Annotated in this window: 64 protein-coding genes (1 of these 64 only partly in view); 56 read left to right on the top strand and 8 right to left on the bottom strand. The window is 71.5% G+C overall.

All coding sequences use genetic code 11. The annotated features are described in order from the left end of the window. From rplD to glmM, 34 genes are all read left to right on the top strand, one after another. A protein-coding gene (gene rplD, locus ACFWJ4_RS02900; protein WP_359897509.1) for a 50S ribosomal protein L4 crosses the window boundary here: on the top strand, window positions 1-71 show its final stretch. The gene continues 607 nt to the left of window position 1, outside the view; only the last 71 of its 678 coding nucleotides appear in the window; the start codon falls outside the window, past its left edge; its stop codon occupies window positions 69-71. After that, complete coding sequence (rplW, locus tag ACFWJ4_RS02895; RefSeq protein WP_030280768.1) at window positions 71-388, top strand: 50S ribosomal protein L23; 318 nt, start codon at window positions 71-73, stop codon at window positions 386-388. The genes rplD and rplW overlap by 1 nt, the downstream gene beginning before the upstream one ends. A 43-nt stretch (window positions 389-431) precedes the next feature. Continuing rightward, entirely contained in the window at window positions 432-1,268 is an 837-nt protein-coding gene (gene rplB, locus ACFWJ4_RS02890) for a 50S ribosomal protein L2 (protein ID WP_320440637.1), read from the top strand. A gap of 11 nt (window positions 1,269-1,279) precedes the next feature. Beyond that, complete coding sequence (gene rpsS / locus ACFWJ4_RS02885; RefSeq protein WP_030055821.1) at window positions 1,280-1,561, top strand: 30S ribosomal protein S19; 282 nt, start codon at window positions 1,280-1,282, stop codon at window positions 1,559-1,561. A 57-nt stretch (window positions 1,562-1,618) separates the two neighbouring features. Continuing rightward, window positions 1,619-1,966, top strand: coding sequence for a 50S ribosomal protein L22 (rplV, locus tag ACFWJ4_RS02880; protein WP_030055822.1), 348 nt, complete (start codon window positions 1,619-1,621; stop codon window positions 1,964-1,966). Then, complete coding sequence (rpsC, locus tag ACFWJ4_RS02875; protein ID WP_359820416.1) at window positions 1,966-2,790, top strand: 30S ribosomal protein S3; 825 nt, start codon at window positions 1,966-1,968, stop codon at window positions 2,788-2,790. Before rplV ends, rpsC begins: the two co-directional genes overlap by 1 nt. Window positions 2,791-2,795: 5 nt before the next feature. Then, a complete protein-coding gene (gene rplP, locus ACFWJ4_RS02870) occupies window positions 2,796-3,215 on the top strand; it encodes a 50S ribosomal protein L16 (protein ID WP_030055824.1) in 420 nt (139 codons plus the stop codon). Next, the gene (gene rpmC, locus ACFWJ4_RS02865; RefSeq protein WP_063348970.1) at window positions 3,215-3,439 is read left to right on the top strand and encodes a 50S ribosomal protein L29; all 225 of its coding nucleotides are present in this window, start codon (window positions 3,215-3,217) and stop codon (window positions 3,437-3,439) included. The genes rplP and rpmC overlap by 1 nt, the downstream gene beginning before the upstream one ends. Further along, window positions 3,439-3,711 (top strand): 30S ribosomal protein S17, encoded by a 273-nt coding sequence (rpsQ, locus tag ACFWJ4_RS02860; RefSeq protein WP_030055826.1) that lies wholly within the window; start codon window positions 3,439-3,441, stop codon window positions 3,709-3,711. The genes rpmC and rpsQ overlap by 1 nt, the downstream gene beginning before the upstream one ends. 102 nt (window positions 3,712-3,813) lie before the next feature. Beyond that, window positions 3,814-4,185 (top strand): 50S ribosomal protein L14, encoded by a 372-nt coding sequence (gene rplN / locus ACFWJ4_RS02855; RefSeq protein ID WP_030393301.1) that lies wholly within the window; start codon window positions 3,814-3,816, stop codon window positions 4,183-4,185. 15 nt (window positions 4,186-4,200) lie between these two features. Further along, the gene (gene rplX / locus ACFWJ4_RS02850; protein WP_030055828.1) at window positions 4,201-4,512 is read left to right on the top strand and encodes a 50S ribosomal protein L24; all 312 of its coding nucleotides are present in this window, start codon (window positions 4,201-4,203) and stop codon (window positions 4,510-4,512) included. Further along, entirely contained in the window at window positions 4,512-5,081 is a 570-nt protein-coding gene (gene rplE, locus ACFWJ4_RS02845; protein ID WP_030393302.1) for a 50S ribosomal protein L5, read from the top strand. Before rplX ends, rplE begins: the two co-directional genes overlap by 1 nt. A 4-nt stretch (window positions 5,082-5,085) precedes the next feature. Further along, entirely contained in the window at window positions 5,086-5,271 is a 186-nt protein-coding gene (locus ACFWJ4_RS02840) for a type Z 30S ribosomal protein S14 (protein ID WP_030393303.1), read from the top strand. 268 nt (window positions 5,272-5,539) lie between these two features. Beyond that, window positions 5,540-5,947 (top strand): 30S ribosomal protein S8, encoded by a 408-nt coding sequence (gene rpsH / locus ACFWJ4_RS02835; protein WP_033824224.1) that lies wholly within the window; start codon window positions 5,540-5,542, stop codon window positions 5,945-5,947. A gap of 22 nt (window positions 5,948-5,969) precedes the next feature. Beyond that, window positions 5,970-6,509 carry a 50S ribosomal protein L6 gene (gene rplF / locus ACFWJ4_RS02830; RefSeq protein WP_030393304.1) on the top strand — a complete coding sequence of 180 codons (540 nt, stop codon included), beginning with the start codon at window positions 5,970-5,972 and terminating at the stop codon, window positions 6,507-6,509. Window positions 6,510-6,512: 3 nt separating this feature from the next. Then, the gene (gene rplR, locus ACFWJ4_RS02825) at window positions 6,513-6,896 is read left to right on the top strand and encodes a 50S ribosomal protein L18 (protein WP_030280785.1); all 384 of its coding nucleotides are present in this window, start codon (window positions 6,513-6,515) and stop codon (window positions 6,894-6,896) included. 48 nt (window positions 6,897-6,944) lie between these two features. After that, the gene (gene rpsE / locus ACFWJ4_RS02820) at window positions 6,945-7,568 is read left to right on the top strand and encodes a 30S ribosomal protein S5 (protein WP_030055834.1); all 624 of its coding nucleotides are present in this window, start codon (window positions 6,945-6,947) and stop codon (window positions 7,566-7,568) included. Further along, window positions 7,568-7,750 carry a 50S ribosomal protein L30 gene (gene rpmD, locus ACFWJ4_RS02815; RefSeq protein ID WP_030055835.1) on the top strand — a complete coding sequence of 61 codons (183 nt, stop codon included), beginning with the start codon at window positions 7,568-7,570 and terminating at the stop codon, window positions 7,748-7,750. Before rpsE ends, rpmD begins: the two co-directional genes overlap by 1 nt. 2 nt (window positions 7,751-7,752) lie before the next feature. After that, window positions 7,753-8,205: a 50S ribosomal protein L15 gene (gene rplO, locus ACFWJ4_RS02810; RefSeq protein WP_255752515.1), complete on the top strand. Its 453-nt coding sequence runs from the start codon at window positions 7,753-7,755 to the stop codon at window positions 8,203-8,205. A 310-nt stretch (window positions 8,206-8,515) separates the two neighbouring features. After that, window positions 8,516-9,826: a preprotein translocase subunit SecY gene (gene secY, locus ACFWJ4_RS02805; RefSeq protein ID WP_359820423.1), complete on the top strand. Its 1,311-nt coding sequence runs from the start codon at window positions 8,516-8,518 to the stop codon at window positions 9,824-9,826. After that, on the top strand, window positions 9,826-10,479 hold the full coding sequence (locus ACFWJ4_RS02800; RefSeq protein ID WP_380538526.1) for an adenylate kinase: 654 nt from the start codon (window positions 9,826-9,828) through the stop codon (window positions 10,477-10,479). The genes secY and ACFWJ4_RS02800 overlap by 1 nt, the downstream gene beginning before the upstream one ends. Before the next feature lie 117 nt (window positions 10,480-10,596). Beyond that, window positions 10,597-11,436: a type I methionyl aminopeptidase gene (gene map, locus ACFWJ4_RS02795; protein ID WP_380538524.1), complete on the top strand. Its 840-nt coding sequence runs from the start codon at window positions 10,597-10,599 to the stop codon at window positions 11,434-11,436. Window positions 11,437-11,567: 131 nt separating this feature from the next. Further along, complete coding sequence (mscL, locus tag ACFWJ4_RS02790) at window positions 11,568-11,993, top strand: large conductance mechanosensitive channel protein MscL (RefSeq protein ID WP_359897506.1); 426 nt, start codon at window positions 11,568-11,570, stop codon at window positions 11,991-11,993. Between the two features lie 194 nt (window positions 11,994-12,187). After that, window positions 12,188-12,409, top strand: coding sequence for a translation initiation factor IF-1 (gene infA / locus ACFWJ4_RS02785; RefSeq protein ID WP_003956442.1), 222 nt, complete (start codon window positions 12,188-12,190; stop codon window positions 12,407-12,409). Window positions 12,410-12,441: 32 nt separating this feature from the next. Continuing rightward, entirely contained in the window at window positions 12,442-12,555 is a 114-nt protein-coding gene (gene rpmJ / locus ACFWJ4_RS02780) for a 50S ribosomal protein L36 (protein WP_003956441.1), read from the top strand. Between the two features lie 176 nt (window positions 12,556-12,731). Beyond that, complete coding sequence (gene rpsM, locus ACFWJ4_RS02775; protein WP_350511311.1) at window positions 12,732-13,112, top strand: 30S ribosomal protein S13; 381 nt, start codon at window positions 12,732-12,734, stop codon at window positions 13,110-13,112. 72 nt (window positions 13,113-13,184) lie between these two features. Continuing rightward, window positions 13,185-13,592, top strand: coding sequence for a 30S ribosomal protein S11 (rpsK, locus tag ACFWJ4_RS02770; protein WP_030232513.1), 408 nt, complete (start codon window positions 13,185-13,187; stop codon window positions 13,590-13,592). Window positions 13,593-13,721: 129 nt separating this feature from the next. Then, complete coding sequence (locus ACFWJ4_RS02765; RefSeq protein ID WP_049649049.1) at window positions 13,722-14,744, top strand: DNA-directed RNA polymerase subunit alpha; 1,023 nt, start codon at window positions 13,722-13,724, stop codon at window positions 14,742-14,744. A 127-nt stretch (window positions 14,745-14,871) separates the two neighbouring features. Then, complete coding sequence (rplQ, locus tag ACFWJ4_RS02760) at window positions 14,872-15,351, top strand: 50S ribosomal protein L17 (RefSeq protein WP_359897505.1); 480 nt, start codon at window positions 14,872-14,874, stop codon at window positions 15,349-15,351. A gap of 82 nt (window positions 15,352-15,433) precedes the next feature. Next, entirely contained in the window at window positions 15,434-16,345 is a 912-nt protein-coding gene (truA, locus tag ACFWJ4_RS02755; RefSeq protein ID WP_380538522.1) for a tRNA pseudouridine(38-40) synthase TruA, read from the top strand. Window positions 16,346-16,386: 41 nt separating this feature from the next. Further along, the gene (locus tag ACFWJ4_RS02750; RefSeq protein ID WP_359897503.1) at window positions 16,387-18,045 is read left to right on the top strand and encodes an ATP-binding cassette domain-containing protein; all 1,659 of its coding nucleotides are present in this window, start codon (window positions 16,387-16,389) and stop codon (window positions 18,043-18,045) included. Window positions 18,046-18,286: 241 nt separating this feature from the next. Continuing rightward, window positions 18,287-18,730 (top strand): 50S ribosomal protein L13, encoded by a 444-nt coding sequence (rplM, locus tag ACFWJ4_RS02745; RefSeq protein WP_030055846.1) that lies wholly within the window; start codon window positions 18,287-18,289, stop codon window positions 18,728-18,730. A gap of 45 nt (window positions 18,731-18,775) precedes the next feature. After that, window positions 18,776-19,285 (top strand): 30S ribosomal protein S9, encoded by a 510-nt coding sequence (rpsI, locus tag ACFWJ4_RS02740; protein ID WP_350503556.1) that lies wholly within the window; start codon window positions 18,776-18,778, stop codon window positions 19,283-19,285. 165 nt (window positions 19,286-19,450) lie between these two features. Continuing rightward, window positions 19,451-20,815: a phosphoglucosamine mutase gene (gene glmM, locus ACFWJ4_RS02735; protein ID WP_359897502.1), complete on the top strand. Its 1,365-nt coding sequence runs from the start codon at window positions 19,451-19,453 to the stop codon at window positions 20,813-20,815. 66 nt (window positions 20,816-20,881) lie between these two features. On the opposite strand, the gene coaA is transcribed toward glmM, so the two are convergent. After that, complete coding sequence (gene coaA, locus ACFWJ4_RS02730) at window positions 20,882-21,877, bottom strand: type I pantothenate kinase (RefSeq protein ID WP_359897501.1); 996 nt, start codon at window positions 21,875-21,877, stop codon at window positions 20,882-20,884. Window positions 21,878-21,976: 99 nt separating this feature from the next. Here coaA and glmS point away from each other — a divergent pair, with 99 nt between their 5' ends. Further along, window positions 21,977-23,833, top strand: coding sequence for a glutamine--fructose-6-phosphate transaminase (isomerizing) (glmS, locus tag ACFWJ4_RS02725; protein WP_359897500.1), 1,857 nt, complete (start codon window positions 21,977-21,979; stop codon window positions 23,831-23,833). A 37-nt stretch (window positions 23,834-23,870) separates the two neighbouring features. On the opposite strand, the gene ACFWJ4_RS02720 is transcribed toward glmS, so the two are convergent. After that, a complete protein-coding gene (locus ACFWJ4_RS02720; protein ID WP_380538520.1) occupies window positions 23,871-24,422 on the bottom strand; it encodes a Uma2 family endonuclease in 552 nt (183 codons plus the stop codon). Between the two features lie 180 nt (window positions 24,423-24,602). Between ACFWJ4_RS02720 and ACFWJ4_RS02715 the strand changes: the two genes are divergently transcribed. The 5 genes from ACFWJ4_RS02715 to ACFWJ4_RS02695 all read left to right on the top strand — a co-directional run bounded on the left by ACFWJ4_RS02715 (window position 24,603) and on the right by ACFWJ4_RS02695 (window position 29,561). Continuing rightward, window positions 24,603-26,078: an NAD(P)H-hydrate dehydratase gene (locus ACFWJ4_RS02715; protein WP_380538518.1), complete on the top strand. Its 1,476-nt coding sequence runs from the start codon at window positions 24,603-24,605 to the stop codon at window positions 26,076-26,078. Between the two features lie 140 nt (window positions 26,079-26,218). Continuing rightward, entirely contained in the window at window positions 26,219-27,418 is a 1,200-nt protein-coding gene (gene alr / locus ACFWJ4_RS02710; protein WP_380538516.1) for an alanine racemase, read from the top strand. After that, entirely contained in the window at window positions 27,415-28,650 is a 1,236-nt protein-coding gene (locus tag ACFWJ4_RS02705) for an alpha/beta fold hydrolase (RefSeq protein ID WP_380538514.1), read from the top strand. The genes alr and ACFWJ4_RS02705 overlap by 4 nt, the downstream gene beginning before the upstream one ends. Before the next feature lie 85 nt (window positions 28,651-28,735). After that, window positions 28,736-29,233 (top strand): tRNA (adenosine(37)-N6)-threonylcarbamoyltransferase complex ATPase subunit type 1 TsaE, encoded by a 498-nt coding sequence (tsaE, locus tag ACFWJ4_RS02700; RefSeq protein ID WP_359897495.1) that lies wholly within the window; start codon window positions 28,736-28,738, stop codon window positions 29,231-29,233. Between the two features lie 133 nt (window positions 29,234-29,366). Further along, window positions 29,367-29,561: a hypothetical protein gene (locus ACFWJ4_RS02695; RefSeq protein WP_380538512.1), complete on the top strand. Its 195-nt coding sequence runs from the start codon at window positions 29,367-29,369 to the stop codon at window positions 29,559-29,561. A 41-nt stretch (window positions 29,562-29,602) separates the two neighbouring features. On the opposite strand, the gene ACFWJ4_RS02690 is transcribed toward ACFWJ4_RS02695, so the two are convergent. Beyond that, complete coding sequence (locus ACFWJ4_RS02690; protein WP_380538510.1) at window positions 29,603-30,175, bottom strand: hypothetical protein; 573 nt, start codon at window positions 30,173-30,175, stop codon at window positions 29,603-29,605. Window positions 30,176-30,329: 154 nt separating this feature from the next. On the opposite strand from ACFWJ4_RS02690, the gene tsaB reads away from it, so the two are divergent. The 5 genes from tsaB to ACFWJ4_RS02665 are packed head-to-tail and all read left to right on the top strand — an operon-like array spanning window position 30,330 to window position 33,828. Further along, window positions 30,330-30,986, top strand: a complete 657-nt coding sequence (tsaB, locus tag ACFWJ4_RS02685; RefSeq protein WP_380356892.1) for a tRNA (adenosine(37)-N6)-threonylcarbamoyltransferase complex dimerization subunit type 1 TsaB — start codon at window positions 30,330-30,332, stop codon at window positions 30,984-30,986. 23 nt (window positions 30,987-31,009) lie between these two features. Then, window positions 31,010-31,498 carry a ribosomal protein S18-alanine N-acetyltransferase gene (gene rimI, locus ACFWJ4_RS02680; protein ID WP_380538633.1) on the top strand — a complete coding sequence of 163 codons (489 nt, stop codon included), beginning with the start codon at window positions 31,010-31,012 and terminating at the stop codon, window positions 31,496-31,498. Continuing rightward, window positions 31,491-32,582, top strand: a complete 1,092-nt coding sequence (gene tsaD, locus ACFWJ4_RS02675; RefSeq protein WP_380538508.1) for a tRNA (adenosine(37)-N6)-threonylcarbamoyltransferase complex transferase subunit TsaD — start codon at window positions 31,491-31,493, stop codon at window positions 32,580-32,582. The genes rimI and tsaD overlap by 8 nt, the downstream gene beginning before the upstream one ends. Then, a complete protein-coding gene (locus ACFWJ4_RS02670) occupies window positions 32,579-32,839 on the top strand; it encodes a hypothetical protein (protein WP_380538506.1) in 261 nt (86 codons plus the stop codon). The genes tsaD and ACFWJ4_RS02670 overlap by 4 nt, the downstream gene beginning before the upstream one ends. 38 nt (window positions 32,840-32,877) lie before the next feature. Further along, entirely contained in the window at window positions 32,878-33,828 is a 951-nt protein-coding gene (locus ACFWJ4_RS02665; RefSeq protein WP_380538504.1) for a polysaccharide deacetylase family protein, read from the top strand. 21 nt (window positions 33,829-33,849) lie between these two features. On the opposite strand, the gene ACFWJ4_RS02660 is transcribed toward ACFWJ4_RS02665, so the two are convergent. Both ACFWJ4_RS02660 and ACFWJ4_RS02655 read right to left on the bottom strand, forming a co-directional pair. Then, the gene (locus ACFWJ4_RS02660) at window positions 33,850-35,034 is read right to left on the bottom strand and encodes a class I SAM-dependent methyltransferase (RefSeq protein WP_359897488.1); all 1,185 of its coding nucleotides are present in this window, start codon (window positions 35,032-35,034) and stop codon (window positions 33,850-33,852) included. Window positions 35,035-35,075: 41 nt separating this feature from the next. After that, window positions 35,076-35,405, bottom strand: a complete 330-nt coding sequence (locus ACFWJ4_RS02655; RefSeq protein ID WP_380538502.1) for a hypothetical protein — start codon at window positions 35,403-35,405, stop codon at window positions 35,076-35,078. A 491-nt stretch (window positions 35,406-35,896) separates the two neighbouring features. Here ACFWJ4_RS02655 and groES point away from each other — a divergent pair, with 491 nt between their 5' ends. From groES to ACFWJ4_RS02640, 3 genes are all read left to right on the top strand, one after another. Further along, entirely contained in the window at window positions 35,897-36,202 is a 306-nt protein-coding gene (gene groES, locus ACFWJ4_RS02650; protein ID WP_014136232.1) for a co-chaperone GroES, read from the top strand. Between the two features lie 116 nt (window positions 36,203-36,318). Further along, window positions 36,319-37,944: a chaperonin GroEL gene (gene groL, locus ACFWJ4_RS02645; RefSeq protein WP_359897486.1), complete on the top strand. Its 1,626-nt coding sequence runs from the start codon at window positions 36,319-36,321 to the stop codon at window positions 37,942-37,944. A 132-nt stretch (window positions 37,945-38,076) separates the two neighbouring features. Next, window positions 38,077-39,075 carry a LysR family transcriptional regulator gene (locus tag ACFWJ4_RS02640; RefSeq protein WP_380538500.1) on the top strand — a complete coding sequence of 333 codons (999 nt, stop codon included), beginning with the start codon at window positions 38,077-38,079 and terminating at the stop codon, window positions 39,073-39,075. A 99-nt stretch (window positions 39,076-39,174) separates the two neighbouring features. On the opposite strand, the gene ACFWJ4_RS02635 is transcribed toward ACFWJ4_RS02640, so the two are convergent. Next, window positions 39,175-39,501 carry a WhiB family transcriptional regulator gene (locus tag ACFWJ4_RS02635; protein ID WP_049654358.1) on the bottom strand — a complete coding sequence of 109 codons (327 nt, stop codon included), beginning with the start codon at window positions 39,499-39,501 and terminating at the stop codon, window positions 39,175-39,177. A 562-nt stretch (window positions 39,502-40,063) separates the two neighbouring features. On the opposite strand from ACFWJ4_RS02635, the gene ACFWJ4_RS02630 reads away from it, so the two are divergent. The 4 genes from ACFWJ4_RS02630 (at window position 40,064) to ACFWJ4_RS02615 (ending at window position 44,896) form a co-directional block, all read left to right on the top strand. Then, window positions 40,064-40,675: a response regulator transcription factor gene (locus ACFWJ4_RS02630; RefSeq protein ID WP_014136228.1), complete on the top strand. Its 612-nt coding sequence runs from the start codon at window positions 40,064-40,066 to the stop codon at window positions 40,673-40,675. A gap of 446 nt (window positions 40,676-41,121) precedes the next feature. After that, window positions 41,122-41,730: an RNA polymerase sigma factor ShbA gene (shbA, locus tag ACFWJ4_RS02625; protein ID WP_380356914.1), complete on the top strand. Its 609-nt coding sequence runs from the start codon at window positions 41,122-41,124 to the stop codon at window positions 41,728-41,730. Window positions 41,731-42,024: 294 nt separating this feature from the next. Beyond that, on the top strand, window positions 42,025-43,527 hold the full coding sequence (gene guaB, locus ACFWJ4_RS02620; protein ID WP_359897484.1) for an IMP dehydrogenase: 1,503 nt from the start codon (window positions 42,025-42,027) through the stop codon (window positions 43,525-43,527). 241 nt (window positions 43,528-43,768) lie between these two features. Then, entirely contained in the window at window positions 43,769-44,896 is a 1,128-nt protein-coding gene (locus ACFWJ4_RS02615; RefSeq protein ID WP_380356899.1) for a GuaB3 family IMP dehydrogenase-related protein, read from the top strand. An 80-nt stretch (window positions 44,897-44,976) separates the two neighbouring features. Here ACFWJ4_RS02615 and ACFWJ4_RS02610 read toward each other — a convergent pair whose 3' ends face one another. Beyond that, a complete protein-coding gene (locus ACFWJ4_RS02610; protein WP_380538498.1) occupies window positions 44,977-45,540 on the bottom strand; it encodes a hypothetical protein in 564 nt (187 codons plus the stop codon). A 253-nt stretch (window positions 45,541-45,793) separates the two neighbouring features. Between ACFWJ4_RS02610 and ACFWJ4_RS02605 the strand changes: the two genes are divergently transcribed. Further along, window positions 45,794-47,674, top strand: coding sequence for a serine/threonine-protein kinase (locus ACFWJ4_RS02605; RefSeq protein ID WP_380538496.1), 1,881 nt, complete (start codon window positions 45,794-45,796; stop codon window positions 47,672-47,674). Between the two features lie 7 nt (window positions 47,675-47,681). Here ACFWJ4_RS02605 and ACFWJ4_RS02600 read toward each other — a convergent pair whose 3' ends face one another. Then, entirely contained in the window at window positions 47,682-48,212 is a 531-nt protein-coding gene (locus ACFWJ4_RS02600; RefSeq protein WP_380538494.1) for an SHOCT domain-containing protein, read from the bottom strand. A 56-nt stretch (window positions 48,213-48,268) separates the two neighbouring features. On the opposite strand from ACFWJ4_RS02600, the gene ACFWJ4_RS02595 reads away from it, so the two are divergent. The 3 genes from ACFWJ4_RS02595 (at window position 48,269) to ACFWJ4_RS02585 (ending at window position 53,025) form a co-directional block, all read left to right on the top strand. After that, the gene (locus ACFWJ4_RS02595) at window positions 48,269-49,384 is read left to right on the top strand and encodes a protein kinase (RefSeq protein ID WP_380538492.1); all 1,116 of its coding nucleotides are present in this window, start codon (window positions 48,269-48,271) and stop codon (window positions 49,382-49,384) included. A 161-nt stretch (window positions 49,385-49,545) separates the two neighbouring features. Next, window positions 49,546-51,297: a protein kinase gene (locus ACFWJ4_RS02590; protein ID WP_380538490.1), complete on the top strand. Its 1,752-nt coding sequence runs from the start codon at window positions 49,546-49,548 to the stop codon at window positions 51,295-51,297. A gap of 96 nt (window positions 51,298-51,393) precedes the next feature. Next, the gene (locus ACFWJ4_RS02585) at window positions 51,394-53,025 is read left to right on the top strand and encodes a succinic semialdehyde dehydrogenase (RefSeq protein ID WP_380538488.1); all 1,632 of its coding nucleotides are present in this window, start codon (window positions 51,394-51,396) and stop codon (window positions 53,023-53,025) included. Window positions 53,026-53,094 lie beyond the last annotated feature (69 nt).

The raw sequence follows: 53,094 nt of genomic DNA, 5'->3' as shown, positions 1-53,094 counted from the left end.
TCGTGGCCGGTCCGGCCGCGTCCGCCAAGGCCGTTGCCGCTGAGGGCGAGCTCGAAGGGAGCGCCGCCTGATGAGCGACGTTACGAGCAAGACGTTCACGGACCCCCGTGACGTCCTGGTGAAGCCGGTCATCTCCGAGAAGAGCTACAGCCTTCTCGACGAGAACAAGTACACGTTCATCGTGTCGCCGGGCGCCAACAAGACCCAGATCAAGCAGGCCGTCGAGGCGGTCTTCTCGGTCAAGGTCGAGGCTGTCAACACGATCAACCGTCAGGGCAAGCGCAAGCGCTCCAAGACGGGCTTTGGCAAGCGCAAGGACACCAAGCGCGCCATCGTGACGCTGGCCGAGGGCAACCGCATCGACATCTTCGGTGGTCCGGTCTCCTAACGGAGATCGTGATCGTCGATAAGGACGAGGACGAGAGAGCCAAATGGGCATCCGCAAGTACAAGCCGACTACGCCGGGCCGTCGTGGCTCCAGCGTGGCCGACTTCGTAGAGATCACGCGGTCCACGCCGGAGAAGTCGCTGGTTCGCCCCCTGCACAGCAAGGGCGGCCGTAACAACGCCGGTCGGATCACCGTTCGCCACCAGGGTGGCGGTCACAAGCGCGCCTACCGCGTGATCGACTTCCGTCGTCACGACAAGGACGGCGTGCCGGCCAAGGTCGCGCACATCGAGTACGACCCGAACCGCACCGCGCGCATCGCGCTCCTGCACTACGCGGACGGCGAGAAGCGCTACATCATCGCGCCGCGCGGCATCGCGCAGGGTGACCGGATCGAGAACGGCGCTGGCGCCGACATCAAGCCGGGCAACAACCTGCCGCTGCGCAACATCCCGGTCGGTACCACCATCCACGCGGTGGAGCTGCGTCCCGGTGGCGGTGCCAAGCTGGCCCGCTCCGCCGGCTCCGGCATCCAGCTGCTGGCGCGTGAGGGCAAGATGGCGCACCTGCGCATGCCCTCCGGCGAGATCCGCCTGGTGGACGCGCGCTGCCGCGCGACCGTCGGCGAGGTCGGCAACGCCGAGCAGTCGAACATCAACTGGGGCAAGGCCGGCCGTATGCGCTGGAAGGGCGTTCGCCCGACCGTGCGTGGTGTGGCCATGAACCCGATCGACCACCCGCACGGTGGTGGTGAGGGTAAGACCTCCGGTGGTCGCCACCCGGTCTCGCCGTGGGGCCAGAAGGAGGGTCGTACCCGTCGCCCGAAGAAGGCGTCGGACGCTCTCATCGTGCGCCGCCGCAAGACCAACAAGAAGCGCTAGGAGCAGGTCAGATGCCGCGCAGTCTCAAGAAGGGCCCCTTCATCGACGGCCACCTTCTCAAGAAGGTGGACGCGCAGAACGAGGCGGGTACCCAGAACGTCATCAAGACCTGGTCCCGTCGCTCCGTGATCTTCCCGGCCATGCTCGGCCACACGATCGCGGTTCACGATGGTCGCAAGCACGTCCCGGTGTTCGTCACCGAGTCGATGGTCGGCCACAAGCTGGGCGAGTTCGCTCCGACCCGCACCTTCCGCGGCCACGTCAAGGACGACCGCAAGTCGAAGCGTCGCTAGTCGCCTGAGCTTCACCGCCAGAACGACTCAATGACTTACTCCATTAAGGGGACAACCATGGAAGCCAGGGCCCAGGCGCGGTACATCCGCGTCACGCCCATGAAGGCCCGCCGCGTGGTGGACCTCATCCGTGGCCTGCCGGCCACGGAGGCCCAGGCCGTCCTGCGTTTCGCTCCGCAGGCCGCCACCGTGCCGGTCGGCAAGGTGCTCGACAGCGCCATTGCCAACGCCGCGCACAACTACAACCACTCCAACGTGGACGACCTCGTCATCAGCGAGGCGTACGTTGACGAGGGTCCGACCCTGAAGCGGTTCCGCCCGCGTGCCCAGGGCCGCGCCTACCGGATCCGCAAGCGGACCAGCCACATCACCGTGGTCGTCAGCAGCAAGGAAGGGACCCGGTAATGGGCCAGAAGGTTAACCCGCACGGGTTCCGCCTCGGCATCAGCACGGACTTCAAGTCCCGCTGGTACGCCGACAAGCTGTACAAGGACTACGTCAAGGAAGACGTTGCCATTCGTCGCATGATGACGAAGGGCATGGAGCGCGCCGGCATCTCGAAGGTTGAGATCGAGCGCACCCGCGACCGCGTCCGCGTCGACATCCACACCGCCCGCCCCGGCATCGTCATCGGTCGCCGTGGCACCGAGGCCGACCGCATCCGCGGCGACCTCGAGAAGCTGACCGGCAAGCAGGTCCAGCTGAACATCCTCGAGGTCAAGAACCCCGAGCTGGACGCCCAGCTCGTGGCTCAGGGCGTCGCGGAGCAGCTGTCCTCGCGCGTCTCCTTCCGCCGTGCCATGCGCAAGTCGATGCAGGGCACCATGAAGTCCGGCGCCAAGGGCATCAAGGTCCAGTGCTCCGGTCGTCTCGGCGGCGCCGAGATGAGCCGTTCGGAGTTCTACCGCGAGGGTCGCGTGCCGCTGCACACCCTGCGTGCGAACGTCGACTACGGCTTCTTCGAGGCCAAGACCACCTTCGGCCGCATCGGCGTGAAGGTCTGGATCTACAAGGGCGACGTCAAGAACATCGCCGAGGTCCGCGCTGAGAACGCCGCTGCCCGCTCGGGCAACCGCCCGGCCCGTCCCGAGGGTGGTCGTCCCGCCCGCGGTGGCGACCGCCGTGGTGGCGAGCGCGGTGGCCGTGGCCGTCGCCCCGCCGCTGCCGAGGCCCCCGCGGCCGCGGCCGCCGAGGCTCCGGCTGCCGAGAACACCGGAACGGAGGCCTGACCCCAATGCTGATCCCCCGTCGGGTCAAGCACCGCAAGCAGCACCACCCCAAGCGCCGTGGCGCTGCCAAGGGTGGCACCGAGCTCGCGTTCGGCGAGTACGGCATCCAGGCCGTCACCCCGGCCTACGTGACGAACCGGCAGATCGAGTCCGCTCGTATCGCCGTCACCCGTCACATCAAGCGTGGCGGCAAGGTCTGGATCAACATCTACCCGGACCGTCCGCTCACCAAGAAGCCGGCCGAGACCCGCATGGGTTCCGGTAAGGGTTCGCCCGAGTGGTGGATCGCGAACGTGCACCCGGGTCGGGTCATGTTCGAGCTGTCGTACCCCAACGAGAAGGTGGCTCGTGAGGCGCTGACCCGCGCAGCTCACAAGCTCCCGATGAAGTGCCGGATCATCCGGCGCGAGGCAGGTGAGAGCTGATGTCGGCCGGCACCAAGGCTGCTGACCTCCGCGAGCTGGACAACGAGGGTCTCGTTGCCAAGCTCCGTGAGGCCAAGGAGGAGCTGTTCAACCTCCGCTTCCAGGCGGCGACCGGGCAGCTCGACAACCACGGACGGCTGAAGCTCGTCCGCAAGGACATCGCGCGGATCTACACCCTGATGCGCGAGCGCGAGCTGGGCATCGAGACGGTGGAGAACGCCTGATGACTGAGAACACCAACGAGACGCGCGGTTTCCGCAAGACCCGTGAGGGTCTCGTCGTCAGCGACAAGATGGACAAGACCGTCGTCGTCGCCGTCGAGGACCGCGTCAAGCACGCTCTGTACGGCAAGGTCATCCGCCGTACGAACAAGCTGAAGGCGCACGACGAGGCGAACGCCTGCGGCATCGGCGACCGGGTCCTCCTCGCGGAGACCCGCCCGCTGTCCGCGACGAAGCGCTGGCGCGTCGTCGAGATCCTCGAGAAGGCCAAGTAACGAAGCCGATGTGGTACGGCCGTATGTGCAGCGGGTCCCTGCGGGACGCCGGTGTGAGCAGCGGCCGGCCCGTCAGCTCTCGTTGACGATCAGGAGAAAGCTGTGATCCAGCAGGAGTCGCGACTGCGTGTCGCCGACAACACGGGCGCGAAGGAAATCCTTTGCATCCGCGTTCTCGGTGGCTCCGGTCGTCGCTACGCCGGTATCGGGGACGTCATCGTCGCGACCGTCAAGGACGCGATCCCCGGCGGTTCGGTGAAGAAGGGTGACGTCGTCAAGTGCGTCGTCGTCCGTACCGTGAAGTCGCGTCGTCGTCCGGATGGCTCGTACATCCGCTTCGACGAGAACGCCGCGGTTGTTCTGAAGAACACCGATGGTGACCCCCGTGGCACCCGCATCTTCGGCCCGGTGGGCCGCGAGCTGCGTGACAAGAAGTTCATGAAGATCATCTCGCTTGCGCCGGAGGTGCTCTAACTCATGGCGAACAGCATGAAGATCAAGAAGGGTGACCTGGTTCAGGTCATCACCGGCAAGGACCGCGGCAAGCAGGGCAAGGTCATCCAGGCCATGCCCGCCGAGAACAAGGTCCTGGTCGAGGGTGTGAACCGGGTCAAGAAGCACACCAAGCCGGGCCCGGGCACTCAGGGTGGCATTGTCACCGTCGAGGCCCCGGTGCACGTCTCCAACGTCCAGCTGGTCGTGGAGAAGGACGGCAAGAAGGTCGTCACCCGCGTTGGCTACCGCTTCGATGACGAGGGCAACAAGATCCGCGTTGCCAAGCGAACCGGTGAGGACATCTGATGTCTGAGACGACTGTTGAGAAGGTGACCCCCCGTCTCAAGGAGCGTTACAACTCCGAGATCAAGGGTCAGCTGCAGGAGCAGTTCTCGTACGAGAACGTCATGCTGACGCCCGGCCTGGTCAAGGTCGTCGTCAACATGGGTGTCGGCGAGGCCGCCCGTGACAGCAAGCTGATCGAGGGCGCGATCCGCGACCTGACCGCGATCACCGGTCAGAAGCCGGCCGTGACCAAGGCTCGCAAGTCCATCGCGCAGTTCAAGCTGCGCGAGGGCCAGCCGATCGGCACGCACGTCACCCTCCGCGGTGACCGCATGTGGGAGTTCCTGGACCGTCTGGTTTCGCTGGCCCTGCCGCGAATCCGTGACTTCCGCGGCCTCTCCCCGAAGCAGTTCGACGGCCGTGGCAACTACACCTTCGGTCTGACCGAGCAGGTTATGTTCCACGAGATCGACCAGGACAAGGTCGACCGTCAGCGCGGTATGGACATCACCGTCGTGACCACCGCTCAGACCGACGACGAGGGCCGGGCGCTCCTGCGCGCTCTGGGCTTCCCGTTCAAGGAGGCGTGAGCCAATGGCGAAGAAGTCCCTCATCGCGAAGGCCGAGCGGAAGCCGAAGTTCGGCGTCCGGGCCTACACCCGGTGCCAGCGCTGCGGCCGTCCGCACTCGGTGTACCGCAAGTTCGGCCTGTGCCGTGTCTGCCTCCGTGAGATGGCGCACCGCGGCGAGCTGCCGGGCGTGACCAAGAGCTCCTGGTAATCAAGGCGCTTTAGGCACACAGCGAAGCAGAGGTGCCCGATCCCACACCGGCCCGTTTTGGGCCTGCCGTACGGATTCCCGTAAGGTAGTGGGGTCGGGCCCCCTGCCACGGCTTCCCCATGGACGTCCGTGGCCCTCTCAAGGGAGGGCTCGCACCCAGTCTTACGACGTCGCAGGTCCCCTGCGCTTGTGCCCCTGACGAACTCGGAAGAGTGCGTAAGGGGGACCTGGCGCGGAGAAACCGCGGCGAGAGAGGCCTGAGGCCATCATGACCATGACCGACCCCATCGCAGACATGCTCACGCGTCTGCGTAACGCGAACTCGGCGTACCACGACACCGTGGCGATGCCGGCCAGCAAGATCAAGGCGCACGTCGCCGAGATCCTGCAGCAGGAGGGGTACATCTCCTCCTACAAGGTTGAGGAGCCCGTCGAGGGCGAGGTCGGCAAGAAGCTGACCATCGAGCTCAAGTTCGGCCCCAACCGTGAGCGCTCCATTGCCGGCATCAAGCGCATCAGCAAGCCGGGTCTGCGTGTTTACGCAAAGTCCACCAACCTGCCGAAGGTTCTCGGCGGCCTGGGCGTGGCGATCATCTCCACGTCCTCCGGCCTCCTGACCGACAAGCAGGCCGCCAAGAAGGGCGTAGGCGGAGAAGTTCTCGCCTACGTCTGGTAATTCGGGAAACGGAGGTACAGCAATGTCGCGCATTGGACGGCTGCCCATCCAGGTCCCCGCTGGCGTGGACGTCACCATCGATGGCCAGACGGTCTCGGTGAAGGGCCCGAAGGGCTCCCTCACCCACGTCGTCGCCGCGCCGATCGAGATCGGCAAGGGCGAGGACGGCATTCTGGCTGTCACCCGCCCCAACGACGAGCGTCAGTCGAAGGCCCTGCACGGCCTGACCCGCACGCTGGTGGCGAACATGATCACCGGCGTGACCGCGGGCTACCGCAAGTCGCTGGAGATCAGCGGTGTCGGCTACCGAGTTCTGGCGAAGGGCTCCGACATGGAGTTCCAGCTGGGCTACAGCCACCCGATCCTCGTCGAGGCGCCGGAGGGCATCTCCTTCGTCGTCGAGTCGGCCACCAAGTTCCACGTGGACGGCATCGACAAGCAGAAGGTCGGCGAGGTCGCCGCGAAGATCCGCAAGCTGCGCAAGCCGGACCCGTACAAGGCCAAGGGTGTCAAGTACGCGGGCGAGGTCATCCGCCGCAAGGTCGGAAAGAGTGGTAAGTAAGCGATGAGTGTCTCTGTCAAGATCGGCAAGGGCAACGCCTACAAGAGCGCCGCTCGCAAGCGCCGCGCGATCCGCGTTCGCAAGCGCGTCGTCGGCACCGAGGTGCGTCCGCGCCTCGTCGTGACGCGCTCGAACCGTCACATGGTCGCCCAGGTCATCGACGACGCCAAGGGTCACACCCTGGCGTCGGCGTCCACCCTCGACGTGTCCATCAAGGGCGCCGAGGGCGACAAGACCGAGCTGGCCAAGAAGGTCGGGAGCCTGGTCGCCGAGCGCGCCAAGGCCGCCGGCATCGAGTCGGTCGTCTTCGACCGCGCGGGCAACCGGTACGCCGGCCGCATCGCCGCCCTGGCGGACGCGGCCCGCGAGGCCGGGCTCGACTTCTAAGCCGCTCGTCGACTCTGTCGACGGACGTAAACGAGAGAGGTAATTCCAATGGCTGGACCCCAGCGCCGCGGTAGCGGCGCCGGCGGTGGCACCGGCGGTGGCGAGCGGCGCGACCGTAAGCGTGACGACCGGGGCAACGCCCCCGCCGTCGAGAAGACCGCTTACGTCGAGCGCGTCGTCGCGATCAACCGTGTCGCCAAGGTTGTCAAGGGTGGTCGTCGCTTCAGCTTCACCGCGCTGGTCGTGGTGGGCGACGGTGACGGCACCGTGGGTGTCGGTTACGGCAAGGCGAAGGAGGTTCCGGCCGCCATCGCCAAGGGTGTTGAGGAGGCCAAGAAGAACTTCTTCAAGGTCCCCCGTATCCAGGGCACCATCCCGCACCCGATCCAGGGTGAGAAGGCCGCCGGCGTCGTGCTGCTGAAGCCCGCCGCCCCCGGTACCGGTGTTATCGCCGGTGGTCCGGTGCGCGCCGTCCTGGAGTGCGCCGGCATCCACGACATCCTGTCGAAGTCGCTCGGCTCGGACAACGCGATCAACATCGTGCACGCCACCGTGGCCGCTCTGAAGGGCCTCGTGCGCCCCGAGGAGATCGCCGCCCGTCGTGGTCTGCCGCTGGAGGACGTGGCCCCCGCCGCTCTGCTGCGGGCGCGTGCTGCTGGGGTGAGCGCCTGATGGCTCGCCTGAAGATCACGCAGACCAAGTCGTACATCGGCAGCAAGCAGAACCACCGTGACACCCTGCGTTCGCTTGGTCTCAAGCGCATGCACGACGTGGTGGTCAAGGAGGACCGTCCCGAGATTCGCGGGATGGCCCACACGGTCCGTCACCTGGTGACGGTTGAGGAGGTGGACTGATCATGGGCGACAACCCGATCAAGATCCACAACCTGCGTCCCGCCCCGGGTGCCAAGACCGACAAGATCCGCGTGGGTCGTGGTGAGGGCTCCAAGGGTAAGACCGCTGGTCGTGGTACCAAGGGCACGAAGGCCCGCTACCAGGTTCCGCAGCGCTTCGAGGGTGGCCAGATGCCGCTCCACATGCGCCTGCCGAAGCTGAAGGGTTTCAAGAACCCGTTCAAGATCACCTTCCAGGTCGTCAACCTCGACAAGCTGGCCGAGCTCTACCCGCAGGGTGGAGAGGTCACGGTCGAGGACCTGGTCGCCAAGGGCGCGGTTCGCAAGAACTCCCTCGTCAAGGTGCTCGGCACCGGCGAGATCTCGGTTGCCCTGCAGGTGACGGTCGACGCCGTCTCCGGCTCGGCCGCCGAGAAGATCACCGCCGCCGGCGGTACGGTCACCGAGCTCGTCTGAGCCCGCTGACAACCGGCTTCGAGCCCCGCACCTCCTCCGGGAGGTGCGGGGCTCGCGCCGTTCCCGGGGATATCCGGCCGGACGGCGCTCGTTCTTTTGTGTGGCAAACCCGGGCATCCCGTACCCCATGAGTGGGGGAGGGGTGGTACGCGCTTCTTCCGAGTGGCTGCGCACTGTTAGAGTCCGTGGAGTTCCCTTGTAGGCTGCGCGTAGGCTCGCCTGTGCCGTCTGTACGGGAGCCCGAACCGCCAAACTCCCCATTCAGGACCGACCCTCCCGCCGACGACGCGCGGGAGGCGCAGGAGGCACCGTGCTCAGTGCGTTCGCGCGGGCGTTCCAGACGCCCGACCTGCGCAAGAAGCTGCTGTTCACGCTGGGCATCATGGTGCTGTTCCGCCTGGGCTCGCACATCCCGATCCCGGGCGTGAGCTTCACGGCCGTGAACGAGTGCGTGAAGGAGACCAAGAACAGCGGCCTCTTCGGACTCGTCAACCTGTTCAGCGGTGGCGCGCTCCTCCAGCTGACGATCTTCGCCCTCGGCATCATGCCGTACATCACGGCGAGCATCATCCTCCAGCTCCTCACCGTCGTGATCCCGCGACTGGAGATGCTGAAGAAGGAGGGACAGGCCGGCCAGGCCAAGATCACCCAGTACACCCGCTACCTGACCATCGCGCTCGCCGTGCTCCAGGGCACCGGCATCGTGGCGACGGCCTCCAGCGGTGCGCTGTTCTCCGGCTGCCCGCTGGCCAACCAGATCGTCCCGGACACCGGCGTGTTCCGGATCGCCGTCATGGTGCTCACCATGACCGCCGGCACGACGGTCATCATGTGGCTCGGCGAGCTGATCACCGACCGCGGCATCGGCAACGGCATGTCGCTGCTGATCTTCACCTCGATCGCGGCCCAGTTCCCGTCCTCGATGTGGGCGATCAAGCAGTCCGGCACCATCGGCGGCGGCTGGGTCGAGTTCCTCTCCGTGGTCGCGGTCGGCGTCATCGTCGTGATGCTGGTCATCTTCGTCGAGCAGGCCCAGCGCCGGATCCCGGTCCAGTACGCGAAGCGGATGATCGGGCGCCGCGCGTTCGGCGGGACCTCGACCTACATCCCGCTCAAGGTGAACCAGGCCGGTGTCATCCCGGTCATCTTCGCCTCGTCGCTGCTGTACATCCCCGCCCTGGTGGTCCAGCTGACCAACAGCCAGGCAGGCTGGGCCACGTGGATCCGGACGAACTTCGTCAAGGGTGACCACCCGATCTACATGGCCACCTACTTCCTGCTGATCGTCTTCTTCGCGTTCTTCTACGTCGCCATCTCCTTCAACCCCGAAGAAGTTGCCGACAACATGAAGAAGTATGGTGGGTTCATCCCGGGTATCCGGGCCGGCCGACCGACGGCCGAGTACCTGAACTACGTGCTGACCCGTATCACGTGGCCGGGTTCGCTCTACCTGGGCCTGATCGCGTTGATCCCGATGATCGCCCTGGTCGCCTTCGGACAGCAGACCAACTTCCCGTTCGGCGGCACCAGCGTGCTCATCGTCGTCGGCGTCGGACTCGAAACTGTGAAGCAGATCGAGAGCCAGCTCCAGCAGCGCAATTACGAAGGGTTCCTCCGCTGATGCGTATCGTCCTCGTTGGTCCTCCCGGGGCCGGGAAGGGTACTCAGGCGCACCTGCTCGCCAAGACCCTGTCCATCCCGCACATCTCCACCGGCGACCTGTTCCGTGCCAACATCGGCCAGGGCACCCCGCTGGGGCTCGAGGCCAAGGGCTACATGGACGCCGGCCGCCTGGTACCGGACGAGGTCACCATCGGGATGGCCAAGGACCGCATGCTCCAGGCGGACGCCGAGAACGGCTTCCTGCTCGACGGCTTCCCCCGCAACCTGGGCCAGGCCGAGGCGCTCGACGAGTTTCTCGCCGAGAAGGGCATCAAGCTGGACGGCGTCCTGGACCTGGAGGTCCCCGAGGACGAGGTCGTCAAGCGGATCGCGGGCCGTCGCCTGTGCCGCAAGAACGGCAGCCACGTGTTCCACGTCGCGTACAACCCGCCGAAGGAGGAGGGTGTCTGCGACGAGTGCGGTGGCGAGCTCTACCAGCGCTCGGACGACACCGAGGCGGCGGTGCGCACCCGCCTGGAGGTCTACCACACGGAGACCGAGCCGATCATCGGCTACTACAAGGAGCAGGGGCTGCTGGTGACCATCCCGGCCCTCGGCAAGGTGGACGAGGTCACCTCCCGCGCCATCGAGGCGCTGAAGCAGGACAGCTGAGTCTCTCGGCGAACGTACGACGGTACGGCCGGGTCGCCCGCCCCTCGCGGGTGGCCCGGCCGTTTCGGCGTCGTACGGTGGTAGCAGTGGTAATCCGGACTTGGAAGGCGTGACCAGATGGTGGAGATCAAGACCCCCGAGCAGATCGCGAAGATGCGAGCGGCCGGGCTGGTCGTCGCCGAGGCCCTGAAGGCCTGTCGCGAGGCGGTCGTCCCCGGGGTGACCACCCAGGAGCTCAACGACGTCGCGGACAAGGTCATCACCGGCCACGGTGCCACCTCGAACTTCCGGGCCCACCACGGCGGGCTCTGGTTCCCGGGCGTGATCTGCGCCTCGGTGAACAACGAGGTCGTGCACGGCATCCCCGGCGAGCGGGTGCTCCAGGAGGGTGACGTCATCTCGATCGACTGCGGCGCCATCCTGGACGGCTGGCACGGTGACTCGGCCATCACGGTGGCGGTCGGCGAGGTCAGCCCGGAGGTCGAGATGCTGAGCCGGGTCACCGAGGGCTCGATGTGGGCCGGCATCGCCCAGATGAAGAAGAACAACCGCCTGGTGGACGTCTCCAAGGCGATCGAGGGCTTCATCCGTCGCCAGCCGCTGCCGCCGAAGGGCAAGTGGGGCATCACCGAGGGCTACGGCGGCCACGGCATCGGCACCGCGATGCACATGGAGCCGCACGTGCTGAACTACGTCGAGCGCGGCCGCGGCAAGGGCCCGAAGCTGGTCCCCGGCACCGTGCTGGCGATCGAGCCGATGGTCTCGCTCGGCACCCCGCACACCACCGTGCTGGACGACGAGTGGACGGTCGTCACCAACGACGGCACCTGGGCCTCGCACTGGGAGCACTCGGTGGCCGTCACCGAGCAGGGCCCGCTGGTGCTGACCGCCTTCGACGGCGGCAAGGCGGAGCTGGCCAAGCTGGGCATCACCGCAGCTCCGGACCCCCTCGCGTAGTCGCCACGGCGCCCAACTGCCGCTGCTGACAAGGGATCAGAGCCCTGGAGGTTTGGACCTCCAGGGCTTTTGTCCTATTTTTATCGGCTGGCAGGGTCTGTAGTGGCTCACGAGCGAGCAGGAGAGAGTAAGTGCTCAAGGGATTCCGCGACTTCATGATGCGCGGCAACGTCGTCGACATGGCGGTCGGTGTGGTCATCGGTGCCGCGTTCACCGCGGTGGTGACCGGCTTCGTGTCCGCCTTCCTCACCCCGCTGGTGGGCGTGGTGGTCGGTGCGGCCGGCGACTTCAGCTCGTACAAGGCGCACATCGCGGGGGTGACCTTCCCGTACGGGCAGTTCCTCAACGTGCTGATCGCGTTCTTCATGACCGCCGCGGTGCTGTACTTCTGCGTGGTGCTGCCGATCACCAAGGCGACCGCGCGCTACATGCCGAAGAAGCCGAAGACGCCGAAGCGTCCCTGCCCCGAGTGCCTGACCGAGATCCCCGAGGCCGCCCGCCGCTGCTCGGCCTGCACCGCCCACGTCGAGCCGCTGGTGGTCGTCGCCAAGGCCTGACGCGACGGGTGTGACGGTGACCGCTTTCCGGGGCCCCCGTTTTGGTCCGCCGGACGCGCTGGCGTAGGATGGACCGTCGGCTCACTCGTAGCGTGCTTCAGCGCGCCCTCTTCCCCCCGGGGGAGGGGTGAACCCAGGTTCGCACGAGCGTTCCGCATACGGTAGCCGGTCCCGGAAGGTGGATCTCGCAGTTCATGGCTAAGAAGCAAGGCGCCATTGAGATCGAGGGCACCGTGATCGAGTCTCTGCCGAACGCGATGTTCAAGGTCGAGCTGCAGAACGGTCACAAGGTCCTCGCGCACATCAGTGGCAAGATGCGCATGCACTACATCCGCATCCTGCCGGACGACCGGGTCGTCGTGGAGCTCAGCCCCTACGACCTCACGCGCGGGCGGATCGTCTACCGCTACAAGTAAGAACGTCAGATCTAGACCCGGAGAACCTGAACATGAAGGTCAAGCCGAGCGTCAAGAAGATCTGCGACAAGTGCAAGGTGATCCGCCGTCACGGCCGGGTCATGGTGATCTGCGACAACCTGCGCCACAAGCAGCGCCAGGGCTGATCTCTCCCCAGCATTTCTCGTAGTACTTCGCGCGACGCGAAAACGTCATAAGCGGGCTGCCCGATCCGTTCCGTCCGGAACGGACTGCCACCCCCGGTCAGAGGCCGGGGCTCCCTCACCGTGAGGTGTCGGAGTAGGTAGCACGCAAGACCTCTGAAAAAGCACAGGAGCCTTGAATGGCACGCCTCGCCGGCGTTGATCTCCCCCGTGAGAAGCGGATCGAGATCGCCCTCACCTACGTGTACGGCATCGGCCGTACCCGCGCCCAGCAGACCCTGGCCGAGACCGGTGTGAACCCGGACGTCCGCGTCCGCGACATCACCGAGGACGACCTGGTCAAGCTGGGTCAGTACATCGACGCCAACTACACGGTCGAGGGTGACCTCCGCCGTGAGGTGGCCGCCGACATCCGCCGCAAGGTCGAGATCGGCTGCTACGAGGGTCTGCGTCACCGCCGTGGCCTGCCGGTCCGCGGCCAGCGCACCCACACCAACGCGCGTACCCGCAAGGGCCCGCGTCGCGCGATCGCCGGTAAGAAGAAGCCGGGCAAGAAGTAGTCCGTCCCGTAACCGGACATCCCTCCGGCCCGCGGGTCAGCGGACCGACCACCTCAGTAGGAGAACAGACTTATGCCCCCCAAGGGTCGTCAGGCTGCCGGCGCGAAGAAGATCCGCCGCAAGGAAAAGAAGAACGTCGCTCACGGCCACGCGCACATCAAGAGCACGTTCAACAACACCATCGTTTCGATCACCGACCCCGCGGGCAACGTGATCTCCTGGGCCTCCGCCGGCCACGTCGGCTTCAAGGGCTCGCGCAAGTCCACCCCGTTCGCCGCGCAGATGGCCGCCGAGGCCGCTGCCCGTCGCGCGCAGGAGCACGGCATGCGCAAGGTTGACGTCTTCGTGAAGGGTCCGGGCTCCGGCCGCGAGACCGCGATCCGTTCGCTCCAGGCCACCGGCCTGGAGGTCGGCTCGATCCAGGACGTCACCCCCACCCCGCACAACGGCTGCCGTCCGCCGAAGCGCCGCCGCGTCTGACGCAGCGCCTTCGGGCACGCAGGTGATGTTTTAAACCTCGTACGGGCTCCCGTTCTCCACGGGAGCCCGTACGCTTGGTCCTGTCGGCATCAAATAGTGGGTGCCGAAGACAACCGGAGGATTTCCCCCATGCTTATCGCTCAGCGTCCCTCGCTGACCGAAGAGGTCGTCGACGAGTTCCGCTCCCGGTTCGTGATCGAGCCGCTGGAGCCGGGCTTCGGCTACACCCTCGGCAACTCCCTGCGCCGCACGCTCCTGTCGTCGATCCCGGGTGCCGCTGTCACCAGCATCCGCATCGACGGCGTCCTGCACGAGTTCACCACCGTGCCGGGCGTCAAGGAGGACGTGACCGACCTCATCCTCAACATCAAGCAGCTGGTCGTCTCCTCGGAGCACGACGAGCCGGTCGTGATGTACCTGCGCAAGCAGGGCCCGGGTGTCGTCACCGCCGCCGACATCGCCCCGCCGGCGGGTGTCGAGGTGCACAACCCCGAGCTGGTCCTCGCCACGCTGAACGGCAAGGGCAAGCTGGAGATGGAGCTGACCGTCGAGCGCGGTCGCGGCTACGTCTCCGCCGTCCAGAACAAGGCCTCCGGCCAGGAGATCGGCCGCATCCCGGTCGACTCGATCTACAGCCCGGTGCTGAAGGTCACCTACAAGGTCGAGGCCACCCGTGTCGAGCAGCGGACCGACTTCGACAAGCTGATCGTCGACGTCGAGACCAAGCCCGCCATGCGTCCGCGCGACGCCATGGCCTCGGCCGGCAAGACCCTGGTCGAGCTGTTCGGTCTCGCCCGCGAGCTGAACATCGACGCCGAGGGCATCGACATGGGCCCGTCCCCGACGGACGCCGCCCTGGCCGCCGACCTGGCGCTGCCGATCGAGGAGCTGGAGCTCACCGTCCGCTCCTACAACTGCCTCAAGCGCGAGGGCATCCACACCGTGGGTGAGCTCGTGGCCCGCTCCGAGGCCGACCTGCTCGACATCCGCAACTTTGGTGCGAAGTCGATCGACGAGGTCAAGGCGAAGCTGGCCGGCATGGGCCTGGCCCTCAAGGACAGCCCGCCCGGGTTCGACCCGACCGCTGCCGCCGACGCCTTCGGCGCCGACGACCTCGACGACTCGCACTTCGCCGAGACCGAGCAGTACTAAGAGAATTGGCCGCGGGGGCGGTTCCACGGAGCCGCCCCCGTCGTCGCGAAAGTCGTACGGGCAACAGTGCCCGTACGCCCGCTGCGGTACCTGATACGGCCGTAGTCGGAGATCCAAGGAGAAATCCATGCCGCGTCCCACCAAGGGTGCCCGCCTCGGCGGCGGCCCGCACCACGAGCCGCTGCTGCTCGCCGGTCTGTGCCGGGAGCTGTTCCAGTACGGCCGCATCACCACGACCGAGGCCAAGGCCCGTCGGATGCGCCCGCTGGCGGAGAAGCTGATCACCAAGGCGAAGAAGGGCGACATCCACAACCGTCGCCTGGTGCGCAAGACCATCACCGACATCTCGGTGCTGCACACCCTCTTCACCGAGATCGCGCCGCGCTACGAGAACCGCCCGGGTGGCTACACCCGCATCACCAAGATCGGTCCCCGTCGTGGCGACAACGCCCCGATGGCCGTGATCGAGCTGGTCGAGGCGCTGACCGTCGCGCAGACCGCCGTCGGCGAGGCCGAGGCCGCCACCAAGCGCGCCGTCAAGGAGGCCGACGAGGCCGCTGCCGTCGAGACCAAGGCCGACGAGGCCGAGGCCGCCGAGCAGGCCTGACGCCTCTAGGTGTTCCGCGGGCCCGTTTCCCCAGCTCTGGGGGAGCGGGCCCGTTCCTCATCCCCGGGAGATGTGAGAAGCAGTGGTCAACGATTGCGCCGAGCAGCCGCCGGTGAAGGACGGCCCGGCCGACGGGTACGTCCGGGTCCGGCTCGACCTCGCCTACCAGGGCGCCGAGTTCTCCGGCTGGGCCCGCCAGAAGGGCGGCCGGCGGACGGTCCAGGAGGAGATCGAGACCGCGCTGCAGATCGTCACCCGCAGCCCCGAACTGTTCCCGCTGACGGTGGCCGGCCGCACCGACGCCGGGGTGCACGCCCGCGGCCAGGTCGCCCACGTCGACCTGCCCGCCGAGCTGTGGGAGGCGCACCGGGAGAAGCTGCTGCGCCGGCTGGCGGGCCGGCTGCCCGGGGACGTCCGGATCTACCGGGTCGGCGAGGCGCCGGCCGGGTTCGACGCCCGCTTCTCGGCGGTCTGGCGCCGGTACGCGTACCGGGTCGCCGACCACCCCGGCGGGGTGGACCCGCTGCTGCGCGGCCACGTGCTCTGGCACGACCGCCCGCTGGACGTCGACCGGATGAACGAGGCGGCGAAGCTGCTGCTCGGCGAGCACGACTTCGCCGCGTACTGCAAGAAGCGCGAGGGCGCCACCACCATCCGCACCCTGCTGGAGCTGCACTGGGACCGCGTCCCGGTGGACTCCTACGCGGCCCAGGAGGGCTCGCTCGCGGTCGCCACCGTCCGGGCCGACGCCTTCTGCCACAACATGGTCCGGGCACTGGTCGGCGCGATGCTGCTGGTCGGCGACGGGCACCGGCCGGTGGAGTTCCCCGGCGAGGTGCTGGCGGGCGGGGTGCGCAACTCCGCCGTCAACGTGATCCGGCCGTACGGGCTCACGCTGGAGGAGGTCGGCTACCCGCCGGACGACCAGCTGGCCGAGCGCAACCGGGCGGCCCGGCGGATGCGGACCCTGCCCGGGCAGCCGGCCGTCGGGTAATCCGTTTTGGCCCGGCGCGTCCGCTTGGGAGAATCGCTCCCATGGGACACGTCGAGATTTCGCACCTGGAGTACTACCTGCCGGACGGGCGCGTGTTGTTCGACGACGCGTCCTTCCGGGTCGGAGAGGGCGCCGCGGTCGCCCTGGTCGGTGCCAACGGTGCAGGCAAGACCACCCTGCTGCGCATGATCGCGGGGGACATCCAGCCGCACGGCGGCTCGGTGACGATCAGCGGCGGGCTCGGCGTGATGCGCCAGTTCGTCGGCACCACCGGCCGCGAGGACCAGTCGTCCACCCCGGGCGCGCTGCCGGCCGACGCCTCGGTGCGCGACCTGCTGGTGTCGGTCGCCCCCGAGCGGATCGCCAAGGCCGCCCGCGCGGTGGACGCCGCCGAGCTGGCGATGATCGCCCAGGACGACGAGAAGACGCAGATGGCCTACGCCCAGGCGCTCTCCGACTGGGCCGACGTCGGCGGCTACGACTACGAGACGGACTGGGACGTCTGCACCACGGCGGCCCTCGGGGTGCCGTTCGACAAGGCCCAGTGGCGGGGCCTGAACACCCTCTCCGGCGGCGAGCAGAAGCGGCTCGTCCTGGAGGCGCTGCTGCGCGGCCCGGAGGAGGTGCTGCTGCTCGACGAGCCGGACAACTACCTGGACGTCCCGGGCAAGCGCTGGCTGGAGGAGGCCATCAAGACCACCTCGAAGACCGTGCTGTACATCTCGCACGACCGCGAGCTGCTCTCGAAGACCGCGGACAAGATCATCGCCGTCGAGTCCGGCGCCGCCGGCAGCAGCGTCTGGGTGCACGGCGGCGGCTTCGACAGCTTCCACGAGGCCCGCAAGGACCGCTTCGCGCGCTTCGAGGAGCTGGGCCGGCGCTGGGACGAGGAGCACGCCAAGCTCAAGAAGCTGGTCGTCACCCTGCGCCAGGCGGCCTCGGTCAGCCACGCGCTCGCCACCCGCTACGCCGCCGCCCAGACCCGGCTGAAGAAGTTCGAGGAGGCCGGCCGCCCGGAGGAGCCCCCGCGCGAGCAGAGCATCACCATGCGGCTCAAGGGCGGGCGCACCGGCATGCGCGCCTTCACCCTGGAGCAGCTGGAGCTCACCGGCCTGATGCAGCCCTTCGACCTGGAGGTCTTCTACGGCGAGCGGGTCGCGGTGCTGGGCGCCAACGGCGCCGGCAAGTCGCACCTGCTGCGGCTGCTGGCCGGCGACACGACGGTCGGGCACACCGGGGACTGGAAGCTCGGCGCCCGGGTCGTACCCGGCCACTTCCGGCAGACCCACGCTCACCCGGAGCTGTTCGGCCGCACCGTGCGGTCGATCGTCGAGGAGGAGCACGCGCTCAGCCGCGGCGCCGCGATGGGGGCGCTGCGCCGCTACGAGCTGGACCGCCAGGAGGAGCAGAAGTTCGAGTCGCTGTCCGGCGGGCAGCAGGCCCGGCTGATGATCCTCAAGCTCGAACTCTCCGGCGTGACGGCCCTGTTGCTCGACGAGCCGACCGACAACCTGGACCTGGAGAGCGCCGAGGCCCTGCAGACCGGCCTGGAGGCCTTCGAGGGCACCGTGCTGTGCGTCACCCACGACCGCTGGTTCGCCAGGACCTTCGACCGCTTCCTGGTGTTCGGGGCGGACGGCCGGGTGTACGAGTCGTCGGAGCCGGTCTGGGACGTGACCCGGGTGGAGCGCGAACGCTGAGTCGCGACCGGCCCGGCCGGGAGGGGGCCAGCCGATTTTTGACCCCTCAGGGTCGGGCCGGTAACCTGGACGCTTGATGTGCGTATTGGCTCGCTCTATCTCACGTGAGAGGTCGGTACGCCGGAGACATCAGGTCGTCGACCAGCGGTCCCCCTTGAATTGCGTCCAAGGTTGGCCAGGCTGCTCTGCCGTCCGGGTGCTCCTGTCAGGACTCACTCACTGAAAAGCGAAGGCTACGACCGTGCGTACGTACAGCCCCAAGCCCGGCGACGTCCAGCGTCAGTGGCACGTCATCGACGCGACCGACGTCGTGCTCGGCCGCCTGGCCTCCCAGGCCGCCAACCTCCTCCGGGGCAAGCACAAGGCGATCTACGCGCCGCACGTTGACACTGGTGACTTCGTCATCATCATCAACGCCGACAAGGTGCACCTGTCCGGTAACAAGAAGACCCAGAAGCTGGCCTACCGCCACTCGGGCTTCCCGGGCGGTCTGCGCTCGGTGCGCTACGACGACCTGCTGGCGAACAACCCGGAGAAGGCCGTCGAGAAGGCCATCAAGGGCATGATCCCCAAGAACAGCCTGGGCCGCCAGATGCTCTCCAAGCTGAAGGTCTACTCGGGCGACCAGCACCCGCACGCTGCCCAGCAGCCGGTGCCGTTCGAGATCACCCAGGTCGCGCAGTAATTCGGCCACCAAGCCCCCCAACACTGAAAAGAGCTGAGGAACATCGTGGCCGAGACCACTGAAACCCTTGAGGTCGACTTCGACGAGGCCGTTGAGGCCGTCGAGGGCGAGTACACCTCCGAGGAGAGCTACACCTCCGAGTCCCTGGCCGGCCGCTTCGGCGAGGCCACCCCGGGCGCCGGCCTCGGCCGTCGCAAGGAGGCGATTGCCCGCGTGCGCATCGTCCCCGGCACCGGCCAGTGGAAGATCAACGGTCGCACCCTCGAGGGTTACTTCCCGAACAAGGTGCACCAGCAGACCGTGAACGAGCCCTTCAAGCTCCTTGAGCTGGACGGCCGTTACGACGTCGTCGCCCGCATCAGCGGTGGTGGCGTGTCCGGCCAGGCCTACGCGCTGCGCCTCGGCGTCGCCCGTGCCCTGAACGAGGCCGACGTGGACAACAACCGCGCCGCCCTGAAGAAGGCCGGCTTCCTGATGCGTGACGCCCGTGCCGTCGAGCGCAAGAAGGCCGGTCTGAAGAAGGCCCGCAAGGCGCCGCAGTACAGCAAGCGCTAATCGCCTCCCCGGGGGTGCGCTCCGCCCTGGCGGCGCACCCCCTGGTTGTGCGAAACCGTCGCCCCGGAGTACCTCGAGTACTCCGGGGCGACGTGTTCCCCGGCTACTGTGCGGCGGCCGGGATCTTCGGTTGGGTTCCGAGCAGTGGTGATGGAGGACGGGACAGTGGGACGACTCTTCGGTACGGACGGCGTGCGCGGGGTGGCCAACGAGGGCCTGACGGCGGAGCTGGCGCTCGGTCTGTCGGTCGCGGCGGCCCATGTGCTCGGCGAGGCCGGCGCCTTCGACGGCCACCGGCCGGTCGCGGTGGTCGGCCGTGACCCGCGCGCCTCGGGCGAGTTCCTGGAGGCCGCCGTCATCGCCGGTCTGGCGAGCGCCGGCGTCGACGTCCTGCGGGTCGGCGTCCTGCCCACCCCGGCCGTGGCGTACCTCACCGGCGCGCTCGGCGCCGACTTCGGCGTGATGCTGTCCGCCAGCCACAACGCCATGCCGGACAACGGCATCAAGTTCCTCGCCCGCGGCGGCCACAAGCTGGACGACCGGATCGAGGACGCGATCGAGTCCCACTACCGCAAGCACACGCTCGGCGACGAGGACTGGAACCGTCCGACCGGCGCGGCCGTCGGCCGGGTGCGCGAGTACACCGAGGGCTTCGACAAGTACGTCGCCCACCTGATCGGCGTGCTGCCCAACCGCCTGGACGGCATCAAGGTCGTCATCGACGGCGCCCACGGCGCGGCCGCCTACGTCGCCCCCGAGGCCTTCGCCCGGGCCGGTGCCGAGGTGGTCCACACCCTGGGGGCCGAGCCCACCGGCCTCAACATCAACGACGGCGTCGGCTCCACCCACCTGGACCGGCTGCGGGTCGCGATGAAGGAGCACAAGGCCGACCTGGGCATCGCCCTGGACGGCGACGCCGACCGCTGCCTGGCCGCCGACGCCGAGGGCGCCGAGGTGGACGGCGACCAGATCATCGCCATCCTCGCGGTCGCCATGAAGGAGGCCGGCACCCTGCGCCGCAACACCGCGGTGGCCACCGTGATGTCCAACCTCGGCTTCAAGCTGGCGATGGAGCGCGAGGGCATCGAGCTGGTGGAGACCGCCGTCGGCGACCGCTACGTGCTGGAGGCGATGAAGGAGCACGGCTTCGCGCTGGGCGGCGAGCAGTCCGGCCACGTGATCCTGCTGGACCACGCCACCACCGGCGACGGCACCCTGACCGGCCTGATGCTGGGTGCCCGGCTGGCCGCCACCAAGCAGCCGCTGGCCGACCTGGCCGCCGTGATGACCCGGCTGCCGCAGGTGCTGATCAACGTCAAGGGCGTCGACAAGTCCCGGGTGCGGACCAGCACCGAGCTGACCGCCGCGGTCGCCGCGGCCGAGGCCGAGCTGGGTTCCACCGGCCGGGTCCTGCTGCGCCCGTCGGGCACCGAGCCGCTGGTCCGGGTGATGGTCGAGGCCGCCGACCCGGCGCAGGCCGAGGCGGTCGGGCAGCGGCTGGCCGACGCGGTGCGCACCCACCTGGGCTGAGCCCCCGGAGACGGCGAAGGGCCCCCGCGCGACGCGGGGGCCCTTCGTGTCGTGCCCGGCGGGCGCTCAGAGTTTGCGCAGCAGCGCCCGGCGGACCTTGTGGTCCGAGCCCTTCTGGAGGATCAGGGTGGCGCGGCCGCGGGTCGGCAGCACGTTCTCCAGCAGGTTGGGCTTGTTGATGGTGCGCCAGACCTGCCGGCCATACTCCATCGCCTCCTCCTCCGGCACCTCGGTGAAGCGGCGGAAGTAGGAGTTCGGGTCCTGGAAGGCGGTCTGCCGCAGCTTGCGGAAGCGGTCCAGGTACCAGTGCTCGATGTCGTCGGTCCGGGCGTCGACGTAGATCGAGAAGTCGAAGTAGTCGGCCACCGCGAGGCGGGTGCGGCCGTCGGAGCCGGGCAGGGCCGGCTGGAGCACGTTCAGGCCCTCGACGATCAGGATGTCCGGGCGCTCCACGGTCAGCCGCTCGCCCTGCACGATGTCGTACACCAGGTGCGAGTAGACCGGCGCGCTGACCCGCTCCTTGCCCGCCTTCACGTCCGCGACGAAGCGCATCAGCGCCCGGCGGTCGTACGACTCCGGGAAGCCCTTGCGGGCCATCAGGCCGCGCCGGCGCAGCTCGGCGTTGGGGAGCAGGAAGCCGTCGGTGGTGACCAGCTCGACCCGGGGGTGCTCGGGCCAGCGGGCGAGCAGCGCCTGGAGCAGGCGGGCGGTGGTGGACTTGCCGACCGCCACGGAGCCGGCCACGCCGATGATGAACGGGGTGCGGGTGCGTTCGGTGTCCGGGGTGTCCAGGAAGGTGCCCAGCGTGCCGCGCAGCTCGTGCGTGGCATGGATGTACAGGTTCAGCAGGCGGGACAGCGGCAGGTAGACGTCGCGGACCTCGTCCAGGTCGAGGGCGGTGCCGAGGCCGCGCAGCCGTTCCACCTCCTCGGCGGTCAGCGGCAGTGGCGTACGCTCGCGCAGCGCGCTCCACTCGGCCCGGCTGAGGTCGACGTAGGGGGACGGCGACGGGCCGGGCGTGGCGGCGCCCCGCGTACAGAGTTCGGTCAGCACATGCTCCATTGTGAGCCGTAGCGGCGTTCACGGTGGCTGTGGTGTCGGTCACGCAGCGTTCGCGCGCGAGGGGGAAACGGCCACAGAACCGCCCTTATGCTGGCACGCATGTGCGGAATTGTTGGATACGTGGGCGCTCAGTCCGCCCTCGACGTAGTAATCGCAGGCTTGCAGCGACTGGAGTACCGGGGCTACGACTCGGCCGGTGTCGCGGTGCAGGTCCAGGACTCCGAGGGGCAGTGGAGCCTGGCCACCGACAAGCGGGCGGGCAAGCTCGCCAATCTGGAGAAGTCGCTCGCCGAGACCCCTCTGCCCGGCGGCACCACCGGCATCGGCCACACCCGCTGGGCCACCCACGGCGGCCCGACGGACGCCAACGCCCACCCCCACCTGGACGACCACCAGCGGGTGGCCGTGGTGCACAACGGCATCATCGAGAACTTCGCGCAGCTGCGCGCCGAGATCGCCGAGCGCGGCCACACCCTCCGGTCCGAGACCGACACCGAGGTCGTCGCCCACCTGCTGGGCGAGGCCTACGCGGGTGACCTCGCCGAGGCCATGCGGGTGGTCTGCCGTCAGCTGGAGGGTGCCTTCACCCTGGTCGCCGTGCACGCGGACGCGCCGGACGTGGTCGTCGGTGCCCGCCGCAACTCGCCGCTGGTGGTCGGCCGCGGCGAGGGCGAGAACTTCCTCGCCTCGGACGTCGCCGCCTTCATCGCCCACACCCGCGAGGCGATCGAGCTGGGCCAGGACCAGGTGGTCGAGCTGCGCCGGGAGGGCGTGACCGTCACCAACTTCGACGGCACCCCGGCCGACGTGCGCGAGTACCACGTCGACTGGGACGCCTCGGCCGCCGAGAAGGGCGGCTACGACTACTTCATGCTCAAGGAGATCGCCGAGCAGCCGAAGGCGGTCGCCGACACCCTCCTCGGCCGGATCGGCACCGACGGCCGGCTGACCCTGGACGAGCTGCGGATCTCCGACGCCGACCTGCGCTCGGTCGACAAGGTCGTCATCGTGGCCTGCGGCACGGCCTTCCACGCCGGCATGATCGCCAAGTACGCGATCGAGCACTGGACCCGCATCCCCTGCGAGGTCGAGGTCGCCTCCGAGTTCCGCTACCGCGACCCGATCATGGGCCCGGGCACGCTGGTCATCGCCATCTCGCAGTCCGGCGAGACCATGGACACCCTGATGGCCCTGCGGCACGCCCGCGAGCAGGGCGCCAAGGTGCTGGCGATCTGCAACACCAACGGCTCCACCATCCCGCGCGAGTCGGACGCGGTGCTGTACACCCACGCCGGCCCGGAGGTCGCGGTCGCCTCGACCAAGGCGTTCCTGACCCAGCTGGTCGCCTGCTACCTGGTCGCCCTGTACCTGGGCCAGGTGCGCGGCACCAAGTGGGGCGACGAGATCTTCGCCGTCATCAAGGAGCTCGGCGACGCGCCGAAGCAGGTCGAGCAGGTCCTGGAGACCATGGAGCCGGTGCGCGAGCTGGCCCGCTCGCTGGCCGACGCCCGCTCGGTGCTGTTCCTCGGCCGCCACGTCGGCTTCCCGGTGGCCCTGGAGGGCGCGCTCAAGCTCAAGGAGCTGGCGTACATGCACGCCGAGGGCTTCGCGGCGGGCGAGCTCAAGCACGGCCCGATCGCGCTGATCGAGGAGGGGCTGCCGGTCGTGGTGGTCGTGCCCTCGCCGCGCGGGCGCTCGATCCTGCACGACAAGATCGTCTCCAACATCCAGGAGATCCGGGCCCGCGGCGCCCGCACGATCGTGATCGCCGAGGAGGGCGACGAGGCCGTCGTCCCGTACGCGGACCACCTGATCCGCATCCCGGCCACCCCGGTGCTGCTCCAGCCGCTGGTCGCCACCGTCCCGCTCCAGGTCTTCGCCTGCGAGCTGGCCACGGCCAAGGGCCACGAGGTCGACCAGCCGCGCAACCTGGCGAAGTCGGTCACCGTCGAGTAGTCGCTCGGCGGCACGGCGCCCCTGCAGTGGCTGCGTCCTACCGCAGGGGCGCCGTGTCGAGCGTGAAGGAGAACGGGGCGGGGAGGTCGATGGGCTTGCCGAACTCGATCCTGGTCTGCGTGGCGTAGTCGCCGCCCTGGGGGTTGGTGAAGAGCGTGACCACCCCATCGCTACGGTCGATCAGCAGGTGGCAAGGGATGCCTGCGGCGGCGTAGCCCTCGCGCTTGGGCTCGCGGCCCTTGTGCGGGTTGATCGAGGTGATCTCGAAGACGAGCAGGACGCCTTCGGCCGGGGCCCAGGAGTCCGCGTTCTCGAAGTGGCCGACCGGGCTCACGGTGCCGTCCGGGATGAACCGGCTCTTGGGGCCGATGATCAGGCCCTTGTTCCCCGAGAGGTCCAGATCGATCGCGGCCTTGCGGAAGAACTGCTTGGCGAGCAGCGAGAACGCGGTCTCGTGCGCTCCGTCCGGTGGCGGCGTCACGACGATCTCCCCTTCGATGAATTCAGCCTTGCTTCCCAGCGGGGTGTCCAACTCCAGAAACGCCTGGAGAAGGCTGTCCTCGCCCAGTGGGTGCTCGGTAGCTGGCATGGCGACCATGGCCCCTGTCCCTCCTGTGGGTCCGTGCCGAGCCACAAGGTAGGCGTACGAACCGGCGCCGGTGGGGGATCGAAGTGGTTGTCACTCGAAAGTGTGCCGCAGGCCCGGCTCCCGCGGGGCGGTGACGCGGGCTAGCGTCGGCGGTAGCCGACCGCTGAAGGAGTTCTCCCCATGCGTCATGCACACCCTGTGGAAACCGTCCGGGCCGCCGAGGCCGAGCTGATGGCGCGGCTGCCCGAGGGCACCCTGATGCAGCGGGCGGCCGCGGGGCTGGCCGCGACCTGCGCGCGGCTGCTGACGCGGCGTCGGGGGCGGGTGTACGGCAGCCGGGTGACGGTGCTCGCGGGCAGCGGGGACAACGGGGGTGACGCCCTGTACGCCGGGGCCGCGCTGGCCCGGCGCGGGGCGCGGGTGACGGCGGTGCTGCTGGCGCCGGAGAAGGCCCACCCGGGCGGGCTGGCCGCGCTGCGGGCCGCCGGCGGGCGGGTGACGGCGGAGCGGGAAGTCGGCCTGGCCGACTTCTCGCGCGCGGACCTGGTGCTGGACGGGATCGTCGGCATCGGCGGCCGGGGCGGGCTGCGCCCGGAGGCCGTGCCGTACGCGAGGGCCGAGCGGCACGGGATCGTGGTGGCGGTGGACCTGCCGAGCGGGGTGGACGCCGACACCGGGGAGGTGCCGGGCGCCGCGCTGCGGGCCGACGTCACCGTCTGCTTCGGCACGTACAAGCCAGGGCTGCTGGTCGACCCGGGGGCCTCCTGCGCGGGGGTCGTGCAGCTGGTCGGCATCGGGCTGGAGCCGCCCGCCGCGCGGGTGACGGCGCTCCAGCACGCGGACGTGGCGGCGCTGCTGCCGGAGCCGGGCGCGGAGAGCGACAAGTACCGGCGCGGCGTGGTCGGGGTGGCGGCCGGCTCGGCGACCTACCCGGGGGCGGCGCTGCTCGCGGTGGCCGGGGCGCTGCACGGCGGCGCGGGCGCCGTCCGGTACGTGGGCACGGCGGCCGAGGAGGTGGTGCGGCGCTTCCCGGAGGTGCTGGTCACCGAGGGCGGGCCGGCCGGCGCCGGACGGGTGCAGGCCTGGGTGGTCGGGCCGGGCGGCGGCGAGGGGGCGCGGCAGGCGCTGACCGAGGCGCTGGCCAGCGACGTCCCGGTGCTGGTGGACGCCGACGGGCTGACCGAGCTGGGCCGGCTCGGCCCGGACGCGCTGGCCGGCCGCACCGCGCCCACCCTGCTCACCCCGCACACCGGCGAGGCCGCCCGGCTGCTCGCCGGCGCCGACGGCGGCACCCCGCCGGCCGCCGACGACCTGGCCGCGGCCCGGCTGGCCACCGCCCGACGGCTGGCGGCCCGCTACCGCGCCACGGTGCTGCTGAAGGGCTCCACCACGGTGGTCGCCGATCCGGGCGGGGCCGTCCGGGTGAACCCCACCGGCACCTCCTGGCTGGCCACCGCCGGCAGCGGCGACGTGCTGGCCGGGCTGGCCGGCTCCCTGCTGGCGGCCGGCCTCGCGCCGCTGGACGCCGCGTCGGCGGCCGCCTACCTGCACGGCCTGGCCGGCCGCGAGGCGGCGGGCGTGCCGGGCGCCCCGACGACGGCGCTCGCGGTGGCCGGGGCGCTCCCGGCGGTGTGGCGGGCGGTCCGCGCGGGGTGACCGCCGGAACCGGGACATCCGCTTGCGGCGTCCTGAACGGGGTGAACGGGCGGTCCGCCGCACGTCGGCGCGTCGTAGGGGGCCGCCGCGCCGCCGGGCCGTTCGGCGAGGACTCCGGGACGTCTGGGAGACTGACCCTGATGACAACTGCGAACACGACCGGCACAGCCACCCGCACCGACGGCCTCCGGGCCGAGGCGACCATCGATCTCGCCGCCCTGCGCGGCAACCTCGCCGCCCTGCGCGAACGCGTCGGCGGCGCGGCGGTGATGCTCGCCGTCAAGGCGAACGCCTACGGCCACGGCGCGGTCGAGTGCGCCCGGGAAGCGGTCGCGAACGGGATCGGCTGGCTCGGCTGCGCGACGCCGGACGAGGCGCTGGCGCTGCGGGCCGCGGGCATCCGCCCGGAGCAGGCCCGCATCCTGTGCTGGCTGTGGACGCCGGGCGGGCCCTGGCACGAGGCGCTGCGCGCCGACCTGGACATCTCGGTCAGCGGCCAGTGGGCGCTGGACGAACTGCTTCCCGCCGTCCGCGAGACCGGCATCCCGGCCCGGGTGCACCTGAAGGCCGACACCGGCCTCGGCCGCAACGGCTGCCAGCCGCACGACTGGCCGCGGCTGGTGGCCGCCGCCCGCCGGGCCGAGACGGAGGGACTGCTGACGGTCGTCGGCGTCTGGTCGCACTTCGCCGCGGCGGACGAGCCGGGCCACCCGTCGATCCAGGCCCAGCTGGACTCCTACCGCGCCGCGCTGGCCACGGCCGAGGCCGCCGGGCTGCGCCCCGCGGTCCGGCACCTGGCGAACTCCCCGGCCACCCTGCTGCTGCCCGAATCGCACTTCGACCTGGTCCGCACCGGCCTGGCCGCGTACGGGCTGTCGCCGGTGCCGGAGGTGGGCTCGCCGGCCGACTTCGGGCTGCGCCCGGTGATGGCGCTGACCGCGCGGCTGGCGCTGGTCAAGCACGTCCCCGGCGGGCACGGGGTCAGCTACGGCCACCACTACACGACGCCGGGCGAGACCACCCTGGGCCTGGTCCCGGTCGGCTACGGCGACGGCATCCCCCGGCACGCCAGCGGCACCGGCCCGGTGCAGATCGACGGCAAGTGGCGCACGGTGGCCGGCCGGGTCGCGATGGACCAGTTCGTGGTGGACCTCGGCGGCGACACCCCGGCGATCGGCGACGAGGTGCTGCTGTTCGGCAACGGCGAGCGCGGCGAGCCCACCGCGGAGGACTGGGCCCGCGCCTGCGGCACCATCTCGTACGAGATCATCACCCGGATCGGCGCCCGGGTGCCCCGCCGCTACCTGGGCGGCAGCCACCCGGAGGGCCCGTCGGCATGACCGGTGCACCGGCCGAGGGCAGTCCGGTCGCGGCGGTCGCCAAAGCGGCCGGCGCCGCCTCCGGGGTGAGCCGGGCGGGTGTGATCGGGATCTCGGTCGGCGTACTGGCGGCCGGGGCGGCCGCGGGCGTCGCGGTGGAGCGGCTGACCGTCGGCCGGGCGATGCGCCGCCGGGCCCGGGCCGAGCTGGACGCGAACGCGCCGTACGGCTCGCTGCGCGGCCGTCCGAGGACGGTGGCCGCGCCGGACGGCACCGAGCTGTACGTCGAGCTGGACGGCACCGGCTGGAGCGGGCCGGACGGGGACGGCGCCGGCGCCGAGTCGCTGACCGTGGTGTTCTGCCACGGCTACTGCCTCAACCAGGACAGCTGGCACTTCCAGCGGGCCGCGCTGCGCGAGGGCATGCGGCTGGTCTTCTGGGACCAGCGCAGCCACGGCCGCTCCGAGCGCTCCCGTTCGTACCTGGCGGGCGAGCCGGCCGGCATCGACCAGCTGGGCGGCGACCTCAAGGCCGTGATCGACGCCGTCGCCCCGACCGGGCCGCTGGTGCTGGTGGGCCACTCGATGGGCGGCATGACGGTGATGGCGCTGGCCGACCAGCACCCGGAGCTGTTCCGCGAGAGGGTCGCCGGGGTGGCGCTGATCGGCACCCTCGCCGGGGACTGGAACGAGGTCAGCCTCGGCCTGCCGACGGCCGGCGCGAAGCTGTTCCGGAAGGTCGCGCCCGGCATGGTGAAGCTGCTGGGCCGCCAGGTCGACCTGGTCGAGGCGACCAGGCGGCTGGGCTCGGACGTGGCCGCCGTGTTCTACCGGAGGTTCTCCTTCGGCGGCCGGGACGTCGACCCCGGCGTGGTGCGCTTCGCCGAGCAGCTGCTGGACGCCACCCCGATCGACGTGGTCGCCGAGTTCTACCCGGTGTTCGGCGCGCACGAGAAGTACGAGGCGCTGGCCGCCCTGCGGGGCCTGCCCGCGCTGGTGCTGGCCGGGACGAAGGACCTGCTGACGCCCTCGACGCACAGCGAGGCGATGGCCGCGCGGCTGCCCGGCGCCGAACTGGTCCTGGCCGAGGGCGCCGGGCACCTGGTGATGCTGGAACGCCCGGAGCTGGTGGATCACGAGCTGGCGCGGCTGCTGCGCCGGGCCGCCGGCTTCGCCGGGGCGGCGCCGCTGCCCGCGGCCGTCCTCGACCTGGCCCGGGAGCGGGTCGCGGAAGCCGTCGTCGACCCCGTGTGAGCCCCGGTGGCGCGCGGATGTGGCACGGTAGCGGTGGCGGCCGGTGGTCGGTGCGCCGGTACGGACCGAAGGGCAAGACACGCGCATGGGCTCGCACGCCACTCTCACCGTCCCCACCCCGGAGCGGATGGGCCGGCTCGGCCGGGAGCTGGCCGCGCTGCTGCGGCCGGGTGACCTGGTGCTGCTCTCCGGGGAGCTGGGCGCGGGGAAGACCACGCTGACCCGGGGCCTGGGGGAGGGCCTGCAGGTCCGCGGGGCGGTGACCTCGCCGACCTTCGTGATCGCCCGGGTGCACCCCTCGCTGGTCGGCGGCCCGGCGCTGGTGCACGTGGACGCGTACCGGCTGGGCGGGGACCTGGACGAGATGGAGGACCTCGACCTGGACGTCTCGCTGCCCGAGTCGGTGGTCGTGGTCGAGTGGGGCGAGGGCAAGGTCGAGCGGCTGTCCGAGGACCGGCTGGAGGTCCGGATCGAGCGCGCCATCGGCGGCACGGCGGACGGGGACGACCAGGACCCGCGCCGGGTGGTGCTGACCGGGATCGGCCCGCGTTGGGCGGACGCGGCGCTGGCGGACCTCGGATAGCCGACGGGCGCCGACGGGGTGCCGACGTCCCGCCGACATCTTGCCGACAGGCTGTCGGCAAGATGTTGCGGGCGGGGTGCCGGGCGTGGTGGGATGGGTGCTGCGGTTAGGTCTGCCTAACTAGGGAGGCGCCATGTCGAGCACCACCCCCGCCCCGAAGCGCGCGGTCCCCGCCGCCGGGGCCGGAGAACCGGCCCGTCGCGCTCCGGGAGAGCCGATGCGGGCGCTGCTGGCCGCCTGCGCGGCCGCCGAGGCGGTGTCCACCCCGCCCGGACCGCGGCCCCGACAGGACGAACGGCCCGAGGCGCAGGCGCCCCGGGCCGCGTGAGGCCGGTCCTTCCGGGCCCGGTCCGTTCCGGGCCGTCCGGGTCAGGCGATCACGACCACCTTGGTGTCCTTGGGCGCGAAGTCCCAGAGCAGCTGCCCCTCGGCGCGTCCGCTGCGGATGCCGCCGGTCTTGGCGCTCGGGTCGGTGGTCGGCGTCGCGCCGTCCACCGCCGCGCTGAAGCCGAACACCACGCCGTTCAGCTGCGCGAAGCGCACCACGTGCTCGATCTGCTTGCCGTCCGTCCCGGTGGTGGTCTGGGTGCGGCTGTACACGGCGTAGCTGCCCGGGGCCGGCTCGACCGAGCCCGGGGTGACCGGGAAGGCGGCCGCGACCTGCGGAGTCTTCTTCGGGTCGACCAGCCAGACGTAGTGGCTGCCGACCGAGTAGACCACCCGGATGCCGCTGCCCGAGGTGGTCGGCAGCGCCGGGACGGTCGGGGTGGCCGAGGCGGTCGGCGCCGCGGCGGTGGCGGTGCCGGTGCCGGTCGCCGTGGTGGCGGCCGTGGGCCTGGGGCCACCGGCCCGGTCCTGGGCGCCGTTGGCCTGGAAGGCCAGCAGGCTCACCACCGCCAGGGCCCCCAGGGTCAACCCCGTGACCACCACTCCAGGACCCATCTTCGCCACGTTGCCGCTCCCGCCGCCGTCCCTTTACGTACGGCCCCATCGTGCCAGGTTCATCCGCGCGGGTCGCAGCGCCTCGGATGTGTGTTCCCGGGTGGTACACCTTGCCGATCGGCCGGTCGGCCCAACGCGGTCTAACCTTGACCCCGTGCTGCTGCTCGCGTTCGACACCGCTACCCCCGCCGTCACCGCCGCCGTCCACGACGGCACGGCCGTCCTAGCCGAGACCCACCAGGTCGACGCCAGGCGCCACGGCGAACTGTTGCTGCCCGCGATCGACGGGGTGCTGCGGGCCGCCGGGGTGGACAAGCACCGGCTGACCGGCATCGCGGTCGGCGTCGGCCCCGGCCCGTACACCGGCCTGCGGGTCGGCCTGGTGACCGCCGCCGCGCTCGGCCACGCGCTCGGGCTGCCGGTGCACGGCGTCTGCACCCTGGACGCGATCGCCTTCCAGGCCCGCGCCGAGGGCCTGGCCGGGCAGCCGTTCACGGTCGCCACCGACGCGCGCCGCAAGGAGGTCTACTGGGCCTCGTACGACGCCGAGGGCCGCCGCACCGAGGGCCCCGGCGTGGACCGCCCGGCCGAGCTGACCCCGCAGGAACGCTCCGTCGGCGCCGGCGCGCTGCTCTACCCCGACGCCTTCCCGGGCGGGCACGGCCCCGAGCACGTCTCGGCCGGAGCCCTGGCCGGTTTCGCCGCCGCCGAACTGGCCGCCGGGCGCGAGCTGCTGCCGAACCACCCGCTGTACCTGCGCCGCCCGGACGCCCAGGTCCCGGCCGGCTACAAGGCGGTGCTCCCGGCGTGAACCACGGCACCACCCTGCGCCCGATGCGCTGGTGGGACATCGCGCCGGTCCTGGATCTGGAGCTGCGGCTCTTCCCCGAGGACGCCTGGTCCGCCGGGATGTTCTGGTCCGAACTGGCCGAGTCCCACCCCGGCGGCACCCGCCACTACACCGTCGCGGCCGCCCCGGACGGCACGATCGTCGGCTACGCCGGCCTGATGGCGATCGCCGGCGAGGGCGACGTCCAGACCATCGCCGTCGACGCGCGCCACCAGGGCGCCGGCCTCGGCGCGGCACTGCTCACCGACCTGATCCGGGAGGCCGCCCGGCGCGAGTGCGCCGAACTGCTGCTGGAGGTGCGGGTGGACAACCCGCGCGCCCAGCGGCTGTACGAGCGCCACGGCTTCGAACCGGTGGGCATCCGGCGCGGCTACTACCAGCCCGCCAACGTCGACGCGCTGGTGATGCGCCTCGACTCCCCGAGCACTGACAGCACTGACCCGAAGGACATTGAGGACACCCGCCATGGCTGACGAACCGCTCGTCCTCGGCATCGAGACCTCCTGCGACGAGACCGGCGTCGGCATCGTGCGCGGCACCACGCTGCTGGCCGACGCGGTCGCCTCCAGCGTCAACGACCACGCCCGCTTCGGCGGCGTCGTCCCGGAGATCGCCAGCCGCGCGCACCTGGAGGCGATGGTCCCGACCATCCAGCGCGCCCTGGACACCGCCGGGATCAAGGCGAGCGACCTGGACGGCATCGCCGTCACCGCGGGCCCCGGCCTGGCCGGGGCGCTGCTGGTCGGCGTCAGCGCCGCGAAGGCGTACGCCTGGGCGCTGGACAAGCCGCTGTACGGGGTCAACCACCTCGCCTCGCACATCTGCGTCGACCAGCTGGAGCACGGCCGGCTGCCCTCGCCGACGATGGCCCTGCTGGTCTCCGGCGGGCACTCCTCGCTGCTGCTCAGCGAGGACATCACCAGCGACGTCCGCCCGCTCGGCGCGACCATCGACGACGCGGCCGGCGAGGCCTTCGACAAGGTCGCCCGGGTGCTCGGCCTCGGCTTCCCCGGCGGCCCGATCGTCGACCGCACGGCCCGCGAGGGGGACCCGAAGGCGATCGCCTTCCCGCGCGGCCTGACCGGCAAGAACGACCCGGAGTACGACTTCTCCTTCTCCGGCCTGAAGACCGCCGTCGCCCGCTGGGTGGAGGCCAGGCGCCGGGCCGGCGAGGAGGTGCCGATCGCCGACGTGGCGGCGTCCTTCCAGGAGGCGGTCACCGACGTGCTCACCCGCAAGGCCGTCAAGGCGTGCAAGGACAGTGGCGTCGACCACCTGATGATCGGCGGCGGCGTGGCGGCCAACTCGCGGCTGCGCGAGATGGCCCAGCAGCGCTGCGACCGGGCCGGCATCCGGCTGCGGGTGCCCCGGCCGGGCCTGTGCACCGACAACGGCGCGATGGTCGCGGCGCTCGGCGCCGAGATGGTGTGGCGCGACCGCACGCCGTCCGCCTTCGACCTGTCCGCCGACTCCTCGCTGCCGGTGACCGAGGTCCACGTGCCCCACACCGACGTCCACGGCCAGGCCTACGAGGCCCTCGGCGGTGGCGCGGCATGACCGTCGCCGCGATGTGGGAGGCCCGGGCCGCCGACGGGCGCGGGCCCGAACTCGCCGCCTGGGCACGGGAGTCGGCGCTGCCCCGGCTCCGCGGCTCGGCCGGGCTGGAGCGCCTCGAACTGCTCACCGCCCCGGGCGGGCGGGTGCTGCTGATCACCTGGTGGAACGGCGAGCCGGTGCCCGTCGCCGACCCGCCGGCCGAGCTGCTCGGCCGCCCGGTGCACCGCTGGTCCTTCACCAGCGAGCACGTGGAGTAGCCCCGTACCGGGAACCGCAGGACCGGCCGTTACCGTGCATGGCTGAGAGAATGCTGGACGGGAACCGGGAGCGCGCAGCGGTGATCAGGAACGGGCGGAGCAGGACCAGGACGTACGCGGCGGGGGCGGTGGCCCTGGTGGCCCTCGCCACCGGGTGCGGCGACAACGGGGGCGGCGGCAGCGCCGCCCCCGCCGCCGCGACCACGCCGGCCGCGCCCCGGCCCTCCGGCGCCGCGCCGACCGCGGCCGCGACCACCGCCGCCGCGGCCGGCGCCCCGGCGGGAGCGGGCGCGGCGGCCTGGGCCAAGTGGAACCTCACCCCGCTCGCCCCCGCCCCGGCGCCGCCCGCCGACAAGCCGATAAAGCTCGAACGGACCGGCCCCGTCCCGGTGTTCAGCGACGTGAAGACGAGCGACAAGGTCGTCTTCATCACCATCGACGACGGGGCCGAGAAGGACCCGAAGTTCGTCGAGATGCTCACCGACCTCAAGGTGCCGATATCGATGTTCCTGACCCGGGACATCGTCAAGAACGACTACGGCTACTTCAAGCCGCTCCAGGCCCTGGGCAACCACGTCCAGAACCACACCGTGGACCACCCGGTGATGAGCAGGATCCCGGCGGAGAAGCAGAAGTCCGAGATCTGCGACGCGCAGTCCGCGCTCACCCAGCAGTACGGCGCCGCCCCGCTGCTGTTCCGCCCGCCGTTCGGCGACGGCGCCAACACCCCGACGCTCAACACCTCCGTCCAGCAGTGCGGCCCGCGCGCGATGGTGCTCTGGCGCGAGTCGATGCAGATCCACGACATGCAGTACCAGGCGGGGGACAAGCAGCTGAAGGCCGGCGACATAATCCTGGCGCACTTCCGCGGCCCCAAGGAGCTCAAGGGCGCCACGATGACCCAGATGTTCGGCGACCTGCTGGCCCGGATACAGGAGCAGGGCTTCTCGGTGGCGCGGCTGGAGGACTACATCCAGCCACCCGCGTGACCGACGCCGCGGGACGACCCCCTAGGACGCCGCGACCGGCTGTCCCAGCATCATCAGCGGCCCGTTGTCGGTGCGGCTGAGGATCACCGTGACGCTGTTCGGCCCGGAGGGCTTGAGCTGGCGGCGCAGCTCCTCCGGGGTGATCGCCATCCCGCGCTTCTTGATCACCACCGTGCCGACCGCCCGCTCGCGCAGCAGCGCCTTCAGCTTCTTGATGTGGAACGGCAGCACGTCGGTGAGCTCGAAGGCGTGCGCGTACGGGGTGGCGACCAGCTCGTCCGAGGTCAGGTAGGCGATCTTCGGGTCGATCAGCCGGCCGCCCACCTGCCCGGCCACCTCGGCCACCAGGTGGGCCCGGATCACCGCGCCGTCCGGCTCGTACAGGTACCGCCCGACCGGGCCGGCCGGCGGGTCGGGCAGGTCGCCGCCGGTCAGGCTGGCGCCCTGCGGCAGCAGGGTGGCGCGGTGCGGGCTCGCGGCCCTGGTGCCGAACCAGAGCACCGCCTCCTTGACGTCGCCGTGGTCGGAGACCCACTCGGCCTCGGCGTCCCGCGGCACGGCCTCGTGCGGGATGCCCGGCGCGACCTTCAGTGCGCCGATCGGGGTCCGCCGGCCGGCCTCGATCGCCCAGGAGAGCGGCGGGGCGTACGCCTCCGGGTCGAACACCCGGCCGCGCGAGGTGCGCCGGGCCGGGTCGGTGAACACCGCGTCGTAGCCGGTGACGTCCACCTCGGCGACGTCCGCGCAGCGCACCTCGACCAGCTCGGACAGGCCCAGGGCGGCGGCGTTGGCCGCGGTGGCGGCGCAGGCCGCCGGGTCCTTGTCGACGGCCAGCACCTCGATGCCCGCCCGGGCCAGCGCCAGCACGTCACCGCCGATGCCGCAGCACAGGTCCGCCAGCCGTCGGACGCCCAGCGCGGCGAACCGCTGCGCCCGCCACTCGGCCACGCTGCGCCGGGTGGACTGCTCGACCCCGTTGGGCGTGAAGTACATCAGGTCGGCGTCCGCCCCGAACTTCGCCCGCGCCCGCTGCCGCAGCCGTGCCTGCCCGAAGGCCGCCGACACCAGCTCCGCCGGATGCTCCCGGCGCAGGCGGGTCGCCAGCGCCAGCTCCTCCTCGGGGGTGAACTCGCGCAGTTCGGCGAGCAGGGCCTGGCCCTCGGGCGTCAGCAGCGGCTGGAGGTTCTCGGTGTCCACGGGGGCCATTCTCGCCGCTCGGCCGGTCGGTCACCGCAGCGGTGCGGCGGTCACCGGCCGATGACGGGGATGCCGGAGGCGAGCCAGCCCACGAGCACGCCCAGCGGTGCCGCGGCCACCGCGGCGTACGGCGTGATCCGGTAGCCGAGCCGCCGGGTGCCCCGGAAGGTCAGGGTCAGCAGCACGAGCAGGACCACGACGCCGAAGACGTCCAGGGCCACCGTCCCGGGGCCGTACAGGGCGAGCAGCTTCAGCACGTTGAGCACGAGCGATCCGAGGAACACCGCGACGGCGGTCACCGCGAGCACCACCGCGGCGAGCACCAGGTCCGCCGCCCAGTGGATCCGCGGCGGCGCGGACGGGGCGGCCGCTCGGCTCACCGGAGCGCCCCCGGGACGAGCGGCGGCGCGGGCGGGGCGTCCTTCGCGCCGGAGGGGCCGACGCGTACCGGGGTGTCCGTCATGGCAGGAGTCTGCCCGAGGGAGCGCCGTCCGTACATGGGTACGGGAATCCGGACGCCCGCTCGACTTCCGGTGGGCGGGGCGGCGGGTCCGTCGGCGGGCCGGCCGACGGGTGCGACGGGCCCGGGTACAGGGGCCGGACGCACCGGGATCGAGGTCACGGCAGGAGTCCGCAGGGGCCGGGCCGGGGCGCACACGAGTGCGGCTGCTCGTCCGCGGAACCGGGGGCCCCAGGGCGCGTCGTTGGCACTCTGGTTGACTGAGTGCTAACACGGCCCTATGGTCGTCCTTGGCACTCTCCACCGGGAGAGTGCTAACGCGACGACGTGTGTCTGACCCCCGCGACGGCAGGCCCGCAGGATCGCCCTACCCGTTAGAAAACCCCGTAATCTCCGAAGGGGAGCTCGGACGTGACCACCAGCAGCAAGGTTGCCATCAAGCCGCTCGAGGACCGCATTGTGGTCCAGCCGCTCGACGCCGAGACCACCACGGCCTCCGGCCTGGTTATCCCGGACACCGCCAAGGAGAAGCCCCAGGAGGGCGTCGTCCTGGCTGTCGGCCCGGGCCGCTTCGAGGACGGCCAGCGTCTGCCGCTCGACGTCGCCGTGGGTGACATCGTCCTGTACTCGAAGTACGGCGGCACCGAGGTGAAGTACCAGGGCGAGGAGTACCTGGTGCTCTCCGCCCGCGACGTCCTCGCGATCATCGAGAAGTAAGACGTTCCGACCCGCCCCGGATCCGTGTCCCAAGTGACAGGGGCCCGGGGCGTGGTTGTTGGTTCACGTAGTTCGGCGGCCGGTGGGCCGGCCGCAGCCCCGAGGGAATAGGGAACATGGCGAAGATCCTGCAGTTCGACGAGGACGCCCGCCGCTCGCTGGAGCGCGGTGTCAACAAGCTGGCCGACACCGTCAAGGTGACCATCGGCCCCAAGGGCCGCAACGTCGTCATCGACAAGAAGTTCGGCGCCCCGACCATCACCAACGACGGTGTCACCATCGCCCGCGAGGTCGAGCTGGACGACCCGTACGAGAACCTTGGCGCGCAGCTCGTCAAGGAGGTCGCCACCAAGACCAACGACGTCGCGGGTGACGGCACCACCACCGCCACCGTGCTGGCCCAGGCCCTGGTCAACGAGGGTCTGCGCAACGTCGCCGCCGGTGCCGGCCCGGCCGCCCTGAAGAAGGGCATCGACAAGGCCGTCGCCGCCGTCTCCGAGCACCTGCTCTCGATCGCCCGCGAGATCGAGGGCAAGGACGACGTCGCCGCCGTCGCGTCGCTCTCCGCCCAGGACACCCAGGTCGGCGAGCTGATCGCCGAGGCGATCGACAAGGTCGGCAAGGACGGTGTCATCACCGTCGAGGAGTCGAACACCTTCGGCGTGGAGCTGGACTTCACCGAGGGCATGCAGTTCGACAAGGGCTACCTGTCGCCGTACTTCGTCACCGACGCGGAGCGGCAGGAGGCGGTCCTGGAGGACCCGTACATCCTGATCAACCAGGGCAAGATCTCCTCCATCCAGGAGCTGCTGCCGCTGCTGGAGAAGATCCTCCAGGGCGGTGCCTCCAAGCCGCTGCTGATCATCGCCGAGGACGTCGACGGCGAGGCGCTGTCGACCCTGGTGGTCAACAAGATCCGCGGCACCTTCAACGCCGTCGCCGTCAAGGCCCCGGGCTTCGGCGACCGCCGCAAGGCGATCCTCGGCGACCTGGCCGTCCTGACCGGCGGCACGGTCATCTCCGAGGAGGTCGGCCTCAAGCTCGACCAGGTCGGCCTGGACGTGCTGGGCACCGCCCGCCGCGTGACCATCACCAAGGACGAGACCACCGTCGTCGACGGCGCCGGTGACTCCGAGGCCGTGGCCGGCCGCGTCGCCCAGATCAAGGGCGAGATCGCCGCGACCGACTCCGACTGGGACCGCGAGAAGCTGCAGGAGCGCCTGGCCAAGCTGGCCGGCGGCGTCTGCGTCATCAAGGTCGGCGCCGCCACCGAGGTGGAGCTGAAGGAGCGCAAGCACCGCCTGGAGGACGCCATCTCGGCGACCCGTGCCGCGGTCGAGGAGGGCATCGTCGCCGGCGGTGGCGCCTCCCTGGTCCACGCCGCCAAGGTGCTGGACGGTGGCCTGGGCCTGTCGGGCGACGAGGCGACCGGTGTCGCGGTCGTCCGCAAGGCGCTGCACGAGCCGCTGCGCTGGATCGCCCAGAACGCCGGCCTGGAGGGCTACGTCATCACCTCCAAGGTCTCCGAGCTGGAGGCCGGCCAGGGCTACAACGCCGCCACCGGTGAGTACGGCGACCTGGTGAAGGCCGGCGTCATCGACCCGGTCAAGGTCACCCGCTCCGCCCTGGAGAACGCCGCCTCGATCGCCTCCCTGCTTCTCACCACCGAGACCCTCGTGGTGGAGAAGAAGGAGGAGGAGGCCGACAACGGTCACGGCCACGGCCACGGCCACTCGCACTGAGGCTCCGACGCCTGACCGGAGGCCCGGTCCGCGCCCCGCGAGGGGTGGCGGGCCGGGCCTCCGGCGTTCACCTTCACCGTTCAACTATCAGTAGAATTTTGCAGAATGCAAAGATTGCCTTATAACTGAGGCATGATCGAGGCCCGCCATCTGCGCGTCCTGCGTGCCGTCGCCCGCACCGGCTCCTTCTCCGCCGCCGCCCGCGAGCTGGGGTGTACGCAGCCCGCCATCAGCCAGCAGATGAAGGCGCTGGAGAAGTCGGTGGACACCCCGCTGGTGGTCCGCTCGGGCCGCGGGATGCAGCTCAGCGAGGCCGGCCGGGTCCTGCTCAAGCATGCCACCGGAATCCTCGCCGGGCTCTCGGCCGCCGAGGAGGAGGTGGCCGCGATCGCCGGGCTGCGGGCCGGGCGGGTGCGGCTGGTCTCCTTCCCGACCGCGAGTTCCACCCTGGTGCCGCCCGCGGTCGCCCGCCTGCGGGACGGCCATCCGGGGGTGCGCGTGTCGCTGGTCGAGGCGGAGCCGCCGGAGTCGCTGGCGATGCTGCGCGGCGGCGAGTGCGAGATCGCGCTGGCCTTCCGCTACCCGCAGTCCGACGGTGCCGTCGCGCTCCCGGCGCCGGCCCACGGCACGCCGCGCGAGGCCCGGGCCGAGGCCAATCTGGAGGCGCAGCAGCTGACCGCGGGGTCCGACTGGTCCGATCTGGTGGTCACCCCGCTGCTGGACGACCCGCTGGTGGGCCTGCTGCCCGCCGGCCACGGGCTGGCGGGGCGGGGCGGGGCGGTGGGGCTGGCCGAGCTGGCGGGGGAGCAGTGGATCGCCGGCTGCCCGCAGTGCCGGGGGCACCTGGTGGAGCTGTGCGCCGGGGCGGGCTTCGAGCCGCGGATCGACTTCGCGACGGACGACTACCCGGCGGTGGTCGGCCTGGTGGCGGCCGGGCTGGGGGTGGCGGTGCTGCCCCGGCTGGCGCTCCGGTCGGTGCGTCCTGACGGCGTGTCGACGGTGCCGGTGCACACGGCCTCCGGGGTGCCCGCGGTGCGCCAGGTGGTCGCGCTGACCCTGCCGGACCTGGCGGAGGTGCCGGCCGTGGCGCTGATGCTGGAGCGGCTGGCGGGGGCGGCCGCCGATCGCTGACGGTGGGTGACGGGGCTGCGGGGGTCCGGTACGTAGGGTGAGCCAGAAGGCTGAAGCGCCGCGAAGGAACGTTTCTTCACGGCGCTCACGGGGTCGGGTCTAGCGCTGGGCGACCGCCGGCGGGGCCAGCGGGACCTCGACCAGTCGGTGCCGCGAGCGCCCCAGCATCTCCTCGCGTTCGTCCTCGGTCATCCCGCCCCAGACGCCGTACGGCTCACGGACCGCCAGCGCGTGCGCCGCGCACTCGGCGATCACCGGGCAGCGCATGCAGACCTCCTTGGCGCTGGCCTCGCGCGAACTGCGCGCGGCCCCGCGCTCGCCCTCGGGGTGGAAGAAGAGCGAGCTGTCCACGCCACGGCAGGCTGCGGAGAGCTGCCAGTCCCAGAGGTCCGCGTTGGGACCGGGGAGGCGGGAGAAATCTGCCATGGCTCATTCCCTTCAGAGGCTGTCGGCCGTCGGCCGGGCGTTCGGCGGGGCTGCTGCCGAGCGGTGCGGCGGGGCTTCGATGCACTGGTGTGGACACCTGGAAATATGACTTAAGGCAACTCCATGGACAAGTCACCCACACACTGGCACAACAGTCAATGACCATACGAAAGCTATAAAAACGGGCATAGTGGGCAAGGGCTCTGCCGGGCGCGGGCGTGGCAATCGGGTGGCCGACGGGCGCGCGACGTGCCGAATCGGTGTGCGGGTCGTACGCCCACCGCGCGCGAGCTGCGCAAAAGTGCGGCGTGTGCACCGCGATGCGGCTGATCGGTAATGGGTTGGCCACGTACAGTGGTGGAGGTGGCCCCGAAGGCCGTAACTCATTCGAGTGACGGTCGTTGGAAGTGCGGAGGCGGTTAGCGGGCGCCGGACGTCGGGAACGATCGCGGGCAGGTTGGGGCGATCAGGACGGAGTCTGTCGCCGATCGGCCGTGTCGGAGAGGTTCGTACCAGCCAGGAGGCTCAACGTGACGCGGATCAGCTGCGGAGGACGACGGTCATGACTTCCGTTCTCGTTTGCGACGATTCCCCGCTCGCCCGCGAGGCGCTTCGCCGCGCGGTCGCGACCGTACCCGGTGTGGACCGGGTCACCACCGCGACGAACGGGGAGGAGGTCCTCCGCCGCTGGGTGGCCGACCGCTCCGATCTCGTTCTGATGGACGTCCGGATGCCCGGCCTCGGCGGGGTCGAGACGGTCCGGCGGCTGCTGTCCGCCGACCCCGGCGCGCGGATCATCATGCTCACCGTCGCCGAGGACCTCGACGGCGTCGCGCTCGCGGTGGCCGCCGGCGCCCGCGGGTACCTGCACAAGGACGCCTCGCGCGCCGAGCTGCGGGCCACCGTCACCCAGGCCCTCGCCGACCCGACCTGGCGGCTCGCCCCGCGCCGGCTGCGCAGCCCCGACATGGGCGCGGCACCGACGCTGACGGCGCGTGAGATCCAGGTGCTGGAGGGCATGAGCCACGGCCGCAGCAACGCCGAGATCGGCCGTGAGCTGTTCCTCTCCGAGGACACCGTCAAGACCCACGCCCGACGGCTGTTCAAGAAGCTCGGGGCCTCCGACCGGGCGCACGCGGTGGCGCTGGGTTTCCGCTGGGGCCTGGTCCGCTGACCACCGGCGGCGCCGCCGGGTGCGGCGTGCCGCCGGCGGTTCCCGGAGCGGGTGCCGCACAGGCGTGTGACGTTACGGTCCCGAGGTTGCACCATGGAGGAGTGGAGCACCTCGGGGACCAGCGGACAGGCACTGCGGCGAACCACGCAGCCGCAGGACACTCGGCGGACGGCGCGACGGACGGGACCACCACCGATCGCGGCGGGGCGGGAGGCGGCACGGTGCAGGAGGGGCCGGTGGTGCGGGGCACGCCCTACGGTGCCGCAGCGCATAACGTTCCGGTGCACAACTCCGGACGCGGTGCCGCGTTTTCCCGCTCGACCAGGCACCATGGACCGATGCGCGACGACGTCGCCGGTACGGCCGGCCAGGCGGACCCGGCGGAGGCCGAGCCCTCCGGTCCGGGCCGTGATCCGTCGTACGCCGACTCCGACGGTCCCGTCGGCATGACCGGCCCGGACCGCCCGCCGGTGCTCGGCACGGGCGGCTCGCCGTTGATGGGCGAACTGGTCGCGGCCGCGGTCCGCGGCGAGGGCCCGGCGATCGACGCGCTGCTCGCCTACGTCCACCCGCTGGCGCTGAGGTACTGCCGCGCCCGGCTGGTCCGGCTGCCCGGCGGGGCCCGGCACCACGTGGACGACGTCGCGCAGGAGGTCTGCGTGGCCGTGCTCTGCGCGCTGCCCCGGTACAAGGACCAGGGGCGCCCGTTCGAGGCCTTCGTGTACGGGATCGCCGCGCACAAGATCGCCGACCTCCAGCGGGCCGCGATGCGCGGACCCGGGTCGACCGTCGTGCCGCAGGACGACCTGCCCGAGGTGCCGGACGAGGCGCTCGGCCCCGAGGAGCAGGCGCTGCTGAGCAGCGACGCCGCCTGGGCGAAGGAACTCCTCTCCAACCTGCCGGCCCGTCAGCGCGAGCTGGTGCTGCTGCGGGTGGCCGCCGGGCTGTCGGCGGAGGAGACCGGCGAGGTGCTCGGGATGTCGCCCGGCGCCGTCCGGGTCGCCCAGCACCGGGCGCTCAGCCGGCTGCGGGCCCTCGCGGAGGAGTCCTCCTGATCGGGTCCCCCGATCCGGCCGCCCGTCCCGATCCGCACTCTTTCCACCGTTTCCGGGCGGAATGAGCCACGGGGCCGGGTTGTTGTCAAGGGCACACGAGGACACATTCGCGGTGCCAGTACCATGGGGTATCGGCGCCTGGGCGGGTTGCCAAAGTTTGACGGGTGCGCTCTGGGTCCCCTTGGAGGATCCTCCCATTGCATCCGGCTTCGGCGGTCTGCGCGAGTGAGCGATGAATGCGCCCCCACCCTCGGGCGTGAGCGGATAAGGCCGGCCACGGAAGGTACCCCCCAAATGTCTTACAACGCCGCAGGCGTACCCGAGAAGTTCGCGATGCTCGGGCTCACGTACGACGACGTGCTGCTGCTGCCCGGGGCCTCCGAGGTGCTGCCGAACCAGGTGGACACCTCCTCGCGGGTCTCCCGGAACGTGCGCGTCAACATCCCGCTGCTGTCCGCGGCGATGGACAAGGTGACCGAGTCGCGCATGGCCATCGCCATGGCCCGCCAGGGCGGCGTCGGCGTGCTGCACCGCAACCTGTCGGTCGAGGACCAGGCCAACCAGGTCGACCTGGTCAAGCGCTCCGAGTCCGGCATGGTCACCGACCCGATCACGGTCGGCCCGGAGACCACCCTGGCCGAGGCCGACGCGCTGTGCGCCAAGTTCCGCATCTCCGGCGTGCCGATCGCCGACGAGGCCGGCAAGCTGCTCGGCATCGTCACCAACCGCGACATGGCCTTCGAGTCGGACCGCAGCCGCCAGGTCCGCGAGATCATGACCCCGATGCCGCTGATCACCGGCAAGGTCGGCATCTCCGGGGTGGACGCGATGGCCCTGCTGCGCCGCCACAAGATCGAGAAGCTGCCGCTGGTCGACGACGAGGGCCGGATCAAGGGCCTGATCACCGTCAAGGACTTCGTCAAGGCCGAGCAGTACCCGAACGCGGCCAAGGACGCCGAGGGCCGGCTGCTGGTCGGCGCCGCCGTCGGTGCCAGCGCCGAGGCGTTCGACCGGGCCCAGGCCCTGGTCGAGGCCGGTGCGGACTTCCTGGTGGTGGACACCTCGCACGGCCACAGCCACAACGCGCTGGCCTGGATCGCGAAGATCAAGTCGGCCGTCAAGATCGACGTGGTCGGCGGCAACGTGGCCACCCGGGACGGCGCCCAGGCGCTGATCGACGCCGGCGTGGACGGCGTCAAGGTCGGCGTCGGCCCCGGCTCCATCTGCACCACCCGCGTGGTCGCCGGCATCGGCGTCCCGCAGGTCACGGCCATCTACGAGGCCGCCCAGGCCTGCCTGGCGGCCGGCGTGCCGGTCATCGGCGACGGCGGCCTGCAGTACTCGGGCGACATCGGCAAGGCGCTCGCCGCCGGTGCCGACACCGTGATGCTCGGCTCGCTGCTGGCCGGCTGCGAGGAGTCCCCGGGCGAGCTGATGTTCATCAACGGCAAGCAGTTCAAGTCCTACCGCGGCATGGGCTCGCTCGGCGCCATGCAGTCCCGCGGCCAGGGCCGCTCGTACTCCAAGGACCGCTACTTCCAGGCCGAGGTGGCCTCGGACGACAAGCTCGTCCCCGAGGGCATCGAGGGCCAGGTGCCCTACCGCGGCCCGCTGTCGGCCGTGCTGCACCAGCTCGTCGGCGGTCTGCGCCAGACCATGGGCTACGTCGGCGCCGCCACCGTCGCCGAGATGGAGAGCAAGGGCCGGTTCGTCCGGATCACCTCGGCGGGCCTCAAGGAGAGCCACCCGCACGACATCCAGATGACCGTCGAGGCGCCGAACTACTCGGCCCGCTGACCCGCCGAACCCCCGAAGGGCCCGCTGCCGCACCGCGGCGACGGGCCCTTCGGGCTGCCCGGGGCGCGGTCGGCGTGCGTCGGTGGTGCGGCCCGGGGGCGCGGCTCCGGGCGCGGCCGGAGGCGTCCGGGGCGTGTCCGGGCCGTGGGCCGTCGGGGCGGGACCAGCGGCAGTACGGGATACTGGGGTGCGGCCGGGGTGACCCGGCGCGGGCATGAGCAACAAAGCAGAAGGGCTCGAAGTGACTGAGATCGAGATCGGGCGAGGCAAGCGCGGCCGACGGGCGTACGCCTTCGACGACATCGCCGTCGTCCCCAGCCGCCGTACCCGGGACCCGAAGGAGGTCTCGATCGCCTGGCAGATCGACGCGTACCGCTTCGAGCTGCCGTTCCTGGCCGCCCCGATGGACAGCGTGGTCTCGCCGCAGCAGGCCATCCAGATCGGCCGCCTCGGCGGTCTGGGCGTACTGAACCTCGAAGGCCTGTGGACCCGCTACGAGGACCCGCAGCCGTTGCTGGACGAGATCGCCGCGATCACCGACGAGTCCACCGCGACCCGCCGCCTCCAGGAGATCTACGCGGCGCCGATCCGCGCCGAGCTGATCAAGCAGCGGATCCAGGAGGTCCGCGACTCCGGTGTGGTCACCGCCGCCGCGCTCTCGCCGCAGCGCACCGCCGAGTTCTCCAAGGCCGTGGTCGACGCAGGCGTCGACGTCTTCGTCATCCGCGGCACCACCGTCTCGGCCGAGCACGTCTCCAGCGCCGCCGAGCCGCTCAACCTCAAGCAGTTCATCTACGAGCTGGACGTCCCGGTGATCGTCGGCGGCTGCGCCACCTACACCGCCGCGCTGCACCTGATGCGCACCGGCGCCGCCGGCGTCCTGGTCGGGTTCGGCGGGGGCGCCGCCCACACCACCCGGAACGTCCTGGGCATCCAGGTGCCGATGGCGACCGCCGTGGCCGACGTGGCGGCCGCCCGTCGCGACTACATGGACGAGTCCGGCGGGCGCTACGTGCACGTGATCGCGGACGGGGGCGTCGGCTACAGCGGGGACATCCCGAAGGCGGTCGCCTGCGGCGCGGACGCGGTGATGATCGGGGCCGCGCTGGCCCGGGCGACCGACGCCCCGGGCAAGGGGTTCCACTGGGGGATGGAGGCCGTCCACGAGGAGCTGCCGCGCGGCAAGCGGGTGAACCTCGGCGCGGTCGGCACCACCGAGGAGATCCTCACCGGGCCTTCGCACACCCCGGACGGGACCATGAACCTGTTCGGTGCGCTGCGGCGCGCGATGGCCACCACGGGGTACACGGAGCTCAAGGAGTTCCAGCGGGTCGAGGTGACGGTGAACCCGGCGCTCGATCACCGCTGACGGGTGTCGACGGAGGCCCCTGCCGGGAATCGGCGGGGGCCTTCGGGGTTTTCGGGGGGCTTCCGGGAGGGGCGCCGGCGTCAGCTCCGGGTGGCGGTGCGGCGGGTGAGGAGGAAGCCGCCGATGAGGGCGATGGTGTAGAAGGCGGCGTCGAGGGGGCGGAGGTCGGCGCGCCAGGCGGTGACGGTGTCGTGCAGCAGGCCGCGGGGGGCGGGGCCCTCGGCGCGCAGGCGGCGGAGGTGTTCGATCAGTTGGCCGAGGAGGAGGGCGCCGGCGGCGAGGAGGGCGCCGAGCGGGGGGAGCGAGCGGCTCTTGCCGCCGAGGCGGCCGAGGGGGAGGGCGACCAGGCCGGCCGGGGCGATGGCCAGCCAGCCGAGGCTGTCGGCGGCGCGCAGGGGGGCGCTGCCGTAGGCCAGGCCGCCGATCAGCATGGCGAGCAGGGCGAGGGCCACGGCCAGGGCGGTGCGGCGGCGGGGGACGGGCCGGGGCGGGGGTTCGGTGGGTTCGAAACCGGCCACGGGGGCGCCGGGCATGCCGGGGGCGACGTAGCCCTCGGGGGCGGCCGGGGGCGGCGCGACCGAGTAGTGCTCGGCGGTGCGGGGCCGGGTCGATGGGCCGTCAGTGCCCGGCGCGGGTGCGGTCATGGGCGTCGAATCCCCCCGGAAAGACGATGAGCTGCCGAACGGTAGCAGTGGTTCGGGCAGATCTTGGCGAGTTTTCGATCACAGATCGAGCACGGAGCGCCGCGCCCGTTCCGGTTCGTCCCGGCTTGTGGCGGGGGCCGGGTGGTCGCGGGCCCTCCGGACAGGAGATGATGGAGGCTTGGGCGTCCGGGCCCCAGGTCGGGCCGACGTGCCGTCACCACGACCGCCAGCAGCACATGGGGGAACGTTCCGAATGACCCAGGCGAAGGGTTCCACCGGCCGCCTCCTGGCCGGCCGCTACCGCCTGAACGGCGTGCTCGGGCGCGGTGGCATGGGCACGGTCTGGCGCGCCGAGGACGAGATGCTGGGCCGGACCGTCGCGGTCAAGGAACTGCGGATGAACGCCAGCGTCGACGAGGAGGAGAAGCACCGGCTGATCACCCGGACGCTGCGCGAGGCCAAGGCGACCGCGCGGATCCGGCACAGTTCGGCGGTGACGGTCTTCGACGTGGTCGACGAGGACGACCGGCCGTGGATCGTCATGGAGCTGGTCGAGTCCCGCTCGCTGGCCGACGTGGTGCGGGAGGACGGGCCGTTGGAGCCCGCCCGGGCCGCGGAGATCGCGCTGGACGTGCTGGGTGTGCTGAGCGCGGCGCACGCGCTGGGCATCCTGCACCGGGACGTCAAGCCGTCCAACGTGCTGATCGGCGAGGACGGCCGGGTGGTGCTCACCGACTTCGGCATCGCCAGTGTGGAGGGCGACGCCTCCGTCACCTCGACCGGGATGCTGGTCGGCGCGCCCTCGTACATCTCGCCGGAGCGGGCCCGCGGGCAGAAGCCCGGGCCGCCGGCCGATCTGTGGTCGCTGGGCGGCACGCTGTACGCGATGGTCGAGGGCCGGCCGCCGTACGACCGGGGCTCCGCGCTGGCCACGCTGACCGCGGTGATGACCGAGGACCTGGCGGCGCCGGTGAACGCCGGGCCGCTGCGGCCGGTGATCGAGGGGCTGCTGGCGAAGGACCCGGCCGAGCGCCTGGACGCCTCGCAGACCCGGTCGATGCTCAAGCGGGTGGTCGCGGAGTCCACCGCGCGGGCGGAGTCGACCACCGAGCACGCGGTGCCGGTGGAGAAGGCGGCGCCGGAGCCCGCGAAGGAGAAGCCGGAGCAGGCCGAGGAGGGCCGCAAGCGGCCCGTGGCCGGGCTGCTGGGGACGGTCCGGGTCGGTAGCCGGGCCCAGGACGAGGAGCCCGTCGAGAAGCCGGCCGGGGAGCCGGAGGCGCCGGAGCCGGAGTCGATCCGGCCGGTGACCAGTGAGTGGACGATGGGCGCGACGCAGGCGGCCGGGGCCGACCCGCGCACCGGTCGGCGGCGGTTGGCCATCGCCACCGTGATCGTGGTGCTGCTGCTGATCGCCGGGGTGGTGGCGGTGCTCCGGATGGTCGGCAACGAGGACGGCGGGTCGGGCGGCGGGGCCGCGCAGAGCGCGGGGGCCACCGCGCCGGTGGTGGCGGGTACGGAGCCGGAGTCGAGCCCGAGTGCGGCGGCGCCGCCGGCGGGCGGACCCGCGCCGCAGCCGACCGGCGACCCGGCCGCGGTGCCGGACGCGCCCGTGCAGTCGGCCGGTGCGCCGGCGGCTCCCGTGCAGCCCCCGGCACCGGTCCAGACCCCGGCGCAGCCCACGCCGGGGGGCGTGCCGGCCGGGTACCACGAGTACAAGGACCCGAGCGGCTTCTCGGTCGTGCTGCCGGACGGTCTGCAGCCGACGGCGTCCGACGCCAATCGGCGGATCTTCAAGAACGCGGCGGACGGCAGCCAGCTGCGGATCGAGTGGACCACGTCGCCCGGCGCGAGCGCGGTCGCCGACTGGCAGGAGTCGGAGCCGAGCGTCCGCGGGCAGGTCACCAACTACCAGCGGCTGAACCTGGCGGCGATCACCTACCGGCAGTGGAGCAACGCCGCGGACTGGGAGTGGACCAACGGCACGCCCAGGATGCACTCGCTCAACCGCGGCTTCGTGACCGGGACCCCGGCCAAGTACGGGTACTCGATCTACTGGATCGTCCCGGACGCCGAGTGGGCGGCCCAGGCCCCGGTCCGGGACGTCGTCTTCAACAGCTTCCAGCCCGCGCCGTAGACAGGCCCTACCCGATCAGGCGTTGCTTGGCGCGGGTGAACTCGTCCTCGGTGAGGGCACCGGAGGTGCGCAGGGCGGCCAGCCGTTCGAGCTGGTTGATGAGCTGTTCGCCGGTGGCGGCTCCGGCCGGTGCGGCGGGCAGGGCCTTCGGGGTGTTGCGGGCGGTGCGGGCGGCGGCCCGGAGCCGCTCGGCGAAGAACTCGGCCTTGACCACGTCCTCGAAGCGGTGCGAGCCGGTGAGCGCCACCACCAGCAGCACTTCGCCGTTGAGCTTGGTGCGGGTCACGGTGACGTCGCTGACGGCGGCGAGCGGAACCGGGACCGGCGGCTTGCCGTCCTTCAGGAACAGGAGCCGATGGGTGGTCAGCACGAGCACTCCCTTGCGGAAGTGCTCGGGGTGGCGCCCGGCGGTGGAGGCGACCGGTTTCTCGCCGTCGATGACGGTCGCCTCCACGGCGCGGACGGCCTCGGCCTGGTTGGCCTTGCTGCTGTTCCCGGACGCCTCGAGGGCGGTGTCGATCAGATCGGTCCAGTCCATGGATCGAGCCTAAGGGAGCCGCTCAGTAGGCTGGTCGGCGAGCGAGAGGAACTGGCATGCGAGGCGGCCCCGAGCTGTTGCTGGCGGGACGGTACCGGCTGACGGACCGTCCCGGACCGCTGAGCGCCCACGCGGTGGACGAGCGGACCGGAGAATCGGTGCTGCTGAGCGCCCTGGAGCTGCCGGGGCTGCTGACGGTGGGGCAGGATCCGGAGGACGCTGCCGCGGCACAGGCGGACCGCCTGGTGCGGCGGGTGGCGGCGGTCGGTTCGGCCGCGCCGGTCGCGCACCCGCGGCTGCTGCGGGGGGTCGGCGCGTTCGTCGAGGGCGAGCTGCTGTGGACGGTGGAGGAGCGGCCGGCCGGGTGGACGGTGGCCGAGCTGCTCGCCGAGGGGCCGCTGCCGCCGTACCGGGCGGCCGAGTTGGCGGCGGACCTGGCGGGCGCGCTGCGGGCGCTGCACGCGGCCGGGCTGACCCACGGTGACCTGACCGCGGAGTCCGTGCTGGTCTGCGAGGACGGTGCGGCGATGCTCGGCGGACTGCTCGCCGGGGTGGCGCAGGAGGCGCTGGCCGAGGAGCTCGGCGGGCCGGCCGGTCGGCGCCGGTACGAGGTGCGGGCGACCCTGGTCGGTCCGGTGGCGGAGCGTTGGCCGCTGGACGGCGGCCCGGCGGGCGACTGCTGGGCGCTCGGGGTGCTGGTGCAGCGGATGGTCACCGGCCGCGCGCCGTACCCGGAGCGGAACGTGCCGGAGCTGGTGACGGCCGTACGGGACGGGCGGCGCGAGCCCTCGGTGGTGTGCGGGCCGCTCGGGCCGCTGGTGGAGCGGCTGTTGCAGGCCGATCCGGTGCGGCGGCCGACGGCGGAGGCGGTGCGCGGGGAGCTGGCGGAGCTGCTGGCGGGGGCGCCGGAGCCGGTCGACGAGGAGCGGGTGGCGGCGATCGCGGTGCCCGCGCCGGCGGAGTCGCGGCAGCCGCGCCGGCGGGGCGGGAGGACCGGGGGCCCCGGGGGCGGCAGGAGTGCCCGAAAGGGCGGGAACGGCGGGGACTTCGGGGCAGGAAACGGTGCGAAGCCGCCCCGGATACCCCCGGCCCTATTGGGCCCGCTGTTGGTCGGTGGAGTGTTTGCGCTGCTCGCGCTGGGAATTGTCGCGGTGGTGCTGTTCGCGGGCTGACGATCCGCTGGGATTCCGGTCCTGCGGTTCAGCGGGTGGGCGTGATTACCCGGGGCGGCAAGGTGCGCCTAATGTGTGCGTGGGATTTGTTCGAACAGTGGTCTGCACCAGGCCCTCCGTCGCTGTGACGGCTGGCGGAGTGTGTGGGGGAGCGGGCGCAGATGGGCGTGCAGGACCGGCCGGAGGCGGCCGAGGCGGAGCGGTTGCTGGCCGGGCGGTACGAGCTCGGCGAGCGGCTCGGCCGGGGCGGCATGGGCACCGTCTGGCGGGCCTGGGACCGGATGCTCGACCGCGAGGTCGCGGTCAAGGAGCTGACCGTCAACCACCTGCCCGAGGAGGACCTCCAGATCCTGCACACCCGGATGAAGCGGGAGGCCAGCGCGGCCGCGCGGATCAAGCACCCCGGTGTGATCACCGTGCACGACGTGCTGGAGCAGGACGGCCGGCCGTGGATCGTGATGGAGCTGGTCGACGGCCGCTCGCTGGCCGACGTGATCAGCCAGGACGGCACCCTGCAGCCGCGCGCCGCCGCCGAGGTCGGCAGCCAGGTGCTGGCCGCGTTGCACCGGGGCCACCAGCTGGGCGTGCTGCACCGGGACGTGAAGCCGGCCAACGTGCTGCTGGAGCGCGGCACCGGGCGGGTGGTGCTGCTGGACTTCGGCATCGCGAAGTACGAGGGCTCGACCGAGCTGACCCGGCCGGGGGACCTGGTCGGGTCGCCGGACTACCTGGCGCCGGAGCGTGCCCAGGGCCAGCGGCCCGGGCCGGCCTCCGACCTGTGGGGCCTCGGGGCGACGCTGTACGCGGCGGTCGAGGGCCAGTCGCCGTTCCGGCGGGATTCGCCGATCACCACGCTCGCCGCGGTGGTCGACGAGCCGCTGCCGGAGTCGCGGCGGGCCGGGCCGCTGGGGCCGGTGCTGGCCGCGCTGATGGCCAAGGACCCGGCCGAGCGGCCCACCGCGGACGAGGCGGCCAAGATGCTGGCCGAGGTGCAGGCCGGGCACACGATGGGCCTGAAGTCGGTCGCGGCGGTGCGCACGCCCACCCGGTCGGTGCCGGTGGTGGACCGCAACGACGGCCCGGTGCCCGAGGCGGAGCCGGCCGAGGGCTCCGAGGAGCCGACCGAGCCGAAGGCCGCCGCACCCGCCGCGCCCGTCGTCCCCGTCGTTCCTGTCGAACCGGACACCACCGGGGGCGCACAGGCCGCTGCCCGGGCGCACACCGGGCCCGTCGCGCCGGTGCCGCACTCCGTCACGCCCGAGCGGGGACCGGCCAAGCGCCGCAGCCTGCTGAAGATCGTCGGCATCGCGGTGGCCGTCGGCCTGCTGGCCGCCGCGGGCACCTTCCTGGTCACCCGGCACGTGGTCGGCGGCGACAGCCCCAACGACCCGACGCCGACCGCCGCGGAGTCCACCGGGCCCGAACCCACCAGCGACGCCACCCCCGCGGTGGCCCCGCCCAACGGCTACCACTGGGTCGACGACCCGGCCGGCTTCCGCTTCCCGCTGCCGAACGGCACCCCGCCCTGGCAGCGGATCAGCGCCGGCGACAACCAGATCTTCTACAGCCCCGACGGCAAGGTGCACTACCTCCAGTTCGCCGTCACCGTCGGCCAGTCGGTCAAGCCGCTGGAGCACATGCGGCAGATGGAGGCCAGCGTCTCCAAGTCGCTCAAGGACTACAAGCAGCACCGGATGGCCGGCACGGCGGTGAAGGGCCAGGAGGCGGCGGTCTGGGAGTTCAGCTACCTGGCCAAGGAGGGCGGCCGCCGGCGCGCGATCGAGACCGAGTTCATCAGCCAGGACGGCACCAGCTACGCGATCTACTCGTCCAGCCCGGAGCGGGGCAGCGAGTGGAACGAGGCCGAGCAGCGCTTCTACGCCGTGCTCAACAGCTTCACCCCGACCCGCTGACCGGGGCCGGTCGAGGCGCCCGCTTTCACCCGACTGCGGCAGATTCTTGTTACCGACGGGTACCGGACCGGGCGCCGAACGCCTAGGCTGCGCCGTATGTCGGACCTCACAGCAGACGCAGTGGCCACCGAACACCCCGGCACGGGCAACCCGGCGGCACCCGGCGGCGCGCGGACCGTCGCCGCGGCCGTCCCGCCGTCCCTGGTCGCCAGGCTGGCGACCGGCGTCACCGCCACCGGCGAGCCCGACCTGGTGGAGACCGTCGCCCCGCTGACCGGCGAGCGGCTGGCCAGCCTGCCGCAGTCCACCCCGGCCGACGTCGAGGTCGCCTTCCAGCTGGCCCGCCGCGCCCAGGCCGCCTGGGCCGCTCTGCCGGTGCGCCGCCGGGCCGCCGTCCTGCTGCGCTTCCACGACCTGCTGCTCAAGCGGCAGGACGAGGTGCTGGACCTCGTCCAGGCGGAGACCGGCAAGGCCCGGCTGCACGCCTTCGAGGAGGTGCTGGCCGTCGCCATGGCCGCCCGGCACTACGGGCGGGCCGCGCACGGATACCTCCGGGACAAGCGGCGCGGCGGCGCGCTGCCGGTGCTCACCCAGGCCGTCGAGGCCCGCCGGCCCAAGGGCGTGGTCGGCCACATCTCGCCGTGGAACTACCCGCTGGAGCTGTCCGTCGGCGACGCCCTGCCCGCCTTCGTGGCCGGCAACGCGGTGGTCAACAAGCCCGACACCCAGACCGCGCTGACCGCGCTGTGGGCCCGCGAGCTGCTGATCGAGGCCGGGCTGCCGGCCGACCTGTGGCAGATCGTGATCGGCGACGGCCCGGTGATCGGCCCCGCCGTGGTGGAGCACGCCGACTACGTCTCGTTCACCGGCTCCACCCGTACCGGCCGCGACGTCGCCCAGCGCGCCGCCGCCCGGCTGGTCGGCGCCTCGCTCGAACTCGGCGGCAAGAACGCCATGCTGGTGCTCGCCGACGCCGACCTCGACGCGGCCGCCGCCGGCGCCGTACGGGCCTGCTTCTCCTCCGCCGGACAGCTGTGCATCTCGATCGAGCGGCTGCTGGTGCACCGCTCGGTGGCCGACGAGTTCCTGGAGCGCTTCGCCGCCCGCACCCGGGCGCTGCGCCTCGGCGGCGGCCTCGCGTACGGCGCCGACATGGGCTCGCTGGTCTCCGTCCGCCAGCTGGAGACCACCACCCGGCACGTCGACGAGGCGGTCAAGGCGGGCGCCACCGTGGTCGCCGGCGGACGGGCCCGGCCGGACCTCGGCCCGTTCTTCTTCGAGCCGACCATCCTCGACGGCGTCACCCCGGACATGGCGGTCTGCGCCGAGGAGACCTTCGGCCCGGTCGTCTCCGTCTACCGCTTCGACACCGACGAGGAGGCGGTGGCCGCCGCCAACTCCACGCCGTACGGCCTCAACTCCAGCGTCTGGACCAGGGACCTGCGGCGCGGCCGGACGGTCGCGGCCCGGCTGCGCACCGGCACGGTCAACGTCAACGAGGCGTACGCCGCCGCGTACGGCTCGATCGCCTCGCCGATGGGTGGGATGGGCGACTCCGGGCTGGGCCGCCGGCACGGCGCCGAGGGCATCCTGCGCTTCACCGAGGCGCAGACCATCGCGACCCAGCGGCTGATGCCGATCGCGCCCTCGTTCGGCCTGGACGACAAGCAGTTCGCCGCGGTGATGACCGGCGGCCTGCGGGCGCTCAAGGCGCTGCGCTTCAAGTAGGCCCGCTTCACGTAGGCCCGCTTCAAGCGGGCCCGGGCGGCGGGCCGGGCCCCGCAGTGCGCGCGGGCC

The organism is Kitasatospora sp. NPDC127067 (assembly GCF_042724755.1).
Classification (GTDB): Bacteria; Actinomycetota; Actinomycetes; order Streptomycetales; family Streptomycetaceae; genus Kitasatospora; species Kitasatospora lactacystinica.
Note: the sequence above shows the minus strand (reverse complement) of the source record. Positions and strands in the feature narration are given on the sequence as shown.

Bases quoted from the DNA above. Each gene is read 5' to 3' on its own strand.
- ACFWJ4_RS02640 (WP_380538500.1), top strand. From the start codon at position 38,077: ATGATCGAGGCCCGCCATCTGCGCGTCCTGCGTGCCGTCGCCCGCACC.
- rimI (WP_380538633.1), top strand. From the start codon at position 31,010: ATGCGCTGGTGGGACATCGCGCCGGTCCTGGATCTGGAGCTGCGGCTC.
- rpsQ (WP_030055826.1), top strand. From the start codon at position 3,439: ATGACTGAGAACACCAACGAGACGCGCGGTTTCCGCAAGACCCGTGAG.
- ACFWJ4_RS02720 (WP_380538520.1), bottom strand. From the start codon at position 24,422: ATGCCAGCTACCGAGCACCCACTGGGCGAGGACAGCCTTCTCCAGGCG.
- rplQ (WP_359897505.1), top strand. From the start codon at position 14,872: ATGCCGCGTCCCACCAAGGGTGCCCGCCTCGGCGGCGGCCCGCACCAC.
- rplO (WP_255752515.1), top strand. From the start codon at position 7,753: ATGGGCGACAACCCGATCAAGATCCACAACCTGCGTCCCGCCCCGGGT.
- rpmC (WP_063348970.1), top strand. From the start codon at position 3,215: ATGTCGGCCGGCACCAAGGCTGCTGACCTCCGCGAGCTGGACAACGAG.
- ACFWJ4_RS02660 (WP_359897488.1), bottom strand. From the start codon at position 35,034: ATGGCCCCCGTGGACACCGAGAACCTCCAGCCGCTGCTGACGCCCGAG.
- ACFWJ4_RS02635 (WP_049654358.1), bottom strand. From the start codon at position 39,501: ATGGCAGATTTCTCCCGCCTCCCCGGTCCCAACGCGGACCTCTGGGAC.
- tsaE (WP_359897495.1), top strand. From the start codon at position 28,736: ATGGGCTCGCACGCCACTCTCACCGTCCCCACCCCGGAGCGGATGGGC.
- ACFWJ4_RS02610 (WP_380538498.1), bottom strand. From the start codon at position 45,540: ATGACCGCACCCGCGCCGGGCACTGACGGCCCATCGACCCGGCCCCGC.
- rplF (WP_030393304.1), top strand. From the start codon at position 5,970: ATGTCGCGCATTGGACGGCTGCCCATCCAGGTCCCCGCTGGCGTGGAC.
- ACFWJ4_RS02695 (WP_380538512.1), top strand. From the start codon at position 29,367: ATGTCGAGCACCACCCCCGCCCCGAAGCGCGCGGTCCCCGCCGCCGGG.
- rplE (WP_030393302.1), top strand. From the start codon at position 4,512: ATGTCTGAGACGACTGTTGAGAAGGTGACCCCCCGTCTCAAGGAGCGT.
- alr (WP_380538516.1), top strand. From the start codon at position 26,219: ATGACAACTGCGAACACGACCGGCACAGCCACCCGCACCGACGGCCTC.
- groL (WP_359897486.1), top strand. From the start codon at position 36,319: ATGGCGAAGATCCTGCAGTTCGACGAGGACGCCCGCCGCTCGCTGGAG.
- rpsC (WP_359820416.1), top strand. From the start codon at position 1,966: ATGGGCCAGAAGGTTAACCCGCACGGGTTCCGCCTCGGCATCAGCACG.
- rplP (WP_030055824.1), top strand. From the start codon at position 2,796: ATGCTGATCCCCCGTCGGGTCAAGCACCGCAAGCAGCACCACCCCAAG.
- infA (WP_003956442.1), top strand. From the start codon at position 12,188: ATGGCTAAGAAGCAAGGCGCCATTGAGATCGAGGGCACCGTGATCGAG.
- ACFWJ4_RS02595 (WP_380538492.1), top strand. From the start codon at position 48,269: ATGCGAGGCGGCCCCGAGCTGTTGCTGGCGGGACGGTACCGGCTGACG.
- ACFWJ4_RS02590 (WP_380538490.1), top strand. From the start codon at position 49,546: ATGGGCGTGCAGGACCGGCCGGAGGCGGCCGAGGCGGAGCGGTTGCTG.
- ACFWJ4_RS02690 (WP_380538510.1), bottom strand. From the start codon at position 30,175: ATGGGTCCTGGAGTGGTGGTCACGGGGTTGACCCTGGGGGCCCTGGCG.
- ACFWJ4_RS02630 (WP_014136228.1), top strand. From the start codon at position 40,064: ATGACTTCCGTTCTCGTTTGCGACGATTCCCCGCTCGCCCGCGAGGCG.
- rpsM (WP_350511311.1), top strand. From the start codon at position 12,732: ATGGCACGCCTCGCCGGCGTTGATCTCCCCCGTGAGAAGCGGATCGAG.
- coaA (WP_359897501.1), bottom strand. From the start codon at position 21,877: ATGGAGCATGTGCTGACCGAACTCTGTACGCGGGGCGCCGCCACGCCC.
- tsaD (WP_380538508.1), top strand. From the start codon at position 31,491: ATGGCTGACGAACCGCTCGTCCTCGGCATCGAGACCTCCTGCGACGAG.
- rplW (WP_030280768.1), top strand. From the start codon at position 71: ATGAGCGACGTTACGAGCAAGACGTTCACGGACCCCCGTGACGTCCTG.
- rpsH (WP_033824224.1), top strand. From the start codon at position 5,540: ATGACCATGACCGACCCCATCGCAGACATGCTCACGCGTCTGCGTAAC.
- ACFWJ4_RS02765 (WP_049649049.1), top strand. From the start codon at position 13,722: ATGCTTATCGCTCAGCGTCCCTCGCTGACCGAAGAGGTCGTCGACGAG.
- rpsE (WP_030055834.1), top strand. From the start codon at position 6,945: ATGGCTGGACCCCAGCGCCGCGGTAGCGGCGCCGGCGGTGGCACCGGC.
- ACFWJ4_RS02605 (WP_380538496.1), top strand. From the start codon at position 45,794: ATGACCCAGGCGAAGGGTTCCACCGGCCGCCTCCTGGCCGGCCGCTAC.
- ACFWJ4_RS02800 (WP_380538526.1), top strand. From the start codon at position 9,826: ATGCGTATCGTCCTCGTTGGTCCTCCCGGGGCCGGGAAGGGTACTCAG.
- map (WP_380538524.1), top strand. From the start codon at position 10,597: ATGGTGGAGATCAAGACCCCCGAGCAGATCGCGAAGATGCGAGCGGCC.
- ACFWJ4_RS02715 (WP_380538518.1), top strand. From the start codon at position 24,603: ATGCGTCATGCACACCCTGTGGAAACCGTCCGGGCCGCCGAGGCCGAG.
- rpmD (WP_030055835.1), top strand. From the start codon at position 7,568: ATGGCTCGCCTGAAGATCACGCAGACCAAGTCGTACATCGGCAGCAAG.
- ACFWJ4_RS02600 (WP_380538494.1), bottom strand. From the start codon at position 48,212: ATGGACTGGACCGATCTGATCGACACCGCCCTCGAGGCGTCCGGGAAC.
- rplV (WP_030055822.1), top strand. From the start codon at position 1,619: ATGGAAGCCAGGGCCCAGGCGCGGTACATCCGCGTCACGCCCATGAAG.
- ACFWJ4_RS02750 (WP_359897503.1), top strand. From the start codon at position 16,387: ATGGGACACGTCGAGATTTCGCACCTGGAGTACTACCTGCCGGACGGG.
- ACFWJ4_RS02705 (WP_380538514.1), top strand. From the start codon at position 27,415: ATGACCGGTGCACCGGCCGAGGGCAGTCCGGTCGCGGCGGTCGCCAAA.
- rplB (WP_320440637.1), top strand. From the start codon at position 432: ATGGGCATCCGCAAGTACAAGCCGACTACGCCGGGCCGTCGTGGCTCC.
- rpsS (WP_030055821.1), top strand. From the start codon at position 1,280: ATGCCGCGCAGTCTCAAGAAGGGCCCCTTCATCGACGGCCACCTTCTC.
- rplR (WP_030280785.1), top strand. From the start codon at position 6,513: ATGAGTGTCTCTGTCAAGATCGGCAAGGGCAACGCCTACAAGAGCGCC.
- ACFWJ4_RS02585 (WP_380538488.1), top strand. From the start codon at position 51,394: ATGTCGGACCTCACAGCAGACGCAGTGGCCACCGAACACCCCGGCACG.
- rplX (WP_030055828.1), top strand. From the start codon at position 4,201: ATGAAGATCAAGAAGGGTGACCTGGTTCAGGTCATCACCGGCAAGGAC.
- ACFWJ4_RS02670 (WP_380538506.1), top strand. From the start codon at position 32,579: ATGACCGTCGCCGCGATGTGGGAGGCCCGGGCCGCCGACGGGCGCGGG.
- shbA (WP_380356914.1), top strand. From the start codon at position 41,122: ATGACCGGCCCGGACCGCCCGCCGGTGCTCGGCACGGGCGGCTCGCCG.
- rpmJ (WP_003956441.1), top strand. From the start codon at position 12,442: ATGAAGGTCAAGCCGAGCGTCAAGAAGATCTGCGACAAGTGCAAGGTG.
- ACFWJ4_RS02665 (WP_380538504.1), top strand. From the start codon at position 32,878: ATGGCTGAGAGAATGCTGGACGGGAACCGGGAGCGCGCAGCGGTGATC.
- rpsK (WP_030232513.1), top strand. From the start codon at position 13,185: ATGCCCCCCAAGGGTCGTCAGGCTGCCGGCGCGAAGAAGATCCGCCGC.
- glmS (WP_359897500.1), top strand. From the start codon at position 21,977: ATGTGCGGAATTGTTGGATACGTGGGCGCTCAGTCCGCCCTCGACGTA.
- ACFWJ4_RS02840 (WP_030393303.1), top strand. From the start codon at position 5,086: ATGGCGAAGAAGTCCCTCATCGCGAAGGCCGAGCGGAAGCCGAAGTTC.
- guaB (WP_359897484.1), top strand. From the start codon at position 42,025: ATGTCTTACAACGCCGCAGGCGTACCCGAGAAGTTCGCGATGCTCGGG.